The organism is Streptomyces sp. JLSY215, from assembly GCF_059682825.1.
The window spans coordinates 7562501-7620048 of sequence record NZ_CM185022.1 but is presented as its reverse complement, the minus strand read 5'-3'; the positions used below and the strand labels follow the sequence as shown (position 1 = coordinate 7620048).

The 57548-nt window shown below is 73.7% G+C and carries 44 protein-coding genes (2 of these 44 running past the window's edge); 21 read left to right on the top strand and 23 right to left on the bottom strand.

Annotation, left to right across the window (positions count from 1 at the left end):
- Window positions 1-5114 carry the 5' portion of an SDR family NAD(P)-dependent oxidoreductase gene (locus AC5677_RS33720; protein ID WP_497191673.1) on the bottom strand. The gene continues 1669 nt to the left of window position 1, outside the view, so the window shows 5114 of its 6783 coding nt (coding positions 1-5114); its start codon is at window positions 5112-5114; its stop codon lies beyond the left edge, outside the window.
- Between the two features lie 392 nt (window positions 5115-5506).
- Here AC5677_RS33720 and AC5677_RS33715 point away from each other — a divergent pair, with 392 nt between their 5' ends.
- Window positions 5507-6400 (top strand): LysR family transcriptional regulator, encoded by an 894-nt coding sequence (locus AC5677_RS33715; protein ID WP_497191672.1) that lies wholly within the window; start codon window positions 5507-5509, stop codon window positions 6398-6400.
- 104 nt (window positions 6401-6504) lie between these two features.
- Window positions 6505-7407: a hypothetical protein gene (locus AC5677_RS33710; RefSeq protein ID WP_497191671.1), complete on the top strand. Its 903-nt coding sequence runs from the start codon at window positions 6505-6507 to the stop codon at window positions 7405-7407.
- Between the two features lie 4 nt (window positions 7408-7411).
- On the opposite strand, the gene AC5677_RS33705 is transcribed toward AC5677_RS33710, so the two are convergent.
- From AC5677_RS33705 to AC5677_RS33685, 5 genes are read right to left on the bottom strand one after another with little or no spacing between them, the layout of a single operon-like run.
- Window positions 7412-8455 (bottom strand): 2-hydroxyacid dehydrogenase, encoded by a 1044-nt coding sequence (locus tag AC5677_RS33705; RefSeq protein ID WP_497191670.1) that lies wholly within the window; start codon window positions 8453-8455, stop codon window positions 7412-7414.
- A 32-nt stretch (window positions 8456-8487) separates the two neighbouring features.
- Window positions 8488-9114 carry a histidine phosphatase family protein gene (locus AC5677_RS33700; RefSeq protein WP_497191669.1) on the bottom strand — a complete coding sequence of 209 codons (627 nt, stop codon included), beginning with the start codon at window positions 9112-9114 and terminating at the stop codon, window positions 8488-8490.
- Entirely contained in the window at window positions 9111-10610 is a 1500-nt protein-coding gene (locus AC5677_RS33695) for an FGGY-family carbohydrate kinase (RefSeq protein ID WP_497191668.1), read from the bottom strand. The genes AC5677_RS33700 and AC5677_RS33695 overlap by 4 nt, the downstream gene beginning before the upstream one ends.
- Entirely contained in the window at window positions 10603-12129 is a 1527-nt protein-coding gene (locus AC5677_RS33690) for an FGGY family carbohydrate kinase (RefSeq protein WP_497191667.1), read from the bottom strand. The genes AC5677_RS33695 and AC5677_RS33690 overlap by 8 nt, the downstream gene beginning before the upstream one ends.
- 13 nt (window positions 12130-12142) lie before the next feature.
- Complete coding sequence (locus AC5677_RS33685) at window positions 12143-13435, bottom strand: MFS transporter (RefSeq protein WP_497191666.1); 1293 nt, start codon at window positions 13433-13435, stop codon at window positions 12143-12145.
- A gap of 390 nt (window positions 13436-13825) precedes the next feature.
- Here AC5677_RS33685 and AC5677_RS33680 point away from each other — a divergent pair, with 390 nt between their 5' ends.
- Window positions 13826-14608, top strand: a complete 783-nt coding sequence (locus AC5677_RS33680; RefSeq protein ID WP_497191665.1) for a DeoR/GlpR family DNA-binding transcription regulator — start codon at window positions 13826-13828, stop codon at window positions 14606-14608.
- A 175-nt stretch (window positions 14609-14783) separates the two neighbouring features.
- On the opposite strand, the gene AC5677_RS33675 is transcribed toward AC5677_RS33680, so the two are convergent.
- Both AC5677_RS33675 and AC5677_RS33670 read right to left on the bottom strand, forming a co-directional pair.
- Window positions 14784-15203, bottom strand: a complete 420-nt coding sequence (locus AC5677_RS33675; protein WP_497196854.1) for an acyl-CoA thioesterase — start codon at window positions 15201-15203, stop codon at window positions 14784-14786.
- Window positions 15204-15416: 213 nt separating this feature from the next.
- Window positions 15417-16646, bottom strand: coding sequence for a S1 family peptidase (locus tag AC5677_RS33670; RefSeq protein ID WP_497191664.1), 1230 nt, complete (start codon window positions 16644-16646; stop codon window positions 15417-15419).
- A 300-nt stretch (window positions 16647-16946) separates the two neighbouring features.
- Between AC5677_RS33670 and AC5677_RS33665 the strand changes: the two genes are divergently transcribed.
- Window positions 16947-17174 carry a hypothetical protein gene (locus tag AC5677_RS33665; protein ID WP_497191663.1) on the top strand — a complete coding sequence of 76 codons (228 nt, stop codon included), beginning with the start codon at window positions 16947-16949 and terminating at the stop codon, window positions 17172-17174.
- Window positions 17175-17202: 28 nt separating this feature from the next.
- On the opposite strand, the gene AC5677_RS33660 is transcribed toward AC5677_RS33665, so the two are convergent.
- Window positions 17203-18162, bottom strand: coding sequence for a DMT family transporter (locus AC5677_RS33660; RefSeq protein ID WP_497191662.1), 960 nt, complete (start codon window positions 18160-18162; stop codon window positions 17203-17205).
- Between the two features lie 71 nt (window positions 18163-18233).
- Here AC5677_RS33660 and AC5677_RS33655 point away from each other — a divergent pair, with 71 nt between their 5' ends.
- Window positions 18234-19136, top strand: coding sequence for a LysR substrate-binding domain-containing protein (locus AC5677_RS33655; protein WP_497191661.1), 903 nt, complete (start codon window positions 18234-18236; stop codon window positions 19134-19136).
- 69 nt (window positions 19137-19205) lie between these two features.
- Here the strand turns inward: AC5677_RS33655 and AC5677_RS33650 are convergent, their stop codons facing one another.
- Window positions 19206-20558: a hypothetical protein gene (locus AC5677_RS33650; RefSeq protein WP_497191660.1), complete on the bottom strand. Its 1353-nt coding sequence runs from the start codon at window positions 20556-20558 to the stop codon at window positions 19206-19208.
- Between the two features lie 240 nt (window positions 20559-20798).
- On the opposite strand from AC5677_RS33650, the gene AC5677_RS33645 reads away from it, so the two are divergent.
- Window positions 20799-21353, top strand: a complete 555-nt coding sequence (locus AC5677_RS33645; protein WP_497191659.1) for a hypothetical protein — start codon at window positions 20799-20801, stop codon at window positions 21351-21353.
- Window positions 21354-21368: 15 nt separating this feature from the next.
- On the opposite strand, the gene AC5677_RS33640 is transcribed toward AC5677_RS33645, so the two are convergent.
- From AC5677_RS33640 to AC5677_RS33630, 3 genes are read right to left on the bottom strand one after another with little or no spacing between them, the layout of a single operon-like run.
- Window positions 21369-22517: an acyl-CoA dehydrogenase family protein gene (locus tag AC5677_RS33640; protein ID WP_497191658.1), complete on the bottom strand. Its 1149-nt coding sequence runs from the start codon at window positions 22515-22517 to the stop codon at window positions 21369-21371.
- Entirely contained in the window at window positions 22514-23698 is a 1185-nt protein-coding gene (locus AC5677_RS33635) for an acyl-CoA dehydrogenase family protein (RefSeq protein ID WP_497191657.1), read from the bottom strand. Before AC5677_RS33635 ends, AC5677_RS33640 begins: the two co-directional genes overlap by 4 nt.
- Entirely contained in the window at window positions 23695-24693 is a 999-nt protein-coding gene (locus AC5677_RS33630; protein ID WP_497196853.1) for an NADPH:quinone oxidoreductase family protein, read from the bottom strand. The genes AC5677_RS33635 and AC5677_RS33630 overlap by 4 nt, the downstream gene beginning before the upstream one ends.
- 195 nt (window positions 24694-24888) lie before the next feature.
- Between AC5677_RS33630 and AC5677_RS33625 the strand changes: the two genes are divergently transcribed.
- Window positions 24889-25785 carry a helix-turn-helix transcriptional regulator gene (locus AC5677_RS33625; protein ID WP_497191656.1) on the top strand — a complete coding sequence of 299 codons (897 nt, stop codon included), beginning with the start codon at window positions 24889-24891 and terminating at the stop codon, window positions 25783-25785.
- Here the strand turns inward: AC5677_RS33625 and AC5677_RS33620 are convergent.
- Window positions 25729-26820 (bottom strand): glycosyl hydrolase family 18 protein, encoded by a 1092-nt coding sequence (locus AC5677_RS33620; protein ID WP_497191655.1) that lies wholly within the window; start codon window positions 26818-26820, stop codon window positions 25729-25731. The genes AC5677_RS33625 and AC5677_RS33620 overlap by 57 nt on opposite strands.
- A 469-nt stretch (window positions 26821-27289) precedes the next feature.
- Here AC5677_RS33620 and AC5677_RS33615 point away from each other — a divergent pair, with 469 nt between their 5' ends.
- On the top strand, window positions 27290-30535 hold the full coding sequence (locus AC5677_RS33615; RefSeq protein WP_497191654.1) for a CHAT domain-containing protein: 3246 nt from the start codon (window positions 27290-27292) through the stop codon (window positions 30533-30535).
- Between the two features lie 58 nt (window positions 30536-30593).
- On the opposite strand, the gene AC5677_RS33610 is transcribed toward AC5677_RS33615, so the two are convergent.
- Window positions 30594-31295 carry a winged helix-turn-helix transcriptional regulator gene (locus AC5677_RS33610; protein ID WP_497191653.1) on the bottom strand — a complete coding sequence of 234 codons (702 nt, stop codon included), beginning with the start codon at window positions 31293-31295 and terminating at the stop codon, window positions 30594-30596.
- 128 nt (window positions 31296-31423) lie between these two features.
- On the opposite strand from AC5677_RS33610, the gene AC5677_RS33605 reads away from it, so the two are divergent.
- Complete coding sequence (locus tag AC5677_RS33605; RefSeq protein WP_497191652.1) at window positions 31424-32635, top strand: pyridoxal phosphate-dependent aminotransferase; 1212 nt, start codon at window positions 31424-31426, stop codon at window positions 32633-32635.
- Window positions 32636-32669: 34 nt separating this feature from the next.
- Here the strand turns inward: AC5677_RS33605 and AC5677_RS33600 are convergent, their stop codons facing one another.
- Window positions 32670-33863, bottom strand: a complete 1194-nt coding sequence (locus tag AC5677_RS33600) for an SMI1/KNR4 family protein (protein ID WP_497191651.1) — start codon at window positions 33861-33863, stop codon at window positions 32670-32672.
- A 170-nt stretch (window positions 33864-34033) separates the two neighbouring features.
- On the opposite strand from AC5677_RS33600, the gene egtA reads away from it, so the two are divergent.
- From egtA to AC5677_RS33570, 6 genes are all read left to right on the top strand, one after another.
- On the top strand, window positions 34034-35395 hold the full coding sequence (gene egtA / locus AC5677_RS33595; RefSeq protein WP_497191650.1) for an ergothioneine biosynthesis glutamate--cysteine ligase EgtA: 1362 nt from the start codon (window positions 34034-34036) through the stop codon (window positions 35393-35395).
- Entirely contained in the window at window positions 35392-36711 is a 1320-nt protein-coding gene (gene egtB, locus AC5677_RS33590) for an ergothioneine biosynthesis protein EgtB (RefSeq protein WP_497191649.1), read from the top strand. Before egtA ends, egtB begins: the two co-directional genes overlap by 4 nt.
- A gap of 52 nt (window positions 36712-36763) precedes the next feature.
- A complete protein-coding gene (gene egtC / locus AC5677_RS33585) occupies window positions 36764-37519 on the top strand; it encodes an ergothioneine biosynthesis protein EgtC (protein ID WP_497191648.1) in 756 nt (251 codons plus the stop codon).
- Window positions 37516-38478, top strand: a complete 963-nt coding sequence (gene egtD / locus AC5677_RS33580; RefSeq protein ID WP_497191647.1) for an L-histidine N(alpha)-methyltransferase — start codon at window positions 37516-37518, stop codon at window positions 38476-38478. Before egtC ends, egtD begins: the two co-directional genes overlap by 4 nt.
- Window positions 38479-38583: 105 nt before the next feature.
- The gene (locus tag AC5677_RS33575) at window positions 38584-39495 is read left to right on the top strand and encodes a phosphatidylinositol-specific phospholipase C (protein ID WP_497191646.1); all 912 of its coding nucleotides are present in this window, start codon (window positions 38584-38586) and stop codon (window positions 39493-39495) included.
- A 74-nt stretch (window positions 39496-39569) separates the two neighbouring features.
- On the top strand, window positions 39570-40643 hold the full coding sequence (locus AC5677_RS33570; protein ID WP_497191645.1) for a trypsin-like serine peptidase: 1074 nt from the start codon (window positions 39570-39572) through the stop codon (window positions 40641-40643).
- Window positions 40644-40674: 31 nt separating this feature from the next.
- Here the strand turns inward: AC5677_RS33570 and AC5677_RS33565 are convergent, their stop codons facing one another.
- The gene (locus AC5677_RS33565) at window positions 40675-41709 is read right to left on the bottom strand and encodes a phosphatidylinositol-specific phospholipase C domain-containing protein (protein WP_497191644.1); all 1035 of its coding nucleotides are present in this window, start codon (window positions 41707-41709) and stop codon (window positions 40675-40677) included.
- 125 nt (window positions 41710-41834) lie between these two features.
- Between AC5677_RS33565 and AC5677_RS33560 the strand changes: the two genes are divergently transcribed.
- Window positions 41835-42458, top strand: a complete 624-nt coding sequence (locus AC5677_RS33560) for a DUF2165 domain-containing protein (protein ID WP_497191643.1) — start codon at window positions 41835-41837, stop codon at window positions 42456-42458.
- Window positions 42459-42470: 12 nt separating this feature from the next.
- On the opposite strand, the gene AC5677_RS33555 is transcribed toward AC5677_RS33560, so the two are convergent.
- Entirely contained in the window at window positions 42471-43718 is a 1248-nt protein-coding gene (locus AC5677_RS33555) for an FAD-dependent monooxygenase (protein WP_497191642.1), read from the bottom strand.
- 135 nt (window positions 43719-43853) lie between these two features.
- A complete protein-coding gene (locus tag AC5677_RS33550; protein ID WP_497191641.1) occupies window positions 43854-47030 on the bottom strand; it encodes a bifunctional cytochrome P450/NADPH--P450 reductase in 3177 nt (1058 codons plus the stop codon).
- Window positions 47031-47218: 188 nt separating this feature from the next.
- Here AC5677_RS33550 and AC5677_RS33545 point away from each other — a divergent pair, with 188 nt between their 5' ends.
- The 4 genes from AC5677_RS33545 (at window position 47219) to AC5677_RS33530 (ending at window position 50447) form a co-directional block, all read left to right on the top strand.
- Window positions 47219-47938: a PAS domain-containing protein gene (locus tag AC5677_RS33545; protein ID WP_497191640.1), complete on the top strand. Its 720-nt coding sequence runs from the start codon at window positions 47219-47221 to the stop codon at window positions 47936-47938.
- A gap of 59 nt (window positions 47939-47997) precedes the next feature.
- Window positions 47998-48459, top strand: a complete 462-nt coding sequence (locus AC5677_RS33540) for a universal stress protein (RefSeq protein ID WP_497191639.1) — start codon at window positions 47998-48000, stop codon at window positions 48457-48459.
- A gap of 97 nt (window positions 48460-48556) precedes the next feature.
- A complete protein-coding gene (locus AC5677_RS33535; RefSeq protein WP_497191638.1) occupies window positions 48557-48772 on the top strand; it encodes a dodecin in 216 nt (71 codons plus the stop codon).
- A gap of 232 nt (window positions 48773-49004) precedes the next feature.
- Window positions 49005-50447, top strand: coding sequence for an amino acid permease (locus AC5677_RS33530; RefSeq protein WP_497191637.1), 1443 nt, complete (start codon window positions 49005-49007; stop codon window positions 50445-50447).
- A gap of 31 nt (window positions 50448-50478) precedes the next feature.
- Here AC5677_RS33530 and AC5677_RS33525 read toward each other — a convergent pair whose 3' ends face one another.
- On the bottom strand, window positions 50479-51279 hold the full coding sequence (locus AC5677_RS33525; protein WP_497191636.1) for a hypothetical protein: 801 nt from the start codon (window positions 51277-51279) through the stop codon (window positions 50479-50481).
- 125 nt (window positions 51280-51404) lie between these two features.
- Between AC5677_RS33525 and AC5677_RS33520 the strand changes: the two genes are divergently transcribed.
- On the top strand, window positions 51405-53765 hold the full coding sequence (locus tag AC5677_RS33520; protein ID WP_497191635.1) for a GH92 family glycosyl hydrolase: 2361 nt from the start codon (window positions 51405-51407) through the stop codon (window positions 53763-53765).
- An 89-nt stretch (window positions 53766-53854) separates the two neighbouring features.
- On the opposite strand, the gene AC5677_RS33515 is transcribed toward AC5677_RS33520, so the two are convergent.
- The 3 genes from AC5677_RS33515 to AC5677_RS33505 form a co-directional block, all read right to left on the bottom strand.
- Entirely contained in the window at window positions 53855-54067 is a 213-nt protein-coding gene (locus tag AC5677_RS33515; protein ID WP_497191634.1) for an EF-hand domain-containing protein, read from the bottom strand.
- Between the two features lie 82 nt (window positions 54068-54149).
- Window positions 54150-56609: an excinuclease ABC subunit UvrA gene (locus AC5677_RS33510; RefSeq protein WP_497191633.1), complete on the bottom strand. Its 2460-nt coding sequence runs from the start codon at window positions 56607-56609 to the stop codon at window positions 54150-54152.
- Window positions 56610-56678: 69 nt separating this feature from the next.
- Window positions 56679-57548, bottom strand: partial view of an NAD(P)/FAD-dependent oxidoreductase gene (locus AC5677_RS33505; protein ID WP_497191632.1) — the 3' portion only. 447 nt of this gene lie beyond the right edge of the window; the window shows 870 of its 1317 coding nt (coding positions 448-1317); the start codon falls outside the window, past its right edge; its stop codon occupies window positions 56679-56681.

The following is a 57548-nucleotide window of genomic DNA, read 5'->3' as shown; positions in this document are numbered from 1 at the left end:
CCGATCCGGTCGGCGAGCGCGCCGATGATCTCCACCCGCTTGATGGAGTCCACCGAGAGGTCGGCCTCCAGGTCGAGTCCGGCGTCGAGCATCTCGCGCGGATAGCCGGTCCGGGTGTGGATGATCTCCCGTACGGTGTCGAGGAGCTGGTCGGGCGTCGGACGGGCGTCCTGCCGGGGTGGCTCGGGTCCGGGTTCCGCCGTGACGTCCTGCGGCGGTTGGGGCGCGGCGGCCGGCTGCGGTACGGGCCCGGGGGCGGGCAGCGCGGTGGCCGTCTCTCCCAAGTAGCTCAGCACGACGTCGCGTTGGGCGGTGACCAGTTCACGCGCCCCGCGCAGATACTCCAGCACCGCGGCGTCGCGCTCGGCGGCCGCGCTCGGTGCGGGCGGCGCCTCGACCCGTCGGGCGGGCCGCAGACCGCCCGGCAGGCAGGCGCCGTCGGCGGTGCGGACCAGGTGGCCGTCGACCAGCCATCCCGGGCGGCGCGGTGCGGCGGCGGGCAGCGGCCGGGTGCGGCCGCGGAAGAGCGCCTCCGGGTCGATCGGCACCCCGGCCGCGGCCAGCTGTCCCAGCACCTGCGGCAGCCGGGCCAGTCCGGACTCCCCCGGGACGTCCAAGGGCACGACGGTGTGCGGGCGTGCGCCCAGGATCTGGCCGACCAGGCCGGTCAGGACGCGGCCGGGCCCGGCCTCCACGAAGGTGCGCACCCCACCGGCGTACATGTCCTCGATCTGTGCCACGAAGCGGACCGGCTCGGCGACCTGGCCCGCCAGGGTGTCCCGGATCGCGGCCGGGTCGGGACGGTAGGGCCGCGCGGTGGCGCCGGACCAGATGGGGAAGGCAGGGGCGGACACCCGCGTCGCCGCCAGCTCTGCGGACAACTCCTCGCAGGCAGAGGCGAGTTGGGGACTGTGAAAGGCGCAGGCGACGGGCAGTCGGCGGGCCTCGACGCCGGCCGCCCGCAGCGCCGTCACGGCCGCCGCCACGGCATCGGTGGGGCCCGAGATCACGCTCTGTTCGGGCGCATTGTGGTTGGCGACGACGACGCCGGTGCCACCGGTCAGCTCCCGTACGCGGTCCGGAGCGGCCGGTACGGCGGCCATCGCCCCGGGATCGTCCCCGGCGGCGGCCAGGATCGCTTCGGCGCGGCGGGCACTCAGCGCGAGGAGCGCCTCGGTGTCATAGGCGCCCGCCGCCCACAGCGCGGTCAGTTCGCCGTAGGAGTGGCCGGCCGCGCAGTCGGGGCGGACGCCGAGGGTGGTGAGCAGCCGGTGGGCGGCGGCCGAGGCGAGGCCCAGGGCCGGCTGGGCGATGCGGGTGTCGGTGATCGCCGCGCGCTGGGCCGCCCGCTGTTCGGGGGTGAAGGCCGCGGGCGGGAACATGGCCGCGACGCACTGGGGGTCCGCGTCGTCCAGGAGGCCGCGCAGCGCGGGGAAGGCGAGGAACAACTCGCCCAGCATGCCGGTGCGTTGGCTGCCCTGGCCGGGGAAGAGGAAAGCGACCAGGCCGGGGTCGGCGTCCTCCGCGCGCAGGTGGACGCCGTCGGCGGCGGCGCCCTGCCGGGCCGCCGTCAGCTTGCCGGCGAGATCGTCGAGGTCCTCGGCGACGACACAGACCTGTACGGGCCCGTCGGACGCCGCGGTCTCGGCGGCCAGATCGCGCAGGGGCCAGGGCCGCCCGGCCGCATCGTTCTCCGCCAGCCGCGCGGCGAGGCGTTCCATGGCGCGTACGGCGGCGGGGCGGTCGGCGCCGCGGAAGCAGAAGAGTTCGGCGGGCCAGTCCTCAAGGGCGTGGGCGGGCTCGGGTGCGTCGCGGTAACCGGCCAGCACGGCGTGGTAGTTGGTGCCGCCGAAGCCGAAGGCGCTCACCCCGGCGATGCGCCGCTCGACGGGGACCGGCCAGGGCCGGGCGGCGCCGTCGGCCTCCAGGCGGAACGGTCCGGCGTCGGCCACCGGCCGGGTCAGATGCAGGGTGGGCGGCCGGACCCCGGCGTGCACGGCGCGCGCGGCCTTGATGAGTCCGGCCAGGCCCGCCGCGCATTTGGTGTGCCCGATCTGGGATTTCACCGAGCCCAGCGTGCAGCCGCCCGGTGCGGCGCCCGCGCTTTCGAACAGGTCGGTGAGGACGGCGAGTTCGGTGGCGTCGCCGACGACGGTGCCGGTGCCGTGGGCTTCGATCAGGCCGACCTCGGCGGGGCTGATGCCGGCCCGCCGGTAGGCGCGTTCCAGGGCGCGCCGCTGCCCTTCGGGGCGGGGGGCGGTCAGACCCAGGGACCGTCCGTCGCTGGAGGTGCCGACGGCCTTGACGACCGCATAGATCCGGTCGCCGTCCCGTTCGGCGTCCGCGAGGCGTTTGAGGACCAGCGCGCCGACGCCCTCGCCGAGCGCGATGCCGTCGGCCGCGGCATCGAAGGGGCGGCAGCGGCCGGTGGGCGACAGGGCGCGTACGGACGCGAACATCAGGTAGTCGTTGATGCCGTTGTGCACATCGGCGCCGCCGCACAGGGCCATATCGCTGTCGTGATCGCGCAGTTGGCGGCACGCCAGATCGAGGGCGGCGAGCGAGGAGGCGCAGGCGGCGTCCACGGTGCAGTTGGCGCCGCCGAGGTCGAGGCGGCTCGCGATGCGTCCGGCGATGACATTGGCGAGCACGCCGGGGAAGGAGTCCTCGGTGAGCCGGGGCAGTTCGGCGTCGAGGACGGGCGGCAGTTCGCCCAGGTAGGCGGGGTGCAGGGCGCGCAGGCCGTAGGCGCCGGCCAGTTCGGTGCCGGCCTCGGCGCCGAAGACGACGCTGGTGCGGGCGCGGTCGAAGTCGCGGTCGGCGTATCCGGCGTCGGCCAGGGCCCTGGCGGCCGCTTCGAGGGCCAGCAGCTGCACCGGCTCGATGCCGGCGAGGGAGGCCGGGGGGATGCCGTGGGCAAGGGCGTCGAAGGGGACGGCGGGCAGGAATCCGCCCCAGCGCGAGGGGGTGCGCTCGCCCGCCCGCGCGGGGTCCGGGTCGTGGTAGGTGGCGGCGTCCCAGCGGTCGGCGGGCACCTCGGTGACGGCGTCGGCCCCGGTGACGACGTTCGACCAGAAGCGGGCGGTGTCGGGGGCGCCCGGGTAGAAGCACGCCATGCCGACGATGGCGATGTCGAGCGGCGAGGCCTCGCCCTCCTGGCGCTCTTCGGGCCGGAAGCGGCCCGCTCGTTCCTCCAGCAGCGCGGTCGCCTCGGTGGTGACGGCGGTGTGCAGCGCGGCGACGGTGGTCGTGGCGCTGCGGGTGGTGGCCGCCTGGCCCAGCATGTACAGGCCCTCGCGCAGCTGCTCCGGCTCGTCCACCGGCGCCGGCCGCCCGTCGTCCGTGTGGCGCAGGCCCTTGCTGGCGATCCGCAGCCGGCCGAGGTTGCGCCGCTCCAGCTCCTCCCATCGGGCGCGCGGGTCCGAGCCGTCGGCCGCGAGGCGCCGTTCGGCCTCGGCGAACTCCTCGGCGTAGGCGGTCTCGGCGCAGCGGGTGGCATGGCCGGGGGCGGTCTGCAGCAGTACGGTCCGGTCGCAGGCCAGCGCCGTGTCCTGGAAGGCCGGGACGACGGCGCCGGTGGTGACGGCCTCCTCGGTGAAGAGGTAGGCGGTGCCCATCAGGACGCCGATCCGCGCGCCACGGTCGGCGAGCGGGGCGGCGGCGGCCGCGGCCATGGCCGCCGAGCGGGCGTCGTGGATGCCGCCCGCGAAGAGGACGTCCAGGTCGGCGGCCGTCCCGCGGTGTGTGCGGTCGTGGGCGAGCAGCCGCTCGATCTGCTCCTCCCACAGCGGGAAGCTGGCCCGGGGGCCGATGTGGCCGCCGCACTCCTGGCCCTCGAAGACGAACCGGCGGGCGCCCTCGTCGAGGTAGCGCTCCAGCAGTCCGGGCGAGGGGACGTGGAGGTAGGTGCGGGTTCCGGCGGCTTCGAGGGGTGCGGCCTGGGCGGGGCGGCCGCCGGCGATGATCGCGTACTCGGGGCCGAACTCGGCGACCGCGGCGAGCTGTTCGCGTCGCAGTTCGGGCGGGGCGAAGCCGAGCAGGCCGACGCCCCAGGGCCGTTCGCCCAGCCGCTGGGCGGTCTCGGCCAGCAGTGAGCGCACCTGCGCGCCGTCCATCACGGCGAGGGCGAGGAACGGCAGCCCGCCCTCGGCGGCCACCGCGGCGGCGAACGCGGCCCCGTCGCTGACCCGGGTCATCGGGCCCTGGACGACGGGGAGATGGCGGGCGTCGGGGCGGGGGGCGAGCGGGCGGGTACGGGCGGCCGTGGCGAGGTGCCCGGCGAGGGCGGCCCGTACGGCCTGGACGATGCCGCCGGTGGTGCGGTGCCGCGCGGCGAGCCGGGCGGCGAAGGCGCCGTCCTGGCCGAGGGGCAGCGGGCCGGTGGGCAGGTCCGGGCGGGCGAGGACCCGGCGGCCGTCGACGAGGGTGGGCTCGCTGCCGTCCATCGCCCGGATCGCGGCGGCCACCGCGCGCGGCAGCCGGGCCTCGCCCTCGGTGGTGAGCGCCAGTTGCGTGTCCAGCAGCACGCCGGACGCGCCGCCGGCCACGGCCGCCGCGGCGGTGTGCGGGCCGATGCCGCCGGCGGCGAGGACCGGGACGGCCGGCTGCGGATCGGCCAGCACGCGCTGGAGCAGGACGCAGGTGGTGAGGTCGCCCACCCGGCCGCCGGACTCATGGCCGCGGACGACCAGCGCGGCGGCTCCGGCGGCGGTCGCCGCGGCGGCCTCCTCCGGGGTGGTGACCTCGGCCCAGACACGGCGGCGGCCCGCGGCGGCCCAGTCGGCCGCGGCGGGGTACGCCCCGGGGTCGGCGAGCAGCACGGTGTCGACCGATTCCGGAAGTTCGGCGGGGGTGAGCGGACACCCCACGGGTACCCGTACGCCATGGCGCAGCGGTCCGAGCCGGGCGAGCGCCTCGTGCGCCCGGCCGGCGTCCCGGCCCAGGTCCAACAGGCCGAGCGCACCGGCGCGTTCGGCCGCGGCGACGATCCGTTCGTCGGGTTCCTCGAACGGCGAGAGCGCCACGACGACGTCGCGTTCGCGGTCGCGTTCGGGGCCCGTCACGGGTGCCGGGCCGGGGCGGGGAGAGCTGGGGAGAGGGGGCGGGGGGACCACGGGCGCTCCTTCTGCTGCCTGGGGGGCGGACACACGCACCACTGCCACCTGCGGTAACCAGCGGTAGCCCGCTGATGCCGCGTTGCATCGTGGAGGCACCCTCGTGCACTGTCAACGCCCATACGAAGGGCCCGAATCGATCGGCCGAAGGGCCCAAGGGGGCGCACCGGTGATCCCGTTCGTCCCGGGATCCGCCGCCCACCTGCGCACTCGCCCCGCGCCGCCGGTCCGCATCGGCCGCCGCAGGGGCCGGTGCCGCCCCGGCCCATGCCCTAACGGCATGGTTCGGTGCCGACCGGGAATCGCCTTGACCTCGCGCGGTCATCGCGTCGCCACCGTGCCGACGCTCCGTTTGTCTTACGGGTTCACCTCGCTGCGGCTACCGTCCGCCCATGACCCTCACCCTCCAGCAGCTGCGCTATCTCGTCGCGGTCGCGGACTGCCGGTCCATCACGGCGGCGGCCGCCGCCGTCTATGTCGCCCAGCCCGCGCTCTCCCGGGCCGTGCAGGCGCTGGAGCGCGACCTGAACGTGGAGCTGGTGACCCGTATGGGCCGGGGTGTGGAGCTGACGCCCGAGGGTGCCCGGGTGGTGCGGCTGGCCCGTACGGTGCTGGCGGCGGTGGACGCCATCGAGGACATCGGCGCGTCGCACTGCGGCGGGGCGCGGGAGAAGCTGTGTGTGGTCGCCACCCCCACGCTCGCCATCGATCTCGCGGCGGATCTGCTGCCCGCCTTCACGGCGCGGCATCCCGAGGTCGATATCCAGCTGCTTCAGCACGACAGCCGCGAGGCGCTGGTGCAGTGCCTGGCGAAGGGGTCGGCGGAGCTGGGTCTGGTGGATCTGCCGGTGGGCCAGGAGCTGTCCTCGCACCATCTCCAGGAGCGGGAGGTGGTGCTGATCTCGCCGCCGGGCTCCGCGCTGCCCGACCCGCTGCCGTTCGACCGGCTGAACGGCCTGCGGCTGGTGCTGCCGACCCGCGGCACCGGCCGGCGCACCGAGCTGGAGTCGATGTTCAGCCGGCTGGGGGTGCGCCCGGTGGCGGCGCTGGAGGTGGACGAGCGGCTGGCGTGGGTGGCGAGCGTGGTCGGCGGGCACGGTTCGCTGATCTGGTACCGCGATATGGCGTTACGCGCCTTCGGCTCGCGCGCCGAGGTGCGCTCCTTCACCCCCGCTCTGCTGCGCCCGGTGGGCATCGTGCATGCGCGTCAGCAGCTGAGCCGGCCGGCCCGCGCGTTCCTCGCCCATGCCCGGCACAAGGCGCCGGTCCGCGAGCCGTCGCACTGACGGCCCGCGGTCGGCCGTGTCATACCGGCGCGTTATCGCTCCCATGCTCAACGGGTGACGGGCCACCGCTTGGCGCCGTGCCCGGTCACCGTCACATTGGGCCCATGTCCTCACTCCCCGCGCTCCCCGCTGCGTTCCTGGCGACCGCCGCGCTCGCCGTCCCTCTCGCCGCGGACCCCGCCGCCGCGCCGTCCGCACCGCGTCCCGCGGCACACCGGGCGGACCGGGCCGCACCCGAACGCGCCTGCACGCTGCCCGCCGGGCTCAAGGAGCTCAGTGGCCTGGGCGCGAGCACCAGGCATCCGGGCATCGTCTATGCGCTCAACGACAGCGGCAACACCAACCAGGTCTTCGCCGTCGACTGCTCGGGCGCCACCGGGCAGCTCAAGGCCACCTTCACGCTCAGCGGCGCGACCAACACCGACTGGGAGGCGATGGCCGTCGGCCCCGACGAGAGCGGCCGGTCCTCGATCCATGTCGGCGACATCGGCGACAACTTCGCCGGCCGCGCCCAGATCGCGGTGTACCGCTTCGCCGAGCCCGACACGCTGGCGGATGCGACGGTGTCACCGACCACGTTCCGCTTCACCTACGCCGACGGAAAACACGATGCGGAGTCGCTCCTCCTGGATCCGACGAGCCGTCAGATGTATGTGGCGAGCAAGGTGCTGGGCGCCGCGGGCAAGCTCTACAAGGCGCCGCTGCCCCCGCAGCCCGGCCAGGTCAACAGCCTCACCCCGGTGCGCGACGACCCGGTCTGGACGACCGACGGCGCCTACTCCCCCAGCGGCAGGTCGTATGTGCTGCGCAGCGGCGGCCCGTTCGGGCCGAACACCGCCTACGTCCACGACGCGGCCGGCACCAAGCTCGCCGAGGTCGCGCTGCCCGCCCAGCCGCAGGGCGAGACGGTGACCTACGCCGACTGCAGGACCCTGCTGGTGGGCTCGGAGAACGACAGCCAGCTCTGGCGGGTACCGCTGCCGGCCGCCGCCACCCCCGGCTGCTGATCGCTCAACTTGCCTGGAACACCTCGGGGTTGGCGCAGTGGCGCAGCGGTTCGCCGCGCAGGTACCGGCCGACGTCCCCGGCGACGATCCCCGCGGCCTTGTGCGCGACCTGCTGGCTGCCGCCCGCGATATGCGGGGTGAGGACGACGCCGGGGGCGGTCAGCAGGCGGGAGCCGGCGGGCAGCGGCTCCTGGGGGTAGACGTCGAAGCCGGCGCCGGCGAGCTGCCCGGAGTCCAGCGCGTCGCAGACCGCGTCGTAGTCCAGCAGCGCGCCACGGGCGCAGTTGACGAGGACGGAGCCGCGCGGCATGGCGGCGATCTGTGCGCGGCCGATCATGCCCTTGGTCTCCTCGGTGACCCGGGCGTGCAGCGAGACGATCCGGGAGCGGGTGAGCAGCTCGTCGAGGGAGACCTGTTCGGCGATGCCGGCGAGCGCCGCGGGAGCCACGTACGGGTCGTGGACGAGGACCTTGGCGCCCATCGCGACGAGGACCTTGGCGACGCGGCTGCCGATGGCGCCGTAGCCGATCAGGCCGACGGTGGTGCCGTCGATCTCGATGCCGCAGCTGTCGTAGTCGTAGTAGTCGCCGCGCCAGACGCCGCGGCGCAGGTCGGTGTGGGTGTCGCCGACGCCGCGGGCGGCGGCCAGCAGCAGGGTGAGGGTGTGTTCCGCGGTGGCGGTGGCGTTGCGGCCGGGGGCGTGGCAGACCGCGACGCCGTGCCGGGTGGCGGCGTCGAGGTTGGCGTTGACCGGGCCGCCGCGGCTGGTGCAGAACAGCTTCAGATCGGGGCTGTTGGCGAGGATGCGTGCGGTGAGCGGGCCGTGTTCGGTGACGCAGATCTCGACGCCGCGCAGCGCCTCGATCATCTCGTCCTCGGTGCCGGAGGCCTCGATGACCTCGGCGACCGGGCCGAAGGGTGTGTGCGGCCAGCCGAACTGGAGCTCCCGTATGTCCAGCGGTGTGTCCCCGGCCGCGGTGCGCACCGCCTCGGCGAACAGGCTCGGGCGGATGAAGTGGTTGCCGGCGGCGAGGACCGTCGTGGTCATGGTGGGGCTTCTCCTGAAGGGTGGTGGTGCGGTCAGTGGAAGGCGGGGGCCTGGGTCAGGGCCGGGGCGTTGAAGCTGAGCAGGGCGGTGTGGCCGTGCGCGCTGCGGATCTCGGTGAGGGCGCCGTTGTGCAGTTGGGGGAAGACGCGGCGGTAGTCGGCGAGGGGGATGCCGAGGAGGTGGCAGAGCAGCAGCCGCAGCAGGGTGGAGTGGGCGACGACGAGGATGCGGCCGTCGGGCTGCTCCCGGGCGAGGTCGGCCAGGCAGGCGGCCGCGCGCTCGGCGGCTCGCCGCGGGTGCTCGCCGTCGGGCAGATGGTGGTCGACCGGGTCGGCGAGGAAGGCCGCGAGCTGGTCCGGGAAGGCCCGGCGCATCTCGTCCCTGGTGCGGCCCTCGCCGCGGCCGAAGTCGAGTTCGTAGAGCCGCTCGTCGATGCGCGGGGTGAGGCCGCAGGCGTCGGCGGCGGGGGCGGCGGTGAGCCGGGCGCGGGCGAGCGGGGAGCTCCAGACGGCGGTGAGCGAGGCGGTGGCCGCCCAGGTAGCGAGGGCCGCGGCCTGGTCGCGGCCGCGGTCGGTGAGGGGGACGTCGGTGCGGCCGGCGTAGCGGTTCTCCGCATGCCAGACGGTCTCGCCATGGCGTACGAGGATGAAGTCGGTCACGGGGCGGCCCTCCTGCGGGCGTGATCGGCCACGGCGTGGTCGAGCCAGCCACGGGCGGTGAGTTCGTCGAGGAAGCGGAGGTAGAGCGGGAGGTAGCGGGCGGTGCGGTCCGGTGACGGCTGGATTTCGTCGGCGATGCGGACCATGGCGGCGGCCGCGTCCTCCAGGCCGACGCCACAGGACGTGGCGGCGAGGACGGCCATGCCGAGGGCGCCCTCGGCATGTTCGGGCAGGCGTACGGGGCGGCCGAGGACATCGGCGCGCAGCCCGCACCAGTAGCGGTTGCGGGCGCCGCCGCCGGTGAGGGTGAGCGGTCCGTCGACGGGCGCGCCGAGCAGGTCGAGATAGTCGAAGCAGAGCCGTTCGAGGCAGGCGACGCCGAGGAGGTAGGCGTGGAACTCCGCGGCGCGGGAGGGGACTTCACCGATGATGAAGGGTTCCGCGTCGGGGGCGCGGAACGGGAAGCGCTCGCCGCCGGTGGACACCAGCGGGTAGGCGACCGCGTCCGGGTCGAGGGCGGCGGCCTGCGCGGTGAGCACGTCCAGGTTCTCGCTGTGGAAGTACTGGGAGATGACGCCCGCGCCGCTGCTGGAGGCGCCGCCGGGCAGCCACTTCTCGCCCGGCCCGCGGTGGCAGTAGACGACGCCCGCGGGGTCGCGGACCAGGTGGCGGCTGGCGCCCTTGAGGACGAGGGTGGTACCGAGCACGGAGTTCCAGGCGCCGGGCGCGAGGGCTCCGGCGCCGATCTGGGCGGCGCAGCCGTCGGTCATCCCGGCGACGACGGGGGTGCCGGGCGGGATTCCGGTGGCCTCGGCGGCGTCCGCGCAGACGGTGCCGAGCACGGTGCCGGGGCGTACCACCTCGGGCAGCAGGCCCTCGGGGACGCCGAGTTCGTCCATCACCTCCCGCGGCCACCGTTCCTCGATCAGGTGGTAGCCGGTCTTGAGGGCGTGGCTGGCGTCGGCGGCGACCTGGTGGCCGGCCAGCTTCCAGGTGATCAGGTCGACCTGGTGCAGCAGCCGGGTCCCGGGGGCGGCCGCGGCCGGTTCGTGGTCCAGCAGCCAGCGAAGTTTGGGCAGCGCCCAGGACGGCTGCATGCTGCGGTAGCCCAGCTCCTGCCAGACCGCCGCGCCCGCTTCGTTGACGGCCGCGGCCTGGGTGTCGGCGCGCCCGTCGTCGTACATCAGGCCCGGGGTGAGCGGGGTGCCCCGGTCGTCGGCGAGCAGGATCGTGCCGGAGGTGCCGTCGAGGGCGAGTCCGCGGACGCGTCGCGCGTCGATCCCCGCCAGGACGTCCCGGCAGGCGGCGGAGAGCGATGCCCACCATTCCTGGGGGTCCTGCTCATGGCGTCGGCCCTCGCGGTGGCCGGTGAGCGGGCGGGCGGCGGTGGCCAGGACCTGGCCGGTGCCGTCGACGGCGGCGCAGCGGGCGCTCTGGGTGCCGAGGTCCAGGCCCAGCCAGATGCCGTCGAGGGTGGGGGTGCGGGGGTCAGACACGGGTGCCTCCGAGGGGTGTGGCGACGCGGGGGCCGGATCGCCATACGGCGCCGCTGCGCCAGCCGGCCTCCCGGGCGAGGCCGCGCCATCCGAGGAAGTCCTCGTAGAGCGCGCCGTAGAACTCCGCGCGTTCCGGGCCCGGCTGCCAGCTCCGTTGCATGTGGACGTACTTGTCGGCGGCGCGGTGCATGCTGGACTCGGCGCCGGTGAGGACCAGCCCCGTCAGGAATGCGCCCTTCGCGCCGAGTTCGGTGTCGCGGGAGCGGGCGGTCGGCACGCCCGTGGCGTCGGCGATCAGCGCGCACCAGGCGTCGCTGTTGGCGCCGCCGCCGCACAGCCGCAGTTCGCTGACGTCCGTACGGGCGGCGGCCAGCGAATCGCGCAGGACCAAGGAGAGGCCGTCGAAGACGGCGCGGGCCAAATCGGCGGGGGTGTGTTCGAGGGACATGCCCCAGAAGGAGCCGCGGGCGCGCGGGTCCAGGAAGGGCGCGCGCTCGCCCGCCGGGGAGAGGTACGGCAGGAACGTCAGCCCGCGGGCGCCGGGCTCCGAGGCGAACGCCAGCGCCGCGAGCTCGGGCGGCCCGGACAGCTGGAGCAGCCGCGCCGCCCAGCCGAGCACCTCGGCGCCGTTGAGGGTGGGGAAGGCGCGCAGCACCCGTTCGCGGCCGCGGTAGGCGATGTTGATGCCGGAGGGTTCGCCGCTGGTGTCGATCTCGGTGCGGACGATCTCGGTGCACAGGGTGGTGCCGAGGATGCTGCAGGCCTGGCCGGGGTTGACCACGCCGACGCCGCGGGCGGTGGCGGCGATGTCGTACGGGGACATCACCACGGGCAGCCCGGCGGGCAGGCCCAGCTGGTCGGCGGCGTCGCCGGTCAGCTCGGCGATGCGTTCGGACTCCCCCAGCACGGTGGGCAGCAGCCGCCGGCAGGCGCTCAGGCCGAACAGGTCGAGGATGTAGGGGTCGTAGTCGCCGGTGGCGTGGTCGAGGAACGGCGCGGACGCATCGGATTCATCGCTCGCCCGGATGCCGGTGAGGCGCAGGAAGAGCCAGCCGGCGGCGGTGAGCGAGGTGGCGGAGCGGGCGAGCCGGTCCGGGTCGTGGGCGGCGAGCCAGGCGAACAGCGCATTGGGCATTCCCGTGCAGGTCAGCGAGCCGTTGCGGCGGAAGGCCGCCTCCAGGACGCCGTCCCGCTGCCAGTCGGTGAGCAGGTCCCCGGCGCGCCCGTCGGACCACAGGATGGCGGGTCCGGTGGGGCGGCCGCGGTCGTCGACGAGCCAGGCGCCGTCGCCCTGGGCGGTGAAGGACACCAGCCATACGGGGTCGGCCGACTCGTCGAGGACCGCGCGGACGGTATGGACGACGGCGCCCCACCCGGCCTCCATGTCCTGCTCGGCCCAGCCGGGGTGCGGGCGCAGGACCTCGGTGGCCCGGCGGGCGACGGCGATCTCGGTGCCCTGGTCGTCGAAGAGGACGGACTTGATCACCGTGGTGCCGACGTCGATGGTCAGTACGGACATCAGTGGGGTCCTTTCACGCCGGGGCGGAGGCGGCGGCCGGGGCACCGGTGTGCGGTGCGCCGTCCGCGCCGGCCGACTCGTCCGGCAGCTTCAGGAAGAGGGCGAGGACACAGCTCACCGCATACATCCCCGCGAAGATCCAGACCACCCCCGCGACGCCGAGCGGCCCCACGAAGGCCGCGACCACGGCGGGGCCGACGAAGGTGCTGGCGCCCGCTCCCAGGTTGAGCGCGGCCAGCGCCTGTCCCTTGTGCCGCGGTTCCATCGTGGGCACCAGCGCCGAAAGCGGTACATATCCCGCCAGCGTAGCCCCGTAGAAGGCGGCCACCAGCAGGGCGAGCGGGAAGTTGGCGCCCGCCGCGTTCGGTACGTAGAAGAGCAGCAGGGTGCTCAGGGTGCAGCCGGCGCCGCCGCACCAGGCGATGGTGCGGCGCCAGCCGAAGCGGTCGCCGAGCACGCCGAACAGCAGATTGGCGAAGATATTGGTCGCGAACATCGCGCTGAGCAGATGCAGCCATTGGGTGAGGCTGAAGCCGACGGTCCGGGTGAAGTGGATCGGCATGATCACGAAGAAGCCGAACTGCGAGGCCGTGTTGATGACCCGGACGACCGAGCCCAGGCCGACGCGGGGGTTGCGCCACAGGATGGTGATGCTGCCGAGGAGCGTGCCCAGCGGACCGGCGGTCCGCGGCGCTCTGCCGCCCCGGTCGTCCCGGACCAGCAGCAGGGCGATCAGCCCGCCCGCGGCCACCAGCACGAGCGCGGCCCACAGGGTGGCGTAGGCGCCGATGCCCGGGATGAGTCCGCTGGCGACCAGCGAGCCGAGCGTGGGCAGGCCGCCGGTGAAGGCGAACCAGAACCAGCCCATGGCCGTGCCGAGACGGGCCCGGGGTGCCACCGCGGCGATCCAGACCAGGAATCCGTAGGCGAAGAGCGGATAGCCCAGACCGCGCAGGCCGTAGGCGAGGAGCATCAGCGGATAGCTGGACACGGGGAGGGCCAGGGCGAGGAAGAGCACCTGGAAGACGGCCCAGATGCCCAGGCCCGTCCACATGACGCGGCGCGGCCCCCACAGGTCGGAGAGCACTCCGGAGAGCCAGGCCGCGAGGGCGGCGGCGATCCCGTAGACGGTGAACAGCAGCGCGACACGGGACTCCGAGAAGCCCCGGTCGGTCAGATAGGGCGAGAGATAGCCGGACTCGACCCCGTCTCCGATCATGAAGAGGAGGAGTCCGAGGTATCCCCAGAGGAGGGTCGGCGGGATGCCCAGGCGGGTGATCAGCGAACGCGACGGAGAATTCGGCATCGAATCTCCCTTTCTGCGGCGGCTCGGCAGGGAGGGGCGAACGGAGCGATGGAACCGCCGGGCGGAATCGGGCGTCAATGGCCGCCGGAATCTTCGCATCGGGGCCGCGACCAGCCATGTTGCGTCGTACCGGAGCCGCATGTGGACACGGCGGCCGCCCCGCGTGCAGTGTTAAATCCGTGCGAACATAACGCGGCGCATTTCCCGCGGCGCGGGTACGCGGCGGACCGCGGCGGGGGACGAGGGACCGGGACGGGTGCACGGCGGACCGCGACGAGCGACGAGAATCCGCCACGGGCGACGACGGACCACAACGGATGGCCAAGGACCGCCACGGGCGACGACGGACCGCCACGGGTGCGCGGCGGGCGAGGCAGGGAGCGCAGGGAGATGGACCGGGTCGAGGCCCAGGAGGAGCGACGGCGGCGGATGCGCGAGCGCGTCATCGCCAGCGGTTTCGTGCGCACCTCGGATCTCGCCGAGGAATTCGGCGTCAGCCTGATGACGGCGCACCGCGATCTCGACGCGCTGCAGGCGCAGGGCTGGCTGCGGAAGGTGCGCGGCGGGGCGACCGGGCTGCCGTCGGCGCAGTTCCACGGCAGCGTCGCGGAGCGGATGGCCACCATGGCGGCGACCAAGCAGCAGCTGGCGCGGGCCGCGGCGACGCTGCTGGTCCCCGGGCAGACGGTGCTGCTGGACGACAGCACCACGTGTCTGCTGCTGGCCCATCAGGCCGCCGAGCACACCCCGCTGACCGTCATCACCAACTCGCTCCCGGCGATCACCACCCTCGCCAAGGCGCCCGGCATCTCGCTGATCACGCTGGGCGGCGCCTATTTCCCGGCGTACGACGCCTTCATGGGGCTGCACACCGCGGACGCGGTACGGGCCTTCCGCGCCGATGTCCTGTTCCTGTCCACCACGGCCGTCATCAACGGCCGCTGCTATCACACCTCGCCGGAGACGGTGCAGGTCAAGCGGGCAATGATGGAGAGCGCGGCGCGCCGGGTACTGGTCGCCGACCACACGAAGTTCGCCAAGGACGGGCTGTACGCGCTCGCGCCGCTGACCGACTTCGACCTGCTGATCGTGGACGACGGGCTGCCGGCCGAGCAGATCCGCGCCGTGCGGGCGAGCGGCACCGAGGTGATGGTGGTCGCGCAGCGACCTTAGTCGGCAGCGTACGAGGCACTTGCGGGGCACTTGCGAAGCAGCGGGCCTGGACGGTTTCTCGCCGGCCACCGGTCCGCGGCGGCGTCCCGGGAATACCCGCCCCACCCCACCACGTTGTGGCCCTGCAGGGGGCGCCGGCAACCCCTACGGGATGCGTTCGACCGCCCCCTAAGTGTCAGCCCAGCCCCGACCCCAGCCCCAGCGCCCCTGGATCGGCGGCCAGTTCGCGGAAGGCCGCCCGCGGGTCCGGGAGCAGCTTGCGCTTTTCGAGGTCCATCAGGCCGCATACGGCGCGCAGTTCGGCGGCGACCGTGCCGTCCGCCTTGGTGACCGTCTGCTCGATGACGAAGGTCTTGCCCTCGCCCCAGAGGAAGGCGCAGCTGACCTCGACCTCGTCGCCGGCGCGCAGTTCGCGGCGGTAGCGGATGGTCGTCTCGACCGTCACCGGGCCGACGCGCCGGTCCACCATCGCGCTCTGCCGGATGCCGGCGGCCTGCAGCAGCGACCAGCGGGCGTGCTCGGCGTACTGGAGGTAGACGGCCTGGTTGAGATGGCCCTGGGTATCGGTCTCATAGCCGCGGACGGTGATGCCCACGGTGAAGGGCGCCGCGTCGTCCCCCGTATCCGTATCCGTCGCCGCTGCCGCGTCCGTTGCGTCCGTCGTGTCTGCCACGTTCTCTCCCGCTCCCCGTAGGCGCCGGCCCTCCGGGCGGACGCGTTGGACCTCATGGGCCACTCGCGTCACATGGTAGGCGCCGGGGACCGACGGCCGGGAGTACTCCGGAGAGGCGCCCGTCAGGAACGCCCGTCAGGAGCCGCCCATCCGCAGCGTCAGGTCCCATTTGGCCAGCGCCTCGTCGACCGGCTGGAAGATGGTGACGGTGTCGCCGCCGCCGTCGCTGCAGGTGGCCGTGCCACCGCCGGAGTGCAGTCCGACGGCCTTCGGGTTGGCGGGCTGCGTGACGTACGAGCCGCCCGAATCCCCGGGCGCCGAGCAGGCGTTGGTGAACGACAGTCCGTCCACGACGGCGGTGCCGTAGTCCACGGTCTGCTCGGTCCGGGTGATCTCGCCGCAGTGCCAGCCGGTGGCCTCCCCGGAGTGGCAGACGGACGTGCCCGTCACGCCCTCCTGCGAACCGGTCACGGCGACCGGCTGCCCGCCCTGCCCGGCCACGTTCGGCGACAGCTTCCAGCCCGGCCCGTTCACGGTGACCAGACCGAAGTCGCCCTCGTGTCCGATCACGCTGTGGTGCCCGCCCTCGTTGGAGGTGCCCACAAGGCTGCCGTCCTTGCCGTACGCGGGCTGATCCGCGTCGTTGGTGCAGTGACCGGCCGTCAGGAAGCCCTCGAAGCCGGCCGCGCCGGTCACCGAGAAGCCGATGGAACAGATGCCCTCCTGGCCGGGCATCCAGCGCTCGCCGCCGATGACCGTGCCGCCCTGCTGACGCGGCGACTGATCGCTGCGCTCGATGGTGACGGGGATGCGCGAGCGGGCGGCGAGGGAGCGTACGGCGTTCTCGAAGGCGTCGGTGGCGGCGCTGCCGGCCCGGCGGTCGACGCGGACCACGACGCCGTTGGCGCGCTCGTCCACGCCCCAGCCGGTGACGCCGGCCACGCCGTTGCCGGCCCGGGTGCCGATCTGCCGGACGAGTTCCGTGAGCTCGGCGCGGCTGCGCTGGACGGTCTTGGGCAGCGCGCCGGCGGCCCGTACGCGCTCCGCGTCGGTGGGGACGGTGACCGCGACGATCAGCTTGCCGACCGTCTTGTCGAACCACATGCCGGCCGGCGGCGCGGTGAGCACCCGGCGCACCGCGACGGCGGCCCGCTGCGCCTCGGCTTCCTGGGCGAGCCGGATGCGGGCCTGGTCCGGCGTCAGCCCCAGATCGCGGCGCATCGCGTCGAGCATGCCGCGGGGCTGGGGCTGGGGCGTGGGGTCGGGCTGCGGCGCGGCGTGCGCCGGGCTGAGCGGGCCGGTGGCGGCCAGGACGGCGGCCATGGTCGCGCCCCAGAGAGCGGCCTTGCGGAAGCGGCGGTGCATCGGGGATCTCCTCGCGGGGTCGAGTACGCGTCGATACCGTTCTGCCGAGCCTCGGCGACCTGACGGCGTGCGGCATCGGGAAGATCCCTTGCATCATGACCGGGTGGCATCATCCTCCGGTCGTCAAACCCCCGCCCCCTGCGGCGAGGAGGCCCTGGCACACCTGCCGGAGGCCTTCCGGAACGTCAGCTACTCGGCCGCCCGCCATCCGGGAGCGGGACACCTGAATGCCCGTCACCCTCCGGGGACGCGGCCGCGGATCTCGCCGGGGGCGCGAACTGCCGGTGCTACGCCTGTGCCGTGCTGCGGCACTTCGGCGCGGCGGTCCCGCCGCTGCGGTCGACGGAACCGTGGGCGGACGGGCCGGTGACCGCACGCGTCGGACGGCCGGGGCCGCTGGACCTGGTGCTCTTCGGCAGCGGACCGGTCGCGGGCCGCCGCACCGGGTACGGGGCGCATGTGGGCCTCCACCTGGCGCCCGATCAGGTCCTGCATCTGTACAAGGATGCCGGTCGGCCCGTCGGGTGACCTACGGCGACTTCGCCGTGTGACCGCGCTATGCGCGGTTCCTGGGGGCCAAGCGGTCGGCGGTGGGCGGGGCCGACGGGTGACGGGCGGTGCTACGCGGCACCGGGGCCGGGCGGCGGTTGAGCAGCACGACACCTAGGAGGGTGAGCGCGCCACCGGCCACGGCCACCGGCCGCGGCACCTCGCCGAGCCAGCCGAAGGCGACGAGGAGCGCGACCGGCGAGACGAGGTAGAGGGCCCCGGTAGAGGTCGCCAGCGGGAGCCGCGCCACCGCATAGCCCCAGATGACGAAGCCGAGGGCGGACGGCAGCAGCCCCAGGTACGCCACCGACGCCAGGGCGTCCGCCGGGGCAGCGGCGACAGCCCGTACGGCGGCCGGGGCCAGCGGCAGCGCGAACAGCGTGCCGGCCCACATCGCGTACGCCGCGACCTCGATGCCGGTCCGGCGCCGCAGCAGCGGCTTGGTCGCGCAGTGGTACACGCCCTGGGCGACGGCCGCCGCCAGCACCACCAGGGCGCCGGCCGAGAATCCGGTGGCGCCGCCGCTGCCGAAGGCGACGACGGCCGCGCCGGCGAGGGCGGTGAGACTGCCGGCGACCACCCGGAGGGTGATCGGCTCGCCGAGGACGGCGCCGGCCAGCAGCACGCTGAAGACCGGCGCGGCGGCGATGAGCAGACTCGCGGTGCCGGCCGGGACATGGACCTCGCCCCAGTTGAGCAGCACTTGATAGGCGGTCATCCCGGCGGCGCCGCACACCGCGATCAGCGGCAGATCGCACGCCCGGGGCAGCCGTACGCCCATGAACGGGGCGACGACGGCGAGCGCGAGCGAGGCGATGGCCAGGCGGAGGAAGGAGAGTCCGGCGATGCCCAGGCCGGCCACGCCGACGCGGATCGCCGGGAAGGCCGAGGCCCACAGGACAACGGTGCCGGCGAGCGCGGCCACCGTGGCAAGGTTGCCGCGGTTGCGGAGGGTGGGGAAGATCACGGATCCAGCGTTGCGGGTACGATCCGAAAGATCCAGTGACTGTTCTTTACGGGATCGATAAGGTGAGCTTCTTGCTCGATGTCCGTCGCCTCCGTCTGCTGCGGGAATTCGCCGTCCACGGAACCGTCGCCGCGGCCGCCGAGGCGCTGTTTCTGACCGGCCCGGCCGTCTCCCAGCAACTAGCCGCGCTGGAGAAGGAAGCCGGCGTCCCACTGCTGGAGAAGCACGGGCGGACGCTGCGGCTGACGCCCGCCGGGCGGCTGCTGGTCGATCATGCGGAGGTGATCCTCGGCGGGCTGGCCGCGGCCGAGGCCGAACTGGACGTCCTGCGGGGCGGCGGCCGCGGCCTGGTCCGCGTCGCGGCGTTCCCGTCCGCCGCGCGGATGCTGATGCCGGACGTCTGGCGGCAGCTGGCCGGGACGTTGGACCTGCACCTCGCCGAACACGAACCGGAGCCGGCGATCGAGGCGCTGCGCCGGCGCGAGGCGGACATCGCCGTGGTGAACGCCTACACCCTGGTGCCCCGCGATCCGACGCCCGGCTGCGAGCAGCATCACCTCCAGGACGACCCGGTCCTGCTCGCCCTGGCTCCCGAGCTCGCCGACCGGCTCGGCCTCGCCCCCGGCGCACCGGTCGACCTGGCCCGGTTCGCCGAGGAGAAGTGGCTCCTGCCGGTCCCGGACACGGCGTGCGACGAGCTGACCCGTCGGGCCTGCGGCGCGGTCGGGTTCGTGCCCCGGCCCGTCGCGCTCGCCGGGGACTTCGCGGTGCTCACCGCGCTGGTCGCGGCGGGCGCGGGCGTCACGCTGGTGCCGCGGATGGCGCTGCCCACGGCCACCGACCCGATCCGTCTGCACCCGCTGAAGCGGCCGGTCAGCCGCTCGATCTACGCGCTCACCCCGACGGGCACGGCCCAGCAGCCTCAGGTGCACCAGGTACTGAGCGCATTGCGCGCGGCCGCCGCACAGGAGTGATCGCACAGGAGTGACCGCGCGAGCAGTGACCGCGCGAGCAGTGACCGCGCGACGGTGACCGTGCGGCGGTCAGAAGCCGCCGTCGAAGCCCCCGCCACCGCCGTCGAAGCCGCCACCGCCGCCGTCGCCGAAGCCGCCGCCGAAGTCGTCCGGGTTGAAGTCGGATCCGGAGAAGTCGCCGCCCTCCGCGCCCGTGGGGCCGCCGAAGTCGGCGCCGTAGGCGTTGGTGGACATCATCATGTTGCCGAGCAGGGTGCCCACCAGGAGGCCGGGCAGCAGACCGCCGCCGAAGTAGCCGCCGGCCCAGGGGGCGTAGGCCGGGCCCGCCTCCCAGTACGGGCGGTCGCCGGCCTCGGTGCGGACCGTGCGGGCCAGCGGCTCGCGGCCGTCGTCCAGGCGGCTCTTGTCCGCGGCGCAGGCGGGTACGGTGCGCTCCGCGCCGCCGGCCGGCGCCCACTGGACGTCGACGACCGACGGGCCGTGCCGGGGGTCGAAGAAGCAGGGCAGCCGGCGCTCGGGCAGCGGTTCGCCGGTGCGGCGGGCGGCGAGGGTGGCGAGCGAGAACCGGCCCTCCTCCAGGGCGGTGGTCACCGCCTGGACGTCGCCGGGGTGCTCGGCCCGCGCCATCGCGGACTTGGCGTTCTCGTACGCGTCCAGCGCACGGCTGTAGTCCGCGCGCATCGCCTCGTCGGCGCCGGGCTCGGCGGGGCTGAAGTCGAGCCGGTCCAGCTCCTCGCCGAAGGCGGTGATGTCCTCGTCGACGACGACCCGCAGGTCCTCGAGCGCGGCGCGTTCCGCCTCGGCCCGCCGGCGGCGGTTGCGGCGGGCGATGGCGTACGCTCCGCCGCCGCCGATGACGACCAGCACGCCGAGGCCGATGGCGGTGCCGGTGCCGAGGCCGGAGTTGTCGGGGCCGCCCCAGGAGGACGGGGCGTGGCCGTTCGCCTGCTGGTCGGCGATGTCGACGAAGCTGTTGAGGCGCTGGGAGACCGTGGGGTAGTCGGAGCGCTTGACCGAGCCGACCAGGTTCTGGACGGAGCTGTGCGGCATCACCCGGGGGTCGGCGCCGGCGTTGAAGCCGTTGCCGAGTTCGACGGCGTAGACGCCGCTGATGCCGACCTTGGTCCGCAGGTCCTGGAGCAGCGTCTTCGACGGGTACTCGGCGGCCCGCGGCAGCACCGCGACGAAGATCGGCTTGCCGGAGTTCTTGATCTTCTTGGCCAGCGCGTCCGCTTCGGCCTTGGGGAACTGGCCGGCGGCACGGGGATCGACATAGACCGGGCCCTGTTTGAGGGCCGCCGCGGCCGCGTCGAGTCCGCCGACGGCATGCGCTCCGGGCGCCAGCGCCGTGACCAGCGCCAGCAGGGCCGCCATCAGCAGGAGCAGTGGGCCGAACGGCGTACGACGGGTTGCGGTCTTCATGCATATGACGCTACCCGAACCGCACTTTCAGGACATCACCGCGGACGGAAGCCGCTACACGGTGGGAGACGGGGCCGTTGGGGTGGCCGGAAACCGCCGTCGCCGGTGGAGTGTCCCGCGCCCGGCGGGCCCTGTCACGCCGGGCGTGTCCATCCAGGTGATCGCTCAGCGTGGCGTTTTTGATGATGAAATGACCGGGGATGTTCCGGCTCGTCCCTCCCCCGAGGAAACGAGATCTGGATGCGCAGGGCGACCTCGATGCTCAAGTCCGTGGCCGTCGCCGTCGTCGCCACCGCCGTCGGCTGTCTGCTGGTCATGACGCTGCTTCCGTCGCACGCCCGCCCCTGGCCCACGGGGGCGAAGGCCGCCGTCACTCCTGCCGCGCCCGCCCGTGCGGACGTCCTGGGCCACGGCGGCTCCGCGGCGCGGGTGGCGACCACGGGCCGGAGCGCCGCCGGGCACCCCCGGCACGGGCAGCGCAAGCACGCGCCCCGGAATCCGCGGATCACGGTGACGGCGCCGCAGCCCGGCCTGAGCTTCCGGGTCCACGGCAGTTTCAGCGTGGCCTGGACGAACAACACGGGCCGCGAGGTGGACGTGTGGCTGCATGTGCGCACCCGCGGGAAGCGGACGCAGCGGGTGGCGCTGGTCGCGCCGCGGGCCGGCGCCGGACCGACCGGCGAGGCCCTGGTGACGCTGCCGCTGGTCGCGCCGGGCCGCGCGTACTCCCTGGAGGTGTCCGCCGATGACGGCGTGGCGCGAGCCTTCAGCAAGGGCTTCGCCGTCACCGGCTGACCGCCGTGCCGCTCCTTACGGCGCGCGCAGCGCGACCAGTTCGGCCAGGGCGTCCCGGTGCCGGCCCGGGGCGCCCAGCGCGATCTCGTCGCTCTTGGCCCGCTTGAGGAAGAGATGCGCCGGGTGCTCCCAGGTCATCCCGATGCCGCCGTGCAGCTGGATGCATTCCTCGGCGGCACGGACCGCCACCGGTGCGCAGTAGGCCTGGGCGACGGCGACCGCCACCGCGGTGTCGGGGCTGTCGGTGGCCAGCGCGTCGGCGGCGTTACGGGCGGCGGCGCGGGCCGAGGCGACATCGAGCCAGAGGGCCGCCATCCGGTGCTTGAGCGCCTGGAACGATCCGACGGGGCGGCCGAACTGGGTGCGTTCCGCGGTGTGGCGCACGGTTTCGGCCAGGCACCATTCGGCGACGCCGAGCTGTTCGGAGGCGAGCAGTCCGGCGCCGGTGAGCAGGGCGCGCTCGACGGCGGTGCGGGCCCGGTCCCCGGTGGCCAGGAGGCGGCCCCGGGCGCCGTCGAAGGTGAGGTGACCGAGGGGCCGGGTGAGGTCGAGGGGCGTGCGAGCCTCGGCCCGTACGCCGTCCGCCGCGGCATCGACCGCGTACAGGGCGGGGCCGTCCGGGCGCCGGGCCCACACCAGCAGCAGTGCGGCGGACGCGGCATCGGCGACCGAGGTCACCCGGCCGGTCAGCGCGCCGTCCGAATCGGCCGACACGGTCGGTTCGGCCACCCCGCCGGGCGCGGTGGGCAGCGGCAGGGCGAGCGCCCCGACGGTCCGTCCCTCGGCGAGCGCGGCGAGCGGACCGGCCACCTCCGCCCGGTCCGTATCGCAGCCCAGCAGCGCGGTGACCGCGATGACGGCGCTGGTCAGATACGGCACAGGAGCGACCGAGCGGCCCAGCTCCTCCAGTACGACGGCGGCCTCGCGGGCGCTCGCACCCGCGCCGCCGAGCTTCTCCGGGACCAGCAGCCCGGCGGTGCCGATCTCGGTGGCGAGCGAGCGCCACAGTCCGGCGTCATGGGGGACGTCCGACTCCAGTCCGGCCAGCACGGTGGCCGGATCGCTGCGGTCGGCGAGCAGGGAGCGTACGGCGTCGCGCAGCGCCTCCTCGTCCTCGGAGTAGAGGAGGTCGGGGGCGGGGGTGCCGGTCAGCGGGCCGGTCATCGGGGGAGGTCCTTCCACGCGACGTCCTTGTCGGTACGCGGCTCGGGCGGCAGGCCCAGCACGCGTTCGGCGACGATGTTGAGCAGCACTTCGGAGGTGCCTCCTTCGATGGAGTTCCCCTTGGCGCGCAGATAGCGGTAGCCGGCCTCGCGGCCGGTGAAGTCGACGCCTTCGGGGCGGCGGAGCGTCCAGTCGTCGTAGGTCAGTCCGTCCTCGGCGAGGAATTCCACCTCCCAGCCGCTGATCTGCTGGGCGAGCCGGGCGAAGGCGAGCTTCATTCCGCTGCCCTCGGGTCCGGGCTGGCCTTTGGTCAGCTGCTGCCGGAGCCGTTCGCCGGTGAGCCGGGCGACCTCGGCGTCCACCCACAGCTTCAGCAGCCGCTGGTGCAGATCGTGGGTGCGCAGCTCGGGGCGTTCGCGCCAGTCGGCGGCGGCGACGCCGATCATGCCGCCCTCGCGGGGGATGCGGGCGCCGCCGATGGCGACCCGCTCGTTCATCAGCGTGGTCTGGGCGACCCGCCAGCCCTCGCCGACCTCGCCGAGGCGATGGGCGTCCGGGATGCGTACCCCGGTCAGGAACACCTCGTTGAACTCGGCCTCGCCGGTGATCTGCCGCAGCGGCCGCACCTCGACACCGGGGTCGGTCATATCGCAGACGAAGTAGCTGATGCCGCGGTGTTTGGGCAGGTCGGGGTCGGTGCGGGCGATCAGTATCGCCCAGCGGGCCTGGTGCGCGCCGGACGTCCAGACCTTCTGGCCGTCGACGGTCCAGATGCCCTCGTCGTCCCGTACGGCCCGGGTGGCGAGCGCGGCCAGGTCGGAGCCCGCGCCGGGCTCGCTGAACAGCTGGCACCACACCTCCTCCCCGGTCCACAGCGGCCGCAGGAAGCGCCGCTTCTGCTCATCGGTGCCGAAGCGCAGGATGGTGGGTGCGGCCATGCCGAGGCCGATGCCGATCCGGCCGGGGGCGTTGCCGGGGGCGCCGGCGGCCTCCAGGTCGGCGTCCACGACCGCCTGGAGGGACCGTGGCGCGTCCAGTCCGCCGAGGCCCTCGGGGAAGTGGACCCAGGCCAGGCCCGCGTCGAAACGGGCGCGCAGAAACTCCAGCCGGTCGGTAGTGGTGGGAGGGTGCGCGGCGAGCAGGTCGGCGGTGCGGCGGCGCAGGTCGGCGGCGTCGGTCATCGTGCCTCCTCCAGTCCGGGGACGACGACCAGGCGGCCGGTGGACGTGCCGTCGGCGACCCGCTGTACGGCCTCGGCGGCGCCGGCCAGCGGGACCCGGCCGCCGATCAGCGGCTTGATGACGCCCTGGGCGGCGAGCTTGGTCAGTTCCTCGTGGCAGGCGTCGACGGCGGCGGGATCCTTGGTGTTGTACAGGCCCCAGTGCAGGCCCAGGATCGCGTAGTTCTTGACCAGGGCGTGGTTGAGGGCGGGGCTGGGGATGGTGCCGCCGGCGAAGCCGACCACGATGATCCGGCCCTCGAAGGCGATGCATTTGACGGACTTGGCGTAGGCGTCGCCGCCGACCGGGTCGTAGACCACGTCCGCGCCGCGGCCGCCGGTGGCCTTCTTGACCTCGGCGACGATGTCGTCCGCGCGCCGGTCGAGGACGAGGTCGCAGCCCAGTTCGCGGGCGGTGCGGGCCTTCTCGGCGCCGCCCACCACGCCGATGACCCGGGCGCCGGCGGCCTTGCCGAGCTGTACGGCGGCGCTGCCGACGCCCCCGGCCGCGGCGTGCACCAGCAGGGTCTCGCCCGCCTGGAGCCGGGCCCGGCGGTGCAGTCCGAACCAGCCGGTCTGGTAGCCGATGTGCAGGGCGGCGGCCTCGGCGTCGTCGAGGGCGTCGGGGGCGGGCCGTACGGTCGCGGCGTCGACGACCGCGAGCTCGGCGAACCCGCCGTCGGGCAGCGGCGGTTGGGCCAGCACCCGCTGCCCGGTCCCACCGGCCGCGCCCTCCCCCACGGCGATCACCTCACCGCAGATCTCCACGCCCGGGGTGAACGGCAGCGGCGGCCGTACCTGGTACTGGCCGCGGCACAGCAGCGCGTCGGGGAAGTTGACGTTGGCGGCCCGTACGCGCAGCAGCAGCTGCCCTGGGCCGGGCTGCGGGTCCGGCACTTCTTCCAGCCGCATCACCTCACGCGGCTCGCCGTTCGCGGATACGCGCCATGCCTTCACCAGGTGCCTCCACAGACCTCGGAGATGCGGGGTACGACGGCACACCGGCCCGGCCGCCTTGCCGTCGTCGAGCGACATACTAAGCGGTCGGTATCCTGGAGGGGAACAGGTTCCGGCGGTCTGTCGGGCGGACGCGGCGCAGCCTGGTACTGACAGGGTCAGGCTGCCCGCCCCGCGATGACCGAGACTGGCGGCATGGACTCACCAGGCATCGACACCCCCGCCGAGTTGGGGAGCTTTCTGCGCACCCGCCGCGCCCGGTTGCAGCCGGAGGACGTCGGGCTGGTCTCCTACGGGGCGCGCCGCCGCGTCCCCGGGCTGCGCCGCGAGGAGCTCGCCCAGCTGGCCGGGGTCAGCGTCGCGTACTACACGCGCCTCGAACAGGGCCAGAGCCACAACGCCTCGGAAGGGGTGCTGGAGGCGCTGGCCCGCGCGCTGCGGCTGACCGCCGACGAGCGGGCGCATCTGCTCGACCTGGCCCGCCCGGCACCGGCCCGCCGCCGCCCGGCCGTCCGCCACGACCAGGCCCGCCCCGGCGTGCGGCAGCTGCTCGGCGCCCTGGACGGCGTACCGGCCGTCGCGCTCGGCCCGCGCTTCGAGGTGCTGGCGTGGAACCGGCTCGGGCACGCCCTGGTCGCCGGCCACCTGGACTTCGACAGCCCCGACCGTCCCCTGGACCGCCCCAACGCCCAGCGCCTCCTCTTCCTCGACCCGCACACCCGCGAGCTCTACCCGGACCGCGACACGGAGATCCGGCGCGCCGTCTCCGCCCTGCGGGTCTCCGCGGGACAGCGCCCCGACGATCCCCAACTGGCCGAACTGATCGGCGAGTTGTCGATGAAGAGCAGCGAGTTCGCCACGCTGTGGGCGCGGCACGGCGTGAGCAACTGCACCTTCGGCACCAAGCACTTCCACCATCCGCTGGTGGGCGATCTGGAGCTGGAGTACGAGATGATGCAGACGCCGGACGGGTCCGGGCAGGGCGTGCTGATGTACACCGCGGCGGACGGTTCGCCGTCCGAGGCGGCGCTGCGGCTACTGGCCTCGGAGCGCGGCCCAGACGTCCGGGTCCTCGAACCCGAGCGCCCATAGGCCGGTGCCCCGCACCCCGTACTTCCTCAGCAGCGGCAGCTGCTCGGCGACACCGCGCGCGTCCTGGTACCAGACGACGTGCTCCGCGCCGTTCTTGCGGTAGGTGAAGTGCGGGGTGCCCGACGCCGCGTCGAAGTGGTAGTCGGCGCCCGTCTGCTTGCGCAGCGAATCGGCCTCCTTCCAGGTCAGATGCCCGGCCCGGCCCTTGCTTCCCTTGGTCCAGTCCCAGCCGTAGCCGGGGAAGGCCACCTCGATCTTGTTGCGCGGGATGGTGTCGGTGGCGTAGCGCAGGACGTTCTCGTACCAGTCCTTGGACGACAGCGGCCCGGCCTCGCCGCCCGACCAGTGCAGGTCGTAGCCCATGATCCGGACCGTGTCGGCGACCTTGCCCAGGTGCTGGTAGTCGTAGACCCCGCCGGAGCCGCGGCCCCGGGCCAGGACGGTGATCACGCATTCCTTGCCGCGGGTGTGCAGCCGTGCGCAGAGATCGCGGGTGAGCAGGTTGTATCCGGTCCGGACGCGCTCCCGGGTGGCCCGGTCGCCGGTGTTCGCCATCGTCTCGTAGTCCAGCTCGACCCCGTCGTACGAGCGGCTGCCGGCCATCTTCATCAGGGCGTCGACATGCGCGGCGCGGCGCCGGGGATCGTGCATCAGGGCGGCCATCTCAGGGGCGCCCGCGGTCTCGGTCACGGTGGGCACGACCCGGATTCCGGCGTGGTGCAGCCCCTCGATGACCCCCTCGTCCCCCGCGCCGTCCTGCCCCTTGACGGTGTCGGCCGAGGCCTCGTACCAGAAGGGGCTGACGGTGTGCAGCTGGTCGGCGTGCTCCAGCGCGTCCTGGTAGGCGGCCTCGGTGTCACCCCAGTAGGGCAGCCAGGCCGAGACGGTGCGCCGGTCGGAAGCCAGTTCGATGCCGGCCTCGGTCCCCGGTGGCGCCGCGGCCGCGGCCGCCGGGGCGAGCGGTCCGGCGAGCGCCACCGCGGTCAACACAAGCGCGAGCCCGGGACGTACCCGGGTTGCTGATACATGGTCCATGCCCGAAGCTTCACCCGGTGCCGCGGCCGGCGCTCCATCAGCTGAGCCGAACGGAGGGCCGGCGGCCGTACGCTCGCGGCGTACGGGTGAGGCTTCCTGACGGGGCATGAGACGGTGGCGCTGCCGGTCCCGCCAGTCCCGCCGGTCCGGGGGCCCGCGACACGCCGATGAGGCCGGCTGCGGCCGCGGCATCCGCCCGTGGCCGCCGTCCCGCCCGCCGGGCGACGCGCCGGAGGCGGGCGCGGCGGCCGCGGGACCGGGCGGCGCGAGCGCAGGCGCGATGAGCGCCGCACTGCCGCACCACCGCACTGCCGCACCACCGCATCGATGTGTCCGGCATCAAGGCGCTCGGCCATCGGCCACACCCCCGCGCACCACAGCCGCCGCTTCTATCACAGCGGCCGCCGGGAATGCCTGCGATCGGGCGATCCGCCCGCCGGGACGGCAGTTGAGGCTACGTTGGCTGGGCATGAGCGAGGCATCCCTCGCCGCGCTACGGCTGCGGCTGCGACGGATCGACGAAACCGGCGACACGGGACTGGCGTTGGAGCCGGAGGCGCTGGCGGAGGCCGGGCAAACGGCTCAACTCCTCGCCGTCAGCGGTGATATGACGGATCGGGCGGCACTGGGGCGGCTGTACTGGATCCGGGCCGGGGCGCTGCCCGTCGAGGAGGCCTGCAGGGAGCGGCTGCGGGCGGTGGACATCCTGCGGCCGTGCTTTCTGGCCGGGACGGCGGGGCTGCCCGCGGACCTGCTGCCGGAACTCGCCGCGGCCACCACCACCGAGGCGGCCGCGCTGCTCGAACGGGCGGAGGCCGCCGCGGACCCGGAGGCGCTGGACCGCTGCGCCGAACTGTGGCGGCGCATCGTGGACGCCACGCCGAAGGAGCATCGTCACCGCGTGCGTCATCTCTCCCGGCTGGCGTCGGCGCGCCGGAGCCGGTTCCGGTGCACCGGGGCGCTCGCCGACCTGGACGCGGCGCTCGATGCGCTCCGGGCGGCGGTCGCCGAGGCGGCGGATGACCCGATGCGCCACAGCCACCTCGTCGATGCCTGCACCCTGCTCCAGGTCAGATTCACGCATTCGCACGACGTGGCCGACCTGAACGGCGCGATCGCGGTGGGCACGGAGGTCATCGAGCGGGCGCCGGCCGGCTTCGCGCAGCGTCCGGTGGCCGTGAGCAATGTCGCCGGCGCGCTCCGGACCCGGGCCCAGCACACCGGCGCGGCGGCCGACGTGGACCGGGCCATCGGCCTCCTCCGCTCGGCCGTCGACGACTTCCCGGCGCACAGCCCCAGCCGTATCTCCGCACTCGCCAACCTCGCCGCCGCGCTGCGCACCCGCTATCAGCAGACGGACAGTCAACACTGGGGCAGTCAACAGACGGGCAGCGGCGCCGACTTGGCCGACCTGGACGCTGCCGTCGCCGCGGGCCAGGAAGTGCTGACCGCCACGGCGGCGCACCACCCACAGCGCGCGGCACGGCTGGCGAACCTGGGCCTCGCCCTCCTGCTCCGCTTCGATGCCCGCGCCAACGCCGCCGATCTCTACGCCGCCATCGATCTGACCCGGTCCGCGCTGGCCGCCATGCCCGCCGGTCTGCCGATCCGGCCCGGCTCGCGCAACAACCTCGGACTCGCGCTGTGGTCACGGTTCCTGCGCACCCAGGACGTCACGGATCTGGCCGCCGCGATCACCGAGTTCCGGGCCGCGGCCGGGGCGATGTCCGCGGCCGATCCCGCGCGGGCGCCGTATCTGGCCAACCTCGGCAACGCCCTGCGCCGGCGCTTCGCGGTCACCGACGACCGCTGCGATCTGGACGGGGCGATCGCCGCCCTGCGCGCCGCGGTCGCCGCCGCTCCGGCCGGACTCCCCGAAGCCGCCGCGTTCGCCGCGTATCTGGGCGACGCGCTGGACGACCGTTACCGCCGCACCCGGGACACCGCGGACCGGGACGCGGCGGTGGCGGCGTACACCAAGGCGGTGGACGGTGCGGCGACGGCGCCGACCGTACGGGCCGTCGCGGCGCGCTCCGCGGGCCGGCTGCTGGCCGTCGACGCGCCCGGCCGGGCCGCCGACCTGCTGGAGACGGCGGTCCGTGCGCTGCCGGAGACGACGCCGCGGACCGGTCCTGCGCGGCCGGCCCGCGGCGGGCGGCCCCCGGCGCCGGATGCGTTCGACGGGCTCCCCGACGACGCGGCCGCGCCGGCGCTCGCCGATCCGCGCGGCACGGCGGACGAACGGGCGGCCCGTGCCCTGCGGCTGCTGGAGGCGGGGCGGGCCGTGCTGCTCGGCCGGGCGCTGGGCACCGGCGGCGATCTGACGGAACTACGGCCTGCGCACCCGGAGACGGCGGCCCGGTTCCGCGTCCTCCGCGACCGTCTCGACCGGCCTTCGGACACGGGCGGCGGCCGGGGTCTGCCGGCTGCGGATCCGGAGCCGACGGCCGTGGACCGGGACCGTCTCGTGGCCGAACGCCGCGCTCTGGCGGCCGAGTTCGCCCGGACGCTCGCCACCGTCCGGGCCCTGGACGGGTTCGCTTCGTTCGGGCGGCCGCCCACCACGGCCGAGCTGCTCGCCGAGGCGGCGCACGGCCCGGTCGTCGTCTTCACCATCACCCCGCAGCGCAGCGATGCGCTGCTGCTCACCCGGGACGGCATCCGCTCCGTCCCGCTGCCCGCGCTGCGCCACGACACCCTCGCCCAACACGTCACCGCCTTCCATCAGCAGCTGCGCACCGCCGCCGGACACCGGCTGCGCAGGCGTCGCCGGGCCGCGCAGCTCGCGCTGGACTCGGTGCTCGGCTGGCTGTGGGACGCCGCGGCGGAGCCGGTGCTGGCGGCGCTCGGGTACCACGGTCCGCCGCCGCCCGGGACGGAGTGGCCGCGGGTGTGGTGGGTGCCCGGCGGGGTGCTGGGGCTGCTGCCGCTGCACGCCGCGGGGCACCACGGCGATCCGGCCGGCGCGCCCGAGCGGCGCACCGTCCTCGACCGTGTCGTCTCCTCCTACACGCCGACGGTGCGCGCCCTGCGCGAGGCCCGGCGGCGCGCTTCGGCGCCGGCCGGCGGACCGCCCCGCGCGCTGGTGGTCGCGCCGCCGCGCGGTCCGGCGGGCGGCGGACGGCCGGACCGGGCGGCCGCCGAGGCGGGCGCGCTGCTCGGCCGGGCGGCCGACCCGGTTCTCCTCCTGGCCGCCGATGGCGCGAAGGGCACGGGGAGCGCGTCCATGGCCGCGCCCACCCGGGCGAACGTCCTGGAGCACCTGCCCGGCTGCTCCGTCGCCCACTTCGCCTGCCCTGCCGTCGGCCACCCCGCCGACCCGTCGCAGAGCCGTCTGCTGCTCCACGACGACGACGCCCGGCCGTTCACCGTCGCGAGCCTGGCTGCCCTACGGCTCGACGGCGCGCAGCTCGCCTATCTCTCGACGTGCCACGCACCCGCCGTCGAGACGGCCGGACCCGCGGCCGAGGCCGTCCATGTGACCGCGGCATTCCAGCTTGCGGGGTTCCCGCACGTCATCGGCACCCTCTGGGCCGTCGACGACAAGCTCTCCGTCACCGCCGCCGACACCTTCTACTCCCATCTGCGCACCGACGCCCACCCCTTGGACACCCGCCGCTCGGCCCTGGCGCTCCACCACACCGTGCGGAGCCTGCGGGAGCGCTTCCCCCGCGCCGTGTCGCTCTGGGCGGCGTATCTCCATACGGGGGCGTGACGGCCCGGCCCCCTGAGCCCCGTGCCTCATCGAGGTCGTATGCCGCCCGGGGCGTGCGTCATGCCGTCGCCGTGCTCTTGCGCCGCTGCCCTGCGTCGCCCGCTTCGGGCAGGGTGACCTCGATCCGGCCGGTGGCGATGCCCATGTCGAGGGTGAGGCGGTCGCGGGCGAGGTCGGCGCAGGTCGCGGTGTCCATCCGGAGGCGGACGTCGGGGCGTTCGGCGGGGCCGTCGGCGTAGCGGGGGCCGTCCTCGCCGTCGGTGCCGAGCAGCACATGGAACTCCCCTTCGTCCAGGGCGATGCCGACCACGGCGATGTTTTCTGCGTTCTCGGCGTTCTCGGCGTTCTCGGCGTTCTCGGCGTTCCCTGCGAAGTGCCGGGCGAGCCGGGTGACGAGCGGGAGCGCGAACCAGTGGGCCCGTACCGCGTCCGTGGGGCGCTTCTCGTCCAGGGCCGGGGCGCCCCAGTCGGCGAGTGCGCCGAGCGCGGGCAGCAGGGCGCGGCCGCGGGCGGTGAGGTCGTAGACGAAGGCGGCTCCGGGCGGGGCGAGCCGGCGGCGCGTCAGAAGTCCGTCGCGCTCCATGTCCTTGAGGCGGGAGGCGAGCATGTCCGTGCTGACGCCGGGCAGGTCGGCGTGCAGATCGGTGTAGCGCCGGGCGCCGCCCAGCAGTTCCCGGACGATCAGGAGTGTCCAGCGGTCCCCGACGGCGTCCAGGGCTCGGGCGAGGGCGCAGTACTGGTCATAACTTCGGCGCGGCATGGCCTCAGCATAGACAGAAGTTGGACTTTCCAAGTCGCCACTTGGTAAAACCAAGTACGCACGTATGGTGTGACCAGTGACGAGTGCTGCCGCGCCACGCGGTGAGCGAGGGACCGGGAGGCCGCCGCATGCAGTTCAAGCAGTCCAGCAAGCTCAGCGATGTCTGCTACGAGATCCGCGGGCCGGTGATCGAGCACGCGGACGCGCTGGAGGAGGCCGGGCACAGCGTGCTGCGGCTCAACACCGGCAATCCGGCGCTGTTCGGCTTCGAATGCCCCGAAGAGATCCTCCAGGACGTGATCCGCAACCTCTCCCGCGCGCACGGCTACACGGAGTCGCGCGGCATCCTCTCCGCCCGCCGCGCGGTGGCCCAGCACTACCAGCAGGTCGGGCTGCCCGAGGTCGGCGTGGACGACATCTACCTCGGCAACGGCGTCTCCGAACTCATCTCGATGGCGGTGCAGGCCCTCCTCGACGACGGCGACGAGGTGCTGATCCCCGCGCCGGACTTCCCCCTCTGGACGGCGGCCACCACGCTCGCCGGCGGCAAGGCCGTGCACTACCTCTGCGACGAGTCCGCGGACTGGCTGCCGGACCTCGACGACCTCGCCTCGAAGATCACCGACCGGACCCGCGCGCTGGTCATCATCAACCCCAACAACCCCACCGGCGCGGTGTATCCGCGTGAGCTGCTGGAGGGCATGCTCGATCTCGCCCGGCGCCACCAGCTGATGGTCTTCGCCGACGAGATCTACGACCGGATCCTGTACGACGACGAGGTCCACCACCACGCCGCCGTGCTCGCCCCGGATCTCGTCTGCCTCACCTTCAGCGGCCTGTCCAAGGCCTACCGCGTCGCCGGTTTCCGCTCCGGCTGGCTGGTGGTCTCCGGCCCCAAGGAGCACGCGGCCGACTATCTGGAGGGCCTGGGCACCCTGGCCTCCATGCGACTGTGCCCCAACGCCCCCGCGCAGTACGCCATCCAGGCCGCCCTCGGCGGCCGGCAGTCCATCAAGGACCTGGTGCTGCCGGGCGGGCGGCTGCGCGAACAGCGCGATGTGGCCTGGGAGCGGCTGAACGAGATCCCCGGCGTCTCCTGCGTCAAGCCCAAGGGCGCGCTCTACGCCTTCCCCCGCCTCGATCCGGCCGTACACAAGATCCACGACGACGAGAAGTTCGTCCTCGACCTCCTCCTCCGGGAGAAGATCCAGGTAGTCCAGGGCACGGGCTTCAACTGGCCGCGCCCCGACCACTTCCGCATCCTCACCCTCCCGCACGCCGACGATCTCGACGCGGCGATCAGCCGGATCGGGCGGTTCCTGGCGGGCTACCGCCAGTAGCGGCCGTCCGGATCCGGCCCGGTACGCCGCCGGCTCACCAGTACGCCTTGTCGGTCCAGGCTTCAAAACCCGCGAACTCGACCGGATCGTCGTCCTTGTCCAGCCCGGCCAGACCCGGGGTCACGAAGGTGCCGCGCTGCCAGGCCACGAGGGCGTCGATCAGGCCGTACTTCCAGGGCCCGCCCTGGCGGGCGTGGCGGGGAATGACGATCAGGGGCCAGGCATCCGGGTCGTCCCCCTCGGTGAGCCAGCCCAGCTCGTCGCCGTCGATGGAGTTGGCGAACGGGAGGAAGCCGCCGGGCTCGGGCCACATGGGCAGCGGGTGGTACTCCGGGTAGTCGGCCCTGAGGCTCCGGTTGATGTCCGTCGTCTGCTCGACGTGGTGACGGAAGCGCCGTTCGCCCGTGCGCAGCGGGGTCAGGAAGCGCAGCCACTGGCTCCAGCAGCCCGCGCCGTACTCCGACATCAGGGTGACGTACTCGCCCGGCAGCCGGGTGCCCAGCTCGGCGAAGAGGCCCTCCCAGCTGCCGCCGCCCAGATACGGGGTCCTGGGCGGCGGGGACAGCAGACGCAGGGCCGTAAGGCCGGTGCCGGTCTCCAGGGCGATGCCGCGCTGCGCGTCGGTGAGCCGGGGGGCGGTGCGCGCGGGCGGGGTCCAGCGCGCGGCGGTCTCCAGGAAGGCGGTGCGGGCGACGCTGCCGGGGAGCGGGCCGATCAAGGGGCCGGGCGGGGAGGGCAGTTCCCAGGTGTCGCGGACGGTGTGCCGCAGGTACTCGGTGAGGGTGAGGTCGTAGCGGTGCCACGGCTGCAGGCCGCTGCCGGGGACGGGGCCCTGGTGGCGTACGACGACGGTCCACTCGTCGGGGTCCGCGGAGACCGAGGTGTCCCAGAACAGCACATCGCTGCCCCGGCTGCAGCCCCAGGCGAGAAGTCCGCCGGGCTCGGGGTGGATGGCCGGGCGCTGGTCCTCCGGCAGTGCGCGGGCGTCGATACGGGCCTCGCGATGCGTCTCGCGGAGCCATTCGCCGTAGTCGAAGCGCTTCCCCGCGGCGCACGGGACATGGATCCAGAGGTAGTCGCCGAAGTCCAGCGGACCGTGGTCGTCGGCCAGCCACTTGTAGTCGTCCGGCAGCCGCAGCCCCAGCCATTTCTCCACCGCGGGCCAGTCCACGGCGACCGGCCGCGGCGGTCGCTCGGCGTGCGGGGCGGTGAACTCGGCGATGTCCATGCCTCACCCTAACGGGCGTACCGGTCACGAAAGGTTGCCGCCCGCCCACCGTCGCGGCAAGCGCCCGGCCGGGGCCCCACGAGCGGCCGACGCGCCCTTGAGCGCAGGGCGCGCAGCCGCTTAGGTGGAAGCTGGCAGTCCAGCCGCCGCACCGGAGGGAGCAGCCCGTAATGCCCGTACGACCAGCGGTAACGGAAGCGGAACTCGAAGCTCACCTGCGTGGAATATGTTTCAAGACGGGCCCGCCGCGCCGCCTCGGGGTCGAGCTCGAATTCCTGGTCCATGACGCGCGCAACCCCCGATGTCCGGTCGAACCGACCCGGCTGCACTCCGCGGCCACCGCCCTGCGCGCCCTCCCCCTCACCTCCCTCCTGACCTTCGAACCCGGCGGCCAGCTGGAGCTCAGCTCGCTCCCCGCCACCTCCCTCACCGCCTGCATCGACGCCGTCACGGCCGATCTGGCCCTGGTCCGTCCCGCGATGCGCGCCATGGGCCTGGGCATGGCGGGACACGGCCACAATCCCTGGCACGCCCCGCACCGCGTGCTGACCGATCACCCCCGCTACGACGCGATGGAGGCGTATTTCGACCGCTGGGGCAGCGCCGGCCGGTCCATGATGTGCGGCACCGCGTCCGTACAGGTCTGTGTCGACGCCGGGTACGAGGAGCCCGGCCCGCTCGGATACGGACGCCGCTGGCTGCTGGCACATCTGCTGGGCGCGGTGCTGGCCGGGGCGTTCGCCAACTCACCGACCAGTGAGGGCTGCCCGACGGGCTATCGCACCACCCGCCAGGTCGTCTGGTCGCAGCTGGACCCGGACCGGACCGTCGCGCCGCCCCAGGAGGCGGATCCGCGGGCCGCCTGGGCGCGCTACGTCCTGGACGCCCCGGTGATGTGCCTGCGCTCCGAGGACGGCCCGTGGGACGCGCCGAAGGGGCTGACCTTCCGCGAATGGGTCCGTACGGGCGTGCCCCGGCCGCCGACCCAGGAGGATCTCGACTACCACGTCACCACCCTCTTCCCGCCGGTCCGGCCGCGCGGCCATCTGGAACTGCGCATGATCGACGCGCAGGCGGGCGACGCCGGCTGGATCGTGCCGCTGGCCGTGACGGCCGCGCTGTTCGACGACCCCGAAGCGACGGAGCGGGCCTATCGCATCGTCAAATCCCTTGCCGCGACGGCGGGTTCGCGTCCGGCGCCGCGCAATCCGCTGTGGCGGCGCGCGGCCCGCGAGGCGATGACCGACCCCGAGCTGCACTCCGCCGCGGTGGCCTGTTTCGCCGCCGCCCGGGAAGCGCTGCCCCGGCTCGGCGCCTCCCCCGCCGTGATCGCGGCCGTGGAGGAGTTCACCGAACGCTATGTGGCCCGCGGCCGGTGCCCCGCCGACGACCATCTCGACGCCCTGTACGCCGCGGAGCAGGCCGCGGCGGCCGGCCGCGCATGCGGCCCCGACACCCCGGACATCACCGACCCCGCGGTCTTCACCGAGCGCCCGGCCGGCGGCCTCAGCCTTGGGAAGGACACCCCTTGACCATCGACCCCGAGTCGCTCCGGGAGCGCGCGGCCTCGGCGCTGCTCGCCGCCCGTGAGCGCACCCGCCTGCTGACCACCTGCGTCGAGGAGCCCGATCTTCTCGCGCAGCACTCCCCGCTCATGTCGCCGCTGGTCTGGGACCTGGCGCACATAGGCAACCAGGAGGAGCAGTGGCTGCTGCGCACCGTCGGCGGCCGGGACGCGCTGCGCCCGGACATCGACTCCGTCTACGACGCCTTCGAGCATCCGCGCGCCACCCGCCCGTCGCTGCCGCTGCTCGCGCCCGCCGAGGCGCACGGCTATATGGCCGAGGTACGCGGCCGGGTGCTGGACATCCTCGAGGCCAGCCCGCTGCGCGGCGGTCCGCTGCTCGACTCCGGGTTCGCCTTCGGCATGATCGCGCAGCATGAACAGCAGCACGACGAGACGATGCTGATCACGCATCAGCTGCGCAGGGGCCCGGCCGTGCTCACCGCGCCCGCGCCGCCGGTCACCTCCGACGGCATCCTGCCCGCCGAGGTCCTGATACCCGGCGGCCCGTTCACCATGGGCACCTCCACCGAGCCCTGGGCGCTGGACAACGAACGCCCCGCGCACCGCCGGCTGCTGCCGCCCTTCCTGATCGACACCACACCGGTCAGCAACGGCGCCTACCAGCGCTTCATCGAGGACGGCGGCTATGACGAGCCGCGCTGGTGGACCGAGGCGGGCTGGGCGCAGGTGCAGGAGCACAAGCTGCGCGCGCCGCTGTTCTGGAAGCGGGACGGCGTGCAGTGGCTGCGCCGCCGGTTCGGGGTGACCGAGCCGGTGCCGCCGGACGAGCCGGTGCTGCACGTCAGCTGGTACGAGGCGGACGCCTATGCGCGCTGGGCGGGCCGGCGGCTGCCCACGGAGGCCGAGTGGGAGAAGGCCGCCCGGCACGATCCGTCCGACGGGCGGGCGAGGCGCTACCCCTGGGGCGACGAGGACCCGACCCCGGCCCACGCCAACCTCGGCCAGCGGCATCTCCGGCCCGCCCCCATCGGCAGCTATCCGGACGGTCAGTCTCCGTACGGCGTACGGCAGTTGATCGGCGACGTATGGGAGTGGACGGCGAGCGACTTCCTCCCCTATCCGGGCTTTGCCGCGTTCCCCTACCGGGAGTACTCGGAGGTGTTCTTCGGCGACGCGTACAAGGTGCTGCGCGGGGGGTCCTTCGCGGTCGATCCGGTCGCCTGCCGGGGGACGTTCCGCAACTGGGACCTGCCGGTGCGGCGGCAGATCTTCTCCGGGTTCCGTACGGCCCGGGACGCCGATCCGACGGCGGGCGTGTGAGGGCCGGGACGGTGGCGTCGCCAGGAGGGACACCCGAGGGGGACGCCGTCTGATGTGCCGTCATCTTGCCTATCTGGGACCGGAGATACCCTTCGGCCACGTGGTGCTGGACCCGCCCCATGGGCTGTACCGGCAGTCGTGGGCGCCGCGCCGCCAGCAGCACGGGACGGTCAACGCGGACGGCTTCGGCGTCGGCTGGTACGCGCCGGACGACCCGGTGCCCGCCCGCTACCGCCGCGCCGGGCCGATCTGGGCCGACGATCTGCTGCCCGATCTGGCGCGGGTGGTGCGCACCGGCGCGCTGCTCGCCGCGGTGCGGGACGCCACCGAGGCGGGGGCGGATGCCGAGGCCGCGGCGGCGCCGTTCGCGGCCGGGCGGTATCTGTTCAGCCACAACGGTGCCGTCATGGGCTGGCCCGGTTCGCTGGCCCCGTTGGCCGCCACGCTGCCGCCCGCGGAGCTGCTGCGGCTGGCCGCCCGCTGCGATGCGGCGTTCCTGTTCGCGCTGGTGCAGCACCGGCTGGCCGAGGGTGACGAGGTGGGCGAGGCGCTGGCCGCCACCGTCACGGCCGTCGCCGAGGCCGCCCCCGGCTCCCGGCTCAATCTGCTGCTCACCGATGGCACCACCATCGCCGCCACCGCCTGGGGCGACACCCTCTTCCACCTGACCCGCTCCGGAGGCGGCACCGTCGTAGCCTCCGAGCCCTACGACAACGCACCCCACTGGACCGAGGTCCCGGACCGCACCCTGCTGCGCGCCACCCGTACCGACGTCCATCTCACCCCGCTCAAGGAGCCCGTCGCGTGAGCACCCTCAGCATCACCCGCACCCTCCCTGCCGACGCCACCGCGGCCGCGCTGCGCGCCGATGTCACCCAGGGGCTGACCCGTACACCCAAACAGCTGCCGCCCAAGTGGTTCTACGACGCGCGCGGCAGCGACCTGTTCGAGGAAATCACCCAGCTGCCCGAGTACTACCCCACCCGCGCGGAGCGGGAGATCCTGCTCGCCCGCGCCACGGACATCGCCACGGCCACCGACGCCGGCACCCTGATCGAGCTGGGCTCCGGTTCGTCCGACAAGACACGCCACCTCATCGGCGCGCTCACCGGGCTGCACACCTACATCCCGGTGGACGTCAGCGAATCGGCCCTGACCGCGGCGGGCAAGGCTCTGCTCACCGAGCATCCCGGCCTGACCGTGCACGCCCTGGTCGCCGACTTCCAGCGGGGCCTGACGCTCCCCGAGGCACCCGGTCCGCGGCTGCTCGCCTTCCTCGGCGGCACCATCGGCAATCTGCTGCCCGCGGAACGTGCCGCCTTCCTGCGCTCGGTCCACGATCTGCTGTCGCCGGGCGACGCCCTGCTCCTCGGCACCGACCTGGTGAAGGACGAGTCCACGCTGGTCGCGGCCTATGACGACGCACAGGGCGTCACGGCCGAGTTCAACAAGAACGTGCTGCACGTCGTCAACCGCGAGCTGGGTGGCGACTTCGACCCGGCGGACTTCGACCATGTCGCGCTGTGGAACGCCGAGCACGAGTGGATCGAGATGCGGCTACGGGCCCGCAAGGAGCTGACCGTCAAGATCCCCGGGGTCGACCTGGCGGTTTCGTTCGCCGCGGGCGAGGAGGTACGGACCGAGGTCTCCGCGAAGTTCCGCAAGGAGGGCGTACGCGAGGAACTGGCCACCGCGGGGCTGGAGTTGAGCCAATGGTGGACGGATGACGCGGGGCGTTTCGCGCTGTCGCTGGCGGTCCGCGGCTGAGAGCGGGCCCGCCGCCCTTTCGGTGCCGCCGGACGGGTGCCGGATGCGCCGCCCGTGTGGTTCGATGCCCCGGTCACACGTTCGGACCGGGGCAGGGGTGGCGGCATGGGGCTGGATCGGCGGGGTTTTCTCAGGGGCGCGGCCGGAGTGTCGGCGGCCGGGGCGCTGGCCGGGATCGGCGGCGCACGGTTCACGGCCGCCGCGGCGGAGCGGGCGCCGGCCCGCTCCGCCGCCTCCGTCCAGGACTGGATGGCGGCCGTCGCCGATGCCACGCCCGTCCAGCGGCTGACGATCCCGGGCACCCATGACTCCGGCGCCCGCATCGGCGGCCCCTGGGTCGCCTGCCAGAACACCGCGATCGATGCCCAGCTGGCGTCCGGCATCCGCTTCCTGGACGTCCGCTGCCGGGCGATCGACGATGCCTTCGCCATCCATCACGGCGCCTTCTACCAGGAGCTGATGTTCGGCGACGTGCTCAACGCCTGCCGGGCGTTCCTGCAGGCGCATCCGTCCGAGACCGTCCTGATGCGGGTCAAGCAGGAGTACTCGGAGGTCGCCGCCGCGGAGTTCCGCCGGATCTTCGACATCTATCTCGACGACAAGGGCTATCGCCCGCTGTTCCGTCTGGACGGCGGTCTGCCGACGCTCGGCCAGGCGCGGGGCAGGGTCGTCCTGCTGGCCGACTCCGACGGGATGCCGGGCGTCCGGTACGCCGATCCCGTGCTCTTCGACATCCAGGACGACTACATGGCGGAGCCGTTCGCGAAGTGGCCGAAGGTCGAGGCCCAGTTCCGCAAGGCGGCCACCGAGCCCGGCAAGCTGTACGTCAACTACGTCAGCACCGCCGCCCTGCTGCCGCCGCGCGGCAATGCCGACCGCCTCAATCCGCAGGTGAAGAGCCTGCTGACGGGGTCGGAGGCGAGCGGCTGGACGGGGCTGGGCATCGTCCCGATGGACTTCCCGAACGAGTCCGGGCTGGCGCAGACGCTGATCGGGCACAATCCGGCGGCCACCTAGCCCAGGCCGCTCCCCACCCGCCGTGGCATCGCGTCCCGCCGGGCCGGCATACCGCAGACTGGCCACATATCCGGATGATGATCCCGGCGCCGCGCTGTCCGCAGGACGGGGTGGCGCCGGCCGATGTGGCGAGGCGGCTGCTGGTGGAGACGGGCGAGTACGGGCGGACGGCGACGGACGAGTTGCCGCGCTCGGCGGGGCCGGCCGGGCGGGGCCGGGGCGGTGCGCCGCTGCGGGTGTCGCTGGCGCTGCTGGTGGCGACGCTGGTGGCGGGCGGCGCGGCGCTGCTGCTGTGGCCCGCGCCGCGCGATCCGTACCTGGCGGCCGGGGACCCCGCCACCGGCTCGTACCTCCCCGGGCACCGTGCCGGGGACACGGCCGCCGCCGCGGTGCTCGCCGGGCCGTACCGGGAACGGCCCGGTCCACCCGTGCCGGTGCCGGACGACCGCGCCGGCTCCCCGCCGCCGCTCCCGGCGTCCCGGCCGCTGGTGGCGGCGCCGACCGCGCCGGCCCCGCAGGTCGGTGCGCTCTTCTCGCCCGGCGACGACGGCGATTCGACCCACCACTGCACCGCGAGCGTGGTGCACTCCCCCGCGGGCGACCTCATCGTCACCGCCGCGCACTGCGTCCATGACGGCGGCTTCCGCACCCGGCTGGTGTTCGCGCCCGGACTGCACCACCAGAACGTGCCGTACGGCCTGTGGGTGCCCACCCGTATCGATGTCGACCCGCGCTGGATCAGCGACCGGGACCCCGACCGCGATGTGGCGTTCGTGCGGGTGCGCCGGGCCGGGCGGGCGGCCGACGGACGCACCGTCGAGGAGGTCACCGGCGCCGAGCGGATCCGTTTCCGGGCGCCCGTCGGCCGGCCGGCCCAGCTGACCGGCTACCCCGACGACCGGGACGTCCCGCTGAGCTGCCGCCACACGGCGGACGCCCAGGGCCCGTCCCAGCTCCGCTTCGCCTGCCCGGGATTCCCGAACGGCACCAGCGGCGGCCCCATGCTCATCGACGTGGACCCCGCCACCGGCACCGGCTCGCTCATCGGTGTCATCGGCGGCCTGGACGGGGGCGGGGACGACGCCACGTCGTACAGCAGCCGGTTCGACGCGGACGTGGCGAAGCTGTACCGGCGGGCCACGTCGTAGCCGGTGCCGTACGGGAGCCGCGCCGGCCGGCTCAGGCTCCCCGCCGCTCCACCGTCCGCAGGACGGACGGCAGCGGATACCAGTCCGCGGTGGCGAAGCTCGCGTGGGCGGCGGCGAGTTGGCGGACCCGGGCGAGGGCGTCGGCCTCGGTGGGGTGGGTGCCGTCGATCTCCGGCGGGACCTTGTGGGCGTCGGTCATGATCAGGAGGTAGTGCCGGCTGTCGTACCAGGCGGTGTCGATGCCGCCGTTCAGGTAGGTCGCGGCGTCGCCGTCGAAGACCACGAACCAGGGGCGCAGCGCCGGGTCGGCGTAGCGCTCGCGGGGGTCGCCGGCGGTCGCGCCGTGCACCGCGGGGAAGGCGGTCGACCGCGCCAGCTCGCCCCGCGCGGCGAGGTCCTTGAGGTGGGTGGCGTACTCGACGTCGGTCCACAGCTTGTCGAGCGGGTTGTTCTCCTCGACCGTGCCGGGTATCAGCTCGATCAGGAATTTGCCCGCCAGGTCGGAGCGGGCGGGCCAGCCATTGGCCCGTACCGCCGCGTCCGGGGTGGGGTGTCCGGCCGTCAGGTCGCCGGGGCCGTAGACGGCATCGCCCAGCTTCTCGCGTACCAGCGCGTCGAATTCGGCGGGGCCGCGGCCGCCCGTGGCGTTGAAGCCGTCCTTCATCTCGATTTTGACGAGTATCGGGCGGTGGCCGGGGTTGGCGTCGTGCCAGGCCCTCATGTCGGCGAGGCAGGCGCCGAAGTTCTGGTTGCGGTCCTTGGTGCGCAGCTCCGCGGCGTTCGCGGCGCCCTCGCAGTTGTTGTTGTTGCCCAGCGGATTGCTGTGGGAGACCCGCCAGGACCTGCCGAGCCCGTTCGCCCAGACGTCGAGTTCCACGAGCGCCGCGCCGGAGTCCAACGCATCGGCGAAGTACGGGTACTTGTCCTTCTCATAGGCGTTGTGGACGCCCACCGACGTACTGGTGTCGTAGGTCATTGCGGCCGGTTCGGCCCCGGCCGCCCCGGTTGCCGCGATCATCGCCGCCGCGGCGACCGCGACCGTCCCCGCACACCGCTTCCCGTTCATGTGCCCCGCTTCCCCTGGATCCCCGCCCGGTCGGTCACCCGGTCGGCCGAACGGGCAGCAGCGTACGGGACTTGGTTATGGTGGCGGCGACGGGGGCGCAGGCCCGGACCGACGAGGGAGGGCGTATGGCCCGGAATGCCCGTACCGAGACCAGCGGTACCGAGACGAGCGGTACCGAGACGAGCGGTACCGAAGCGGACCGCACGGAGGAGTCCCGTACGGCGAAGACCCGTAGGTCACCGGGGGCGCTGCCGCTCGCGGCGACCGTGCTGACCGGGACGGTGGCGCTCTACATGGCGCTGGTCGCGTTCGGGAACATCACGGACTTCGACACCAACCGGCAGTTCGTCCGTCATGTCCTGGCCATGGACACCACGTTCCAGGACCGGCAGCTGATGTGGCGGGCCGTCACCTCGCACACCCTGCAGGACGGCGCGTATCTGGCGATCATCGGGTGGGAGACGGTGACCGCGGCGGTGCTGGTCCTGGCCACCGCGCTCGGGGTCAAGGGCCTGCGGCGCGGTGACTTCGCCGGTGCCCGGCGGGTGGCCACGGCCGGGCTGTTGATGGTGCTGGTGCTGTTCGGTGCGGGGTTCCTCGCGATCGGCGGGGAGTGGTTCGCGATGTGGCAGTCGAAGGCCTGGAACGGACTGGAGGCGGCGACCCGCAACTTCCTCGTCGCCGGGCTGGTGCTGGTCATCGTCCATCTGCCGGGGACGGGCGCGGGGCAGCAGGAGGACGGGCGGTAGCGCCCCGCGCGCTCACCACGCGATGCGGTACTCCGTGAGCCAGTTGCCGTCGCCCGCGCCACGCTGCTCGGGGAACCTGCGCGCGGGGCGTCCCGCCGCGGGTGAGCCGATGCGGAGGGCCATGGCGGCGCTGGTCGCGACGACCTTCTCCACCCGCTCCCGGCGCAGCGCGTCGTACGCGGCGAAGGCGCTCGGCGGGTCCGGCCGGTCGCGCAGGCAGGCGGCGAGGACGATGCCGTCCTCGATGGCCATCGAGGCACCCTGCGCGGCGTGCGGGGCCGCCGCGTGGGCGGCGTCGCCGATGATGACCATGGTGTCGGTGTGCCAGACGGGAGTGCTGGCGATGTCGTAGGTGTTGGCGGCGATGATGCGGTCGCCGTCGGTGGCGCGAACCAGGGCGGCGGCCGGGGTGTGGTCGTCGGCGAGGACCGCACACAGCCGTTGACGCCAGGCGCCGGGGGTGGCGGCGGCCGGGTCGGACCGGTCCAGTTCCGGGCCCGGGACGCTGGCGAACCACCAGACCTCGCCGTCGGGGGCGGGGGTGCAGCCGAAGAAGGCCCGTTTGCCGAAGATCATGGTGTAGGCGTCCGGCGTGGGCGGCGCCGCGGCGGCACGGGCGTAGCCGCAGACGGTGTGGCGGCCCGTGTAGCGGGGGCGCGGCGCGGCCGGGTCGATGAGGGTGCGGGTGACGGAGCGCAGGCCGTCCGCGCCGATCAGGATGTCGCCCTCGGCGGTGCTGCCGTCGGCGAAGGCGGCGATCACGCGGGTGCCGTGCGCGGTCGGCACGGTCTCCGCGCCGGTCAGCCGTTTGCCGTGCCGTACGGCTATGCCGCGGCGCGCCGCCTCGGCGTGCAGCACCCGGTTGAGGGTGGCTCGGCGCAGGGTGCGCGGGCCGAGCCGCGCGCCCTGTTCGGTGCCCGCGAGGGGCCGCTCCCCCAGGTGTTCGCCCTGGTCGCCGAGGAACGCGACGCGGTGCGCCGGGAAGGAGTGGGCCACGACGGGGCCGTGCGCGTCGATCACCCGTAGCGCTTCGAGGCCGTTGGCGAAGACGAGGAGAAAGGCGCCGGCGTCGTCCGCGCCGCTCGGGTACGCCTCGTAGATCTCCGCCTCGATGCCCGCCTTCTGGAAGGCCATTGCGGTCACCGCTCCGGCGATGCCGCCGCCGATGATCAGAGCTCGGGCCGGGGAGGCGGCCGGGGAGGAAGAGGTCAGGGGTGTGGTCAGAGGTGTGGTCAGAGGTGTGGTCGGGGCTGTGGTCATGGCGTCGGTCCCCCCAGTCGGTCCGCCCGTCGGGTCCGCCCGTCGGACGGAACGACGGGCGGGTGGTGCGGCCCGCAGGCCGCACCACCCACCTTGAACCCGCCGCGCCCGGAGGGCCAGGCCCGTGCGCGGGGCTCAGCCCGCCGCGTAGACGTCCTCGATGTAGCGTCCGGCGGCGGTCAGTTCGCGCAGCCACGCCTCGGACTCCTGCGGCGAGGCGCCCACCGCGGCGCCGTGCAGATCGCGGAAGGCGGCCCGGACGCCGGGTGCCATCCGGCTGCCGTCGCCGCAGACGTAGACCCGCGCGCCGGCCTGGAGCAGCTCCCACACCTCGGCGGCCTCGGCGGCGATGCGGTGCTGGACGAAGCGGTGGCCGTTCTCCGGCCGGGCGCTGAAGACCGGGTGGAGGGTGAGGGCGCCGGCGTCCTGGGCGGCGGTGAGCTCCGCGGCGTGCAGGAAGTCGCCCGCGGGGTCGTCGCAGCCGAAGTAGAGCCGCGCGGGCGTGGTGCGGCCCGCGGCGACCCGGTCGGCGACCGCGCCGCGGAACGGCGCGAGCCCCGTACCGGCCGCGACCATGATGACCGGGGTGGGGTCGGCCGGGTCGAGGCGGAAGGCCTCGCGGCAGGGCTGTACACGGGCCAGGACGGTGTCGCCGGGCCGCAGGGTGTGGAGGTAGGTCGAGCCGGTGCCGCCCGGCAGCAGCGAGACCATCAGGTCGGCGTGCCGGTCGTCGGCGGCGGGCGAGGACGACAGGGAGTAGTGCCGGGTGCGCAGCGGCGGCAGCAGCTCCAGGACGGCCGGCCAGGGCAGCGCGCCGCGCAGCGCCGGATGGGCCTCGATCAGGTCGATCAGGGTGCGCGGATCGTCCTCGGACAGGGCCTCCAGCGCCGCCCGCTCGGGCGGGCAGGGGTTGTGGGCGGCGAGCACGGCGACCTGGGCGGGCGTCGGCCGGGCACCCAACTCCAGGTGGTGGGCCAGGAGTTGACGCACGGTCAGCGGGCGGTCGACGGGCAGGGCGTCGCGGGTGGGGCGGCCGGTGCGCAGGGCGAGGACGGTGTCCGGGTCGGCGCCGAGCGCCCGCGCGGCCCGCTCGACGGCGGCGGGGGCGTTGACGGGCAGCACCGCGAGGTGGTCGGCGGTGCGGTAGCCGACGCCGTCGGGCAGCGCGATGCGCAGGAAGCGCTTGGGGCGCGGCCAGTCCTGCGCCGTCAGGTCGTAGGCCTCGGTGACGGTCATCTCGACGAGGTCGTGCCGGGCGGCGAGCGCGTCCAGGGGGCCGCCGGTGATCTCGGTGACGGTGTATCCGGTGTGCTCGTCGGCCGGGGCGCTCGCGCCGATGCTCGCCGGGTCCCCGTAGCGGGTCAGCAGCTGGGTGCGTAGCGCACGGGCGAATTCCTTGACCGTGCCCTGGAGGTCCCCGGAGGCGTCGGCCTCGGCCCGCGGCAGGAGGCGGTGGCCGCCGAGCGCGTCGAGGCGGTCGTCGATGAGGGTCGGCACATGCTGATAGGTGGCCGCCCAGTTGCGGTCGCCGACACCCAGGACGGCGTACGGCACGCCCTCGGCGGCGCCCTCCGGAGCGGTGCGCAGCCAGTCGACGAACTTGGCCGCGTCGTCGGTGGGCTGCCCGTTGTAGGAGGCGGCGACGAGGGCGATCGGCCGGTCGGCGGGCAGTCCGCCCGCGCAGGCGTCCAGCGGCGCCACTTCGGCGGCGAAGCCGAGGCCGGTGGCCTCGTCGGCGAGCCGCTCGGCGAACTCGCGGCAGGTGCCGTAGTTGGTGCCGTGCAGCAGGAGCAGGCCGGTGCCCTGGGGGACGCGGGTGGGCAGGCCGTCGTCGGTCGCGGCGTCGTCCCCGGCGGTGGTCGCGCCGCCGGGCAGTACGGCGAGCGCGGCGCGGTTCGCGGCCCGGTCCGCGGCCGTACGGGCGGCGAGGGTGAGCGCGAAGGCCTCGGGCTTGAGGGTCAGCGTCTCCTTGACGCGCAGCCGGTAGCCACTGTGGTCGATCAGGCGGTAGCGGTGTACCAGGAGGGCGAGCAGCATGGTCGCCTCGTGCAGCGCGAACTGCCGCCCGATGCAGGCGCGTTCCCCCGTCCCGAAGGGCTTGTACGCGTGCGGGGAGCGGGCCGCCTCGGCGTCCGGGCCGAAGCGGGAGGGGTCGAAGAGATCGGGGTTGTCGCCCCAGACCGGGTCGCGGTGCAGCATCGGCGTGAGCACCGTGACCAGGTCACCGGCCTTGAGGGGGTAGCGGCCGCCGAGCAGGGTGTCCTGCTGGGCCTGACGGGTGAACGCGGCGGCGGTCGGCCACAGCCGGAGCGCCTCGTTGAGGACCTGCCGGGTGTACGGCAGCCGTGCGATGTCCTCGAAGGACGGGTCGGGGTCCTGGTCGTCGCCCCACAGCTCGTCCGCCTCGCGCTGGGCCAGGCGCAGCGCGACCGGGTCCTTGAGCAGGTAGTAGAGGGCGAAGGAGAGCGCGCCGGAGGTGGTCTCGTGGCCGGCGATGAGGAAGGTGATGACCTGGTTGCGGATGTTGGCGAGGTCGAGGGCGGGCCCCTGGTTCCCGTCTCCCTGGTCGCGGGAGGAGAGCATCAGGCCCAGCAGATCGTCGTCGCCGCTCTCGCCGCTCGCGGTCCGGGCGGCGATGACCTCGTCGACCACGGACGCGAGATAGTCGGCGTCGGCGCGGAACGCCGCGTCCTCGGCGGAGTAGTCGCCCCCGGGCTTACGGGCGAACTTGGCGCCGCTCCACTGCAGACACCGCACCATCGACTCGACGAACGGATGCGGGGTGTCCCGGGCGAACGACTCGAAGTCGAAGCCGAAGCCCGCGAGCCCGATGGTGTCCAGCGTCATCCGGGTCATGTCCTCGGCGACGTCGATGGCCGTGCCGTCGGCGACCCGGCGGTCCCAACTGGCCATGACCCGGCGGGCGACCTTGAGCATCGCCGGGTGGTAGGTGCGCATCGAGCCGAGCGCGAACGCGGGCATCAGCACCTCGTGTGCCTTGGCCCAGTTCGGCTCGTCGTTGTAGGCGGTGAACAGACCGTCACCGGCGAACTCCCGGACGTTCTCCAGGATCACCGACACGCCCTTGGCGAAGCGGTTCTCGTCGGCGATCTCGGTGACCAGTTCCAGCGAGGAGACGAACAGCGTCTCCCGGTCGCCCAGTCTGCGCCGGAAGACCGGGCCGTGGTCCCGGGCCAGGTCCATGGCCTGCTGGAGGGGCGTCGAGGTGACACCGGACGCCGTGATGTCGGCAACCGGGATGCCGTCGTCGGCGGCGCGTTCATCGGTGTGGAGCGCGATCGTGTCGGTCATGACTCCAGCGTGACCGGCCCGGTGTGCGGGTCCGGACCGGGCAACTGCATGATTGTGCAGTGGTTTTTCGCCACCCGTACTTGCGGTAAGGCCGAGAAGGCGTATGCGGGTGGGCACACCGGCGTCCGGAACGACGCGGGACGCGGCGGGAGGCGGCGGGAACGGCCATGAGGGAGGCAGCAGGGGGCATGGACAACAGCACGGGCGACACGGACGACACGGGCTCCCCCGCGTGCATCTACGGCATCGACCGGCCGTCCGACCACGCCGGGCCGAATGCCGCCGGCCCCTGGCGCAACTACTTCCTCATCCTCCTCGACCGCATCCCCATCCCGATCGCGGTCTGTCACGCCGACGGCGAGGTGGTGATCGCCAACCCCGCGATGGCCGCCCAGTGGGGCACGGCCCCCGGACAGCTGCGCGGCCGCAATCTGCTCGATCTGTTCCGGCCGCGGGACAAGGCACAGCTCGTACGGATCGGTGAGGCGCTGCGGCTGGGCCGCCGGTCGCGCTACCCGGTGGCGGTCCAGTGGCGGATCGGGTCCGACGGCCCGGAGCGGGAGGGCGAGCTGACGGTCGATCCGGTCGGCGACCCCTCCGTACGGCCGCCCGCGCTGCTGGCGCTGCTGCGGGTCCGCGACACCGACCCGCCGGCCGCGCCGTGCCGCGGCACCGCCAGCCCCGTCGAGGCCCGCATCCTGGCGCTGGCCGCCGGGGGCGCGACCACCGCGGCGATCGGCACCGCGCTGGGGCTCACCGTCGACGGCGTGAACTACCACCTCACCCGGCTGGCCCGCCGCTGGCGGGTGCAGGGCCGTACCGCGCTGGTCGCCAAGGCATATGTGCTGGGCGTGCTGGCCGCGGACAGCTGGCCGCCGGCTCCCGCCCGCCCCGCGCCGGAGCCGTAGGGCGGACGGCGGCGGGTCCGGGGATCTCTCAGCACGCGTGTGCGGTTACCCTCCCTGCTGTGGACGAGAGCACTTCCGCGCCCTTCGAGCGCGGCACGGACGGCCCGAAGGTCATCGTCGTCGGCGTCGACGGCTCCGACTCGTCGTGGCGCGCCGCCGCGTACGCGGCCGGGCTGGCGCGGCGGCAGGGCTCGAAACTCGTGCTGGTCTATGTGCAGCCGCTGATGGCGGCCGGCGCGGCGATGGGCGCCCCCGTCATGGACGCGACGAACGAGGTCGCCGAGGAGCTGATGGCCGAGATCCGCAAGGCGACGGACCGGCTCCAGGGGATATACGACGTGCGCTGGGAGTTCCACACGCTGCGCGGGGACCCGTACAACGGCATGGTGCAGATGGCCGATGAGCTCACCGCGGATGCGGTGGTGGTCGGCGCGTCGGAGTCGGCCGGACACCGCATCATGGGCTCGGTCGCGGTCCGTCTGGTCAAGGCCGGACGCTGGCCGGTCACGGTCGTCCCGTAGCCGTACGGCAACCGCCGCTCCGCTGGTGGGGCGGACCGGCCTGAGGCACGGTGGGAGGTGGACGGGCGGAGCGCCGCCCCGGCCGAGGGAGACCATCGTGACCGATCGCACGTATCGCGTGACCGACATCGTCGGTACGTCCCAGCAGAGCGTGGACGCCGCGATCAACAACGGCATCAAGCGCGCCTCGCAGTCCCTGCGCAACCTCGACTGGTTCGAGATCAGCGAGGTCCGCGGGCATATCGTCGACGGCGAAATCGACCACTACCAGGTCGGTCTGAAGGTCGGCTTCCGGCTGGAGGACTCCGACTGACACCGCCGGCCGCGCTCGCTGCCGGGTGCCGCCGCTCGACGCCGTGTGAGTCGTCCCGCCCGGTGCCGTGCGATACACGGTGCCCGGCGCCGTTTGACGCCGTTTAACCGCCCTCCCGTGTACGTCTGCCGGGAAGTCCCGGCCGTACTAGGGAGTCGCCTTTCCTAGTGGCCGCCCAAGGTCCATGATGATCCGCCGTCGGACCACGACGGAGCCTACGGAGGGATCACGCATGGGCCTGCGCGCGGGACAGGGCGTATTGCGCCGCAAACCGATCGACCACATCGAGGAGCCGGAAGGCGCGGCGAGCCAGCAACTCACTCGCGCGCTGGGCCTGTGGCAGCTGACCGCCATCGGTGTCGGCGGCATCATCGGCGCCGGCATCTTCACCCTGGCCGGTACGGTCGCCCACGGCAAGGCCGGGCCCGCCGTCCTGCTGTCCTTCCTCATCGCGGGCGTGGCCAGCGCCGCGGCCGCCTTCTCCTACGCCGAGTTCGCGGGGCTGATCCCGAAGGCGGGCTCCGCCTACACCTACGGCTATGCGGTGCTCGGTGAGATCGCGGGCTGGTTCATCGGCTGGGACCTGCTACTGGAGTACACCGCGATCGTGGCGGTGGTCGCGATCGGCATCTCGGGCTACTTCGGCTTCCTCCTGGGCAACATCGGCGTCGATCTGCCCGTCTGGATGCAGGGCGCACCGGGCACCGGACCGGGCCACCGGGTCGATCTCTTCGCCGCGGTGCTCTGCCTGCTGATCGCCTATCTGCTGACGCTGGGCATCAAGAACGCCGCCCGCTTCGAGACGATCGTGGTGGGGCTGAAGGTCCTCGTGGTCATCGTCGTGATCGCGGTCGGCTTCTTCCACATCAACACCGACAACTACCAGCCGTTCTTCCCGTTCGGGGTGAGCGGCGCGTTCACCGGCGCGGCCACCGTCTTCTTCGCGGTCTTCGGGTACGACGCGATGAGCACCGCGGCCGAGGAGTCCAAGGACGCGCAGCGCCACATGCCGAAGGCGATCATGTACTCGCTGGCGATCTCGATGGTGCTGTACATCCTGGCCTGCCTGGTCCTGACGGGTATGCAGGACTACAAGTCCATCGACCCGGAGAGCGGCTTCTCCACGGCGTTCAAGGCGGTGGGCCTGAGCAGCCTCGCGAACGTCATCGCGGTCGGCGCGATCATCGGCATCCTGACCGTCATGTTCACCTTCATGCTCGGGGTGACCCGGGTGTGGTTCTCGATGAGCCGGGACGGTCTGCTGCCGAAGTGGTTCGCCAAGACCAGCCCCAAACACCGTGTGCCGACCCGGGTGACCTGGATCGTCGGCTTCGCCTCCGCGCTCATCGCGGGCTTCCTGCCGATCGGCGAGGCCGCCGAGCTGACGAACATCGGCATCCTGCTGGCGTTCGTGGTGGTCTGCATCGCGGTGATCGTGCTCCGCTACAAGCGCCCCGAACTGCCACGCACCTTCCGGACACCGGGCATGCCGGTGGTCCCGGCGATCGGGGTCTGCTTCTCGATCTGGCTGATCACCTTCCTGGAGTGGCAGACCTGGGTGCGCTTCGTCGTGTGGTTCCTGGTCGGCATGGTCATCTACTTCGGGTACTCGTACCGGCGGTCCGAGCTCGCGAAGGGGGCGGCCACGGCGCCGGAACCGGGCGAGGGCGGCTGAGGGTTCGTCTCCCCCGGTGCCGTGACGCCTTCTAGCCGAACCACTTGCTCCACAACAGCCAGCGCAGACGCCACCACAGCCAACCGGGGAACTGATCCCGCCACAGCCACGGCGGCAGACGGCGGCGCGGGACATACCCCCACAGGTCCGTATCGGCCTCGTTGCCGCGCGGGCAGCGGCGCAGCAGGTCCAGGCAGCGGCGGTCGACGGTGCCGTGCAGGCGGGCGGTGTGCGCGAAGGCGACGGTCCCTTGGTGGCGGAGTCCCTCGTTCCCGGTCTCCAGCGCCGTTTCCAGTGTGTGCGCGACCCTGGGCAGGATCGCCTCGGGATCCGGATGGGTGAGGGCGAGTCCGATGACGGCGACGCCCACCATCTCCTCGCCCCGGTCGAACGCGGCGTCCACCTCCTCCGGGCGGTCGGTGCCCATCAGGGCGGAGCCGTGCCGCCAGTTCATGCCCCGGCCCAAGGCGGCGCGGTCCAGCAGGAACTCCTGCCGTCCGGCGGCCAGTTGGCGGGGGTCGGTGTCGTCGGAGGCATGGCGGGCGAGCGCGAGATGGTCCCAGATCCGGCGGTCCCGTGCATCCTCCGCGACGAGTTCCCGGCATACGGCGGCGAGCTCGGGGGCGTCCGGTCCCACGGCGTGGATCCGGGCGAAGTCCTCGGCGGGCGGGCCGAGGTCGCAGCGGCGCAGATGGGCCAGCTCGACGGTGTCCTCGGCGGTGAGCCGGCCGTTGAGGTGGCCCCAGGCGAGTTCGGACACCTCGAGGGCGACGGCGTAGCGGACGAACTCCGCCGGGAGGGGGCGGGCTTCGGTCTCGTTCGGCGGCTGCACAGGGCGAGGGTAGTTCCTCCGTGCGCCCTCTTGACGTGCACCTGGCCGACACCAAGAATAAGCGCGCTCTGACAACGTTGTCGGGCCTCATGGACGGCTGGACGTACGACCCGGAGGTTTGCCCTATGACATGGCTCAGACGTCACCGGCTGCGTACCGCGGGCGCGGTGCTGGCGGCCGCCCTCGTCGGGGGCGCGCTCACCGTCCCCACCGCGCGGGCCGACCCGCCCGGCGGCGGACGGCTCACCGATCTGGTCAACCCGTTCATCGGCAGCCGGAACGACGGCAACACCTACCCGGGAGCCGCCGTCCCGTTCGGCATGGTGCAGCTCTCCCCCGACACCGGCCACACCACCGGCTACGACTACGACGACGACCACATCCGCGGCTTCGGCTCCGTCCACATCTCCGGCGTGGGCTGCGGGCTCGGCGGCGATCTGCCGGTGCTGCCCACCACGGGCGACATCACCGAGACCGACAACGCGAAGTACGCCGCCGGCTACCGCCATGACGGCGAGTCGGCCCGCCCCGGCTACTACCGCGTCGGCCTGACGTCGTACGGCGGCATCACGGCCGAGCTGACCGCGACCGCCCGCACCGGCAAGCAGCGCTACACCTTCCCCGCCACGGACAAGGCCAATGTGCTGCTCAATGCGGGCCAGTCGCTGCACAGGACGGTCTCCACCCGGGTCGAGGTACTGGACTCCCGCACCATCCGCACCGCCCTCACCGGCCGCGGCTTCTGCCAGGACACCAAGCCCTACACCGTCTACACGATCACCCGCTTCGACCGGCCGTTCGCCTCGTACGGGACCTGGGACGGCGACAAGGTGACGGCCGGTTCGAGGGGGTCCACGGCGAGCGGCCGGCACGGGGCGTACGCCCGGTTCGACACCCGCGGGGACCGTACGGTCGAGGCGACCACGGCCATCAGCTACGTCGACGCGGCGGGCGCGGCCCGCAACCTCCGCGCCGAGGGCGGGCCTTCCTTCGACCGCACGAAGGCCGCCGCGGACCGCGCCTGGGAGCGCCGCCTGTCCCAGGTCACCACGCGGGGCGGCGGCACGGCCCTGCGCCGCACCTTCTACTCCTCCCTCTACCGGTCCTTCCTGGCACCGAACATCGGCAGCGACGTGGACGGCCGCTACACCGGCTGGGACCAGAAGATCCACCGGGCGAGCGGCTTCACCTACTACCAGAACTGGTCCCTGTGGGACACCTACCGCACCCAGGCACAGCTTCTCGCCCTGCTCGCACCGCGCGAGTCCCGGGACATGGCGCTGTCGGTGCTGCGGATCGACAAGGAGAGCGGCTGGCTGCCCAAGTGGGGCTACGGCACGGTCGAGACGAACATCATGACCGGCGATCCGGTCACGCCGTTCCTGACCAACGCCTATCAGCAGGGGCTGCTGCGGGGGCACGAGGAGGAGGCGTACGCGGCGCTGAGGAAGAACGCCGACGGGGTACCGCCGGCCGATTCCCCGGCCGTCGGCCGGGAGGCCAACGCCCCGTACCTGAAGGACGGCTTCGCCCCGTACCTCAAGGGCCGTCCGCACGCCAAGCCCGGCGATTCCGACTTCGACCACGGCGCCTCGGCGACGCTGGAGTACGCCCTGTCGGATGCCATGCTGGCGCGGATGGCGCGCGATCTGGGGCATCGGGCGGACGCCGACCGGTATGCGGCCCGCGCGCAGAACTACCGCAGGATCTTCGACCGCTCGACCGGATTCTTCCGCGCCCGCAACGCACAGGGCGCCTTCACCGGGCCCGCCGATCCCGCCAAAAGCGAAGGCTTCCACGAGGGCACGTCCTGGCAGTACCAGTGGCTGGTGCCGCAGGACCTGCCGGGAATGATCAAGCTGATCGGCGGCCGGGACAAGGCCGACGAGCGGCTGGATTCCTTCTTCGCCTACCGGGAGCTGCTCAAGGACCCGGAGCGGACGGCCCGCAAGGTGTGGGTCAACGGTCCGTACGACTACTACAACGCGGACAAGTACAACCCGCAGAACGAGCCCGACCTGATCGCGCCGTACACCTATCTCTCGACCGGTCGCCCCTGGAAGACCACGGATGTGGTGCATGCGGCGCTGACGCTGTTCACGGACGCCCCGAGCGGGATGACCGGGAACGACGATCTGGGGACGATGTCGGCGTGGATGGTGCTCTCGTCGATCGGGGTGTTCCCCGTGCAGCCGGGCACCGACACCTGGGGGCTGAGCACCCCGGTCTTCGACCGGGTGGACCTGAGGCTGGACCGGCGCTACTACCCGGCCGGGCACTTCACCGTCAAGGCGCCCGGTACGTCGTCCGCCAACCGCTACATCCGGTCGGTCCGGCTGGACGGCGCCGCGCGGGACCGCACCTACCTCACCACCGGCGATCTGCGTACGGGCCGCGTACTGGCCTTCACCGTGGGCCCGAAGCCGTCCCGGTGGGGCACCGGCGACCGGGCCGCGCCACCGCCGGTGGGCGCCTCGGCCGGGTAGCGGCGGCCCCCGATCGCCCGCGGGCCGGCGGCGTTGCGCGCGGCGGCGGGCGATCGGGCGGGACCGTCGTGAAGGGGGCGGACGGTCGGTCAGCCCTGCAGGGCCGCCCAGAACTCGTCGAAGGACATCGTGCCGTTGCCGTCGCTGTCCTTGGCCTTGATGACCGCCTCGGCCATCGGGCCGGTGACGAACGGGTCGCCCATCTCGGCCATCGCGTGCTTGAACTCGTCCGGCGTGACCTGGCCGTCGCCGTCCGCGTCGAACCGGGCGAACGCCGCCTTGGCCTTCTCGATGTCTGCCATCAGAGGTGCCCCCTTCGTGGTGCTGCGCAGTGCTGCGCGGTCTTGTTGCCTGGTGATCTGACCTGCGTACATTAGCGGACCGTCAAGATGCCTCCGGCCGCGCCCTCCGTCGGGCAAGATACGGCGCCGTGCGGCTGCCCGCGGCGGCCGCCACCTCGGCCGGGGGGCCGGCGGCGACGATCCGGCCGCCGTCCGCGCCGCCGCCCGGTCCCAGGTCGATGACGTGGTCGGCGCCGGCGACCACCCCCATGTCGTGCTCGACGACCACCACGGTGTGGCCGGCGTCCACCAGTCCGTGCAGCTGGCGCAGCAGCACCTCGGTGTCGGCGGGGTGCAGCCCGGTGGTGGGCTCGTCGAGGAGGTAGAGGGTGTGGCCGCGGCGGGCGCGCTGGAGTTCGGTGGCGAGTTTGATGCGCTGGGCCTCGCCGCCGGAGAGTTCGGTCGCGGGCTGGCCCAGGCGCAGATAGCCCAGCCCGACGTCCTGGAGGGTGCGCAGGCTGCGGGCGGCGGCCGGAAGGTCGGCGAGGAAGGCCGCGGCGTCGTCGACGGTCATGGCGAGGACGTCGGCGACGGTGCGGTCGCGGTAGGTGATCTCCAGGGTCCCGGGGTTGTAGCGGGCGCCGTGGCAGGCGGTGCAGGGGGCGTACGTACCGGGCAGGAAGAGCAGCTCGACGGCGACGAAGCCCTCGCCCTGGCAGGTCTCGCAGCGGCCGGCGGCGACGTTGAAGGAGAACCGTCCGGCGGTGTAGCCGCGGGCGCGGGCCTCGTCGGTGGCGGCGAAGACCTTGCGTACGGCGTCGAACAGGCCGGTGTAGGTGGCGAGGTTGGAGCGGGGCGTCCGCCCGATGGGCTTCTGGTCGACGCGTACCAGGCGGTCGATGGCCTCCAGGCCGCCGGCACCGGTGAGCTGGGCGCGGGCCATCGGACCGGTGTCCGGCTCGCCCTCGCCCTCGCCCGCTTCGGCCGCGGGCGTCCCCAGGTGCTCCCGTACCGTCTCGGCGAGGACCCGGGTGACCAGCGTCGTCTTGCCGGATCCGGAGACGCCGGTGACGGCGGTGAAGACGCCGAGCGGGAAGGCGGCGTCCAGGTTGTGGAGATTGTGCAGGGTGACGCCGTGCAGGGTCAGCGTGCCGGAGGGGGTGCGGGGGGTGCGTTCGGCGGGCGGTTCGGTGGCGAACAGGAAGCGGCGGGTGGCGGAGGCGGCGGCGTGGGCGAGGCCGTCGACCGGGCCGCTGTGCAGGACCCGGCCGCCGTGTTCCCCGGCCCGCGGGCCGATGTCCACGATCCAGTCGGCGCGCCGCACCACGTCCATGTCGTGCTCGACGACGAAGAGCGAATTGCCCGCTGCCTTGAGCCGGCCGAGGACCGTGAGCAGGGACTCCGTGTCGGCGGGGTGGAGTCCGGCGGACGGTTCGTCCAGGACGTAGACCACGCCGAAGAGCCCGGAGCGCAGCTGGGTGGCCAGGCGGAGGCGTTGGAGTTCGCCGGCGGAGAGGGTGGGCGAGGGGCGGTCCATGCTCAGGTAGCCGAGGCCGAGTTCGGTGAGCACCTCGATGCGGGCCACCAGGTCGCGGGCGAGCGTGGGGGCGGCCTCGTCGTCCGGCCGCTGCGCGGTGGGGCGCAGGAGTGGGGCGAGGGTGCTCAGCGGCAGGCCCGCGAGGGTGGCGATGTCGTGGCCCGCGAAGGTGACGGCCAGCGCCTCGGGGCGCAGCCGCCGCCCGGCGCACACCGGGCAGGGCTCGGCGACCAGGAATCCCTGGACGCGTTTGCGCAGGGTGTCGCTCTTGGAGTCGGCGAAGGTGTGCAGGACATAGCGTTTGGCGCTCATGTACTGGCCCTGGTAGGGGCGTTGGATGCGGCCGGCGTCGCGTACCGGGTGGACGGTGACGACGGGCTGTTCGTCGGTGAACAGGATCCAGTCGCGGTCGGTTCGCGGCAGGTCGCGCCAGGGCCGGTCGATGTCGTGGCCGAGGGCGGCGAGGATGTCGCGGAGGTTCTTGCCCTGCCAGGCGCCGGGCCAGGCGGCGATGGCGCCGTCCCGGATGGAGCGGGCCGGGTCGGGGACCAGTGAGTCCTCCGTGACGCGGTGGACGGTGCCCAGGCCGTGGCACCGGGGGCAGGCGCCGGCCGCCGTATTGGGCGAGAAGGCGTCGGAGTCGAGGCGTTCCGTGGTGCCCTGCGGGTAGTCGCCGGCGCGGGAGAAGAGCATGCGCAGGGTGTTGGAGAGGGTGGTGACGGTGCCGACGGAGGAGCGGGCGGTCGGCGCGGAGCGGCGCTGTTCGAGGGCGACGGCGGGCGGCAGGCCGGTGATCTCCTCGACCTTCGGGGCGCCGACCTGGTGGATCAGGCGGCGGGCGTAGGGGGCCACCGACTCGAAATAGCGGCGCTGCGCCTCGGCGTAGAGGGTGCCGAAGGCGAGGGAGGACTTGCCCGATCCGGACACCCCGGTGAACGCGACCAGCGCGTCCCTCGGGATGTCCACATCGATGGTGCGGAGGTTGTGCTCACGGGCGCCGCGCACCCGTACGTACGAGTCGGCCATCCCTCCATGATCGGGCACGGTCCCCCGTGGCCGGGCACCCGCGGCCGGGCGCCCGGCGGGTGCGTCGGGTCAGCCGCCGGCCGTGGCGGCGCGGATCCGCTCGCGCGCCTCCTCCCAGGGGACGGGGGTGGCGATCACCGCGCGCAGGGCGCGGACCTGGCGGGGCGGCAGGCCGGCCGCCAGGACGCCGACGGCGTGCCCGTCGCGGCCGTAGAGGGCGACGGTCCGGCGCTCCGCCCGGTCCAGCACGGTGGTCTCCACGCGGTCGGCACCCGCGGTCGGCCCGTACGCATGGATCTTGATGGCGTACTGGTCGGACCAGAAGTACGGAACGGGAGCGAACGGGCGGCGCTCCGGGACCTCCGCGTTCTCCGTACCCGCCACGCCCTCGGCGGCCAGCTCGGCCAGCAGGTTGCGGGCGGCGGCCATCCCCTGCTCACTGGCGTTCGTCCGGTGCTCGAAGCGCAGCGGCCGGCCGTGCACCGGGTGGTCCCAGCGGGCCACGTCGCCGGCGGCGTAGATGCCGGGGGCGGCGGCGCAGTAGGCGTCGCAGCGCAGCCCGTCGGTGGTGTCCAGGGCCGGGCCGTCGCCCAGCCAGCCGACGGCGGGCGTGGAGCCGATCGCCACCAGGACGGTGTCGGCGGGCAGCAGGCGTCCTTCCCCTCCCCCTTCCCCGGCGGCTGTGCCCCCATTGCCGGAGGGACCCCCATCGGCCAGCCGTACGCCCGTGACGGCGCCCCGCTCGGTCTCGATGCCGTCCACGGCTCCGGTCAGCAGCGTCACGCCGCGGGTGCGGTGTTCCTCGGCCAGCAGTTCGCCGATCTCGGTGCCGACGGCGGCGGCCATCGGCGTCGCGTCGATGCCGACGAGGGTGACGTCGTGCCCCAGCTCCCGTGCCACCGCGGCCGCTTCGCAGCCCAGGACGCCATTGCCGACGAT

What these genes read in the sequence shown, in the direction of transcription:
- AC5677_RS33550 (WP_497191641.1), bottom strand. Translation starts at nt 47,030, where the DNA reads ATGACCGACACGATCGCGCTCCACACCGATGAACGCGCCGCCGACGAC.
- AC5677_RS33520 (WP_497191635.1), top strand. Translation starts at nt 51,405, where the DNA reads ATGACATGGCTCAGACGTCACCGGCTGCGTACCGCGGGCGCGGTGCTG.
- egtC (WP_497191648.1), top strand. Translation starts at nt 36,764, where the DNA reads ATGTGCCGTCATCTTGCCTATCTGGGACCGGAGATACCCTTCGGCCAC.
- AC5677_RS33715 (WP_497191672.1), top strand. Translation starts at nt 5,507, where the DNA reads ATGACCCTCACCCTCCAGCAGCTGCGCTATCTCGTCGCGGTCGCGGAC.
- AC5677_RS33685 (WP_497191666.1), bottom strand. Translation starts at nt 13,435, where the DNA reads ATGCCGAATTCTCCGTCGCGTTCGCTGATCACCCGCCTGGGCATCCCG.
- AC5677_RS33515 (WP_497191634.1), bottom strand. Translation starts at nt 54,067, where the DNA reads ATGGCAGACATCGAGAAGGCCAAGGCGGCGTTCGCCCGGTTCGACGCG.
- AC5677_RS33560 (WP_497191643.1), top strand. Translation starts at nt 41,835, where the DNA reads ATGGCCCGGAATGCCCGTACCGAGACCAGCGGTACCGAGACGAGCGGT.
- AC5677_RS33570 (WP_497191645.1), top strand. Translation starts at nt 39,570, where the DNA reads ATGATGATCCCGGCGCCGCGCTGTCCGCAGGACGGGGTGGCGCCGGCC.
- AC5677_RS33620 (WP_497191655.1), bottom strand. Translation starts at nt 26,820, where the DNA reads ATGGACCATGTATCAGCAACCCGGGTACGTCCCGGGCTCGCGCTTGTG.
- AC5677_RS33510 (WP_497191633.1), bottom strand. Translation starts at nt 56,609, where the DNA reads ATGGCCGACTCGTACGTACGGGTGCGCGGCGCCCGTGAGCACAACCTC.
- AC5677_RS33625 (WP_497191656.1), top strand. Translation starts at nt 24,889, where the DNA reads ATGGACTCACCAGGCATCGACACCCCCGCCGAGTTGGGGAGCTTTCTG.
- AC5677_RS33565 (WP_497191644.1), bottom strand. Translation starts at nt 41,709, where the DNA reads ATGAACGGGAAGCGGTGTGCGGGGACGGTCGCGGTCGCCGCGGCGGCG.
- egtA (WP_497191650.1), top strand. Translation starts at nt 34,034, where the DNA reads ATGCCCGTACGACCAGCGGTAACGGAAGCGGAACTCGAAGCTCACCTG.
- AC5677_RS33610 (WP_497191653.1), bottom strand. Translation starts at nt 31,295, where the DNA reads ATGCCGCGCCGAAGTTATGACCAGTACTGCGCCCTCGCCCGAGCCCTG.
- AC5677_RS33670 (WP_497191664.1), bottom strand. Translation starts at nt 16,646, where the DNA reads ATGCACCGCCGCTTCCGCAAGGCCGCTCTCTGGGGCGCGACCATGGCC.
- AC5677_RS33710 (WP_497191671.1), top strand. Translation starts at nt 6,505, where the DNA reads ATGTCCTCACTCCCCGCGCTCCCCGCTGCGTTCCTGGCGACCGCCGCG.
- AC5677_RS33615 (WP_497191654.1), top strand. Translation starts at nt 27,290, where the DNA reads ATGAGCGAGGCATCCCTCGCCGCGCTACGGCTGCGGCTGCGACGGATC.
- AC5677_RS33555 (WP_497191642.1), bottom strand. Translation starts at nt 43,718, where the DNA reads ATGACCACAGCCCCGACCACACCTCTGACCACACCTCTGACCACACCC.
- AC5677_RS33635 (WP_497191657.1), bottom strand. Translation starts at nt 23,698, where the DNA reads ATGACCGACGCCGCCGACCTGCGCCGCCGCACCGCCGACCTGCTCGCC.
- AC5677_RS33650 (WP_497191660.1), bottom strand. Translation starts at nt 20,558, where the DNA reads ATGAAGACCGCAACCCGTCGTACGCCGTTCGGCCCACTGCTCCTGCTG.
- AC5677_RS33705 (WP_497191670.1), bottom strand. Translation starts at nt 8,455, where the DNA reads ATGACCACGACGGTCCTCGCCGCCGGCAACCACTTCATCCGCCCGAGC.
- AC5677_RS33640 (WP_497191658.1), bottom strand. Translation starts at nt 22,517, where the DNA reads ATGACCGGCCCGCTGACCGGCACCCCCGCCCCCGACCTCCTCTACTCC.
- AC5677_RS33530 (WP_497191637.1), top strand. Translation starts at nt 49,005, where the DNA reads ATGGGCCTGCGCGCGGGACAGGGCGTATTGCGCCGCAAACCGATCGAC.
- AC5677_RS33545 (WP_497191640.1), top strand. Translation starts at nt 47,219, where the DNA reads ATGGACAACAGCACGGGCGACACGGACGACACGGGCTCCCCCGCGTGC.
- AC5677_RS33645 (WP_497191659.1), top strand. Translation starts at nt 20,799, where the DNA reads ATGCGCAGGGCGACCTCGATGCTCAAGTCCGTGGCCGTCGCCGTCGTC.
- AC5677_RS33680 (WP_497191665.1), top strand. Translation starts at nt 13,826, where the DNA reads ATGGACCGGGTCGAGGCCCAGGAGGAGCGACGGCGGCGGATGCGCGAG.
- AC5677_RS33690 (WP_497191667.1), bottom strand. Translation starts at nt 12,129, where the DNA reads ATGTCCGTACTGACCATCGACGTCGGCACCACGGTGATCAAGTCCGTC.
- AC5677_RS33605 (WP_497191652.1), top strand. Translation starts at nt 31,424, where the DNA reads ATGCAGTTCAAGCAGTCCAGCAAGCTCAGCGATGTCTGCTACGAGATC.
- AC5677_RS33600 (WP_497191651.1), bottom strand. Translation starts at nt 33,863, where the DNA reads ATGGACATCGCCGAGTTCACCGCCCCGCACGCCGAGCGACCGCCGCGG.
- AC5677_RS33575 (WP_497191646.1), top strand. Translation starts at nt 38,584, where the DNA reads ATGGGGCTGGATCGGCGGGGTTTTCTCAGGGGCGCGGCCGGAGTGTCG.